This is a genomic window from Streptomyces bikiniensis (assembly GCF_000716625.1).
Taxonomy (GTDB): Bacteria; Actinomycetota; Actinomycetes; order Streptomycetales; family Streptomycetaceae; genus Streptomyces; species Streptomyces bikiniensis.
In genome coordinates, this window is sequence record NZ_JNXJ01000046.1 from 1 (window position 1) to 48,463 (window position 48,463).

Sequence of the window (48,463 nt, forward strand, 5' to 3'; positions counted from 1 at the left end):
ACGAGATACGCGCAGATCTCCACCTCGGCCTGCTTCAACTCGCCTGCAGCATCATCTGCTTGCGACGCCTACGAACCTCATTCTGAAACGATCAGTAAGAGCAGAGCTCTCGAACTGGACGAGGCGGAGCGGGCCCGTGTGTGGGCGGCGAAGGCGTGGAACGCTCTGAGGGCGCTGGACTCCTACGCGCAGGCAGCCCGGGAAGGGTTCAACGGTGGCTTCTACCAGCACTGCACATCGGACCGTCCGGGGGCGGTGAACTGGCCGCACAAGCAACTGGCCACCGTCGAGTCCGACACGACGATGAACAGGTGGGGCGCGGAGAGGATCTTCCCTGTCCCCCTGGAGGTGGATTCCTCCGGGCGCAAGGAAATGCAGGCCCACCTGAAACTCGACTCCAAGGGGAGCACCTCACCGAGGATCTACTTCCTGGACGACACGAAGGGCGCCACCGGACAGGTGATCGTTGGTTATGTCGGCCCCCATCTGACCAACACGAAGACCAACTGACACGAAGCAGGGGCTCCAGCCCGCCGGTGACCGAGTACCGGTCACCGGCGGAAGCCCATGACACCCCCGTACACGCCTACAGAGCGAAGAGTTCCGGTCCGTCACATCGCATGCGCACACCGGAATGCACGACGTCTCCGACCCATAGTGCAGCTGATTACCGGCGCGTAGAACCGAACGGCTAGGTGCCCCCGTTGCGCTTTCCGGTCACCTCCTGCCACTGCAAGGGCGATAATGTTCCCGCGGAACGGCACCCTCCCCCGTACGGCTACGCGCATCGCACGATCGAGCACCCCGCCAGCGTCTACTGCGATAAGACCGGCTCTCCTACGACTCAGAGCACGCCTCAGCCACGGCGGCCGTTTCCTGACCCCATGGAGATCAGCCATCTCCGTACGCGTCCGGTCATCGCTTTCGCAACTTCACAACAGGACCGCATCCCGCGCGCGGTCACTTCGAGCCGTTCCGGACGATTGGTCAAGACCTATATCAACTACCGTCGCTTCCGGACCAGTCGAATCGCTGGTCCTTCGACTGGCGCGAATCACGGTTCTGTCCGTGCCGAGTGGACGGTTGTGTTCTTCCTGCACCACTGAAGATCGGTTCTGACCCAGATCCCAGAGGGGGAACATCTCGTGTTACGTGGCAACTTCGGCCGCAAGGTGGCGGCGCTCGGTATCGGCGCCGCCGCACTCACCAGCCTCGTGGCCGCCGCGCCGGCCCAGGCCGCGGCCACCGGTGCGAACGCGGTGTACGCGGACTGTGCCGTGGGCAGTTACGGCAAGAACAGCGACGGCGTGTGGATCTCCTGCGGCGACGTCGTGGGCGGCGAGGCCCGTGGCCGCGCCGACTGCGCCGCGGCTCCGGACATCTACACGTCCTGGGTCACCGGCTGGAAGTACTCGCAAAACGGTTTCTGCCTGTTCAAGATGCGCGGCGCCATCATGGAGACCCGCGCGTTCTGACCGGCGGTGACATCGGTGGACACCGCGGAGTGATCCGCGGAGCGACGACGAGATCGTAAGAGAGGTTGTTCCCGGAAGATGCGCACCGCGGTTTCCACCACACCTGGAGCCGGAGGACCGGATGAACCGGTCCTCCGGCTCGAAGGCGTCCACAAGGTCTACGGCACGGGCGAGACACGGCACGTGGCCCTGGACGGAGTCACGGTCGACTTCCACGCGGCGCGGCTCACCGCGCTGGTCGGCCACAGCGGGTCGGGCAAGTCCACGCTGCTGAACATCTCCGGCGGCCTGGAGCAGGCCACCTCCGGGACGATCACCCTGGCCGGACACGTGCTGACGAAGATGGGACCGGCCGAGCTGACCCGCACCCGGGCGAGCCTGGTCTCCTACGTGTTCCAGGAGTACAACCTGATCCGCACCATGACGGTGCTGGAGAACGTGTGCTTACCCCTGGAGTTGTCCGGAATGGCGCGGGCCGAAGCCCGTCGCCGCGCGGCGACAGCGCTGGAGAGGACGGGAGTCCCCCGGCACACCCGCAAGTTCCCCGACCAGCTCTCCGGCGGTGAGCAGCAGCGCGTGGCCATCGCTCGCGCGATCGCCGACCAGCGCCCGCTGGTCCTGGCCGACGAGCCCACCGGGGCACTGGACTCCGCCAACGGTGAGCGCGTCGTCGAGCTCCTGCGCGAGGTCACGGCGGGCGGAGTGGCCTGTGTGATCGCGACGCACAATCCCGAGGTCACCGCGGCGGCCGACCACATCGTCCGTATCCAGGACGGCCGCGTCGTGGAGGGTGGCGCGTGAACCGCAACCGCCGCCTCGCCTGGATCCTCGGATGGCGTCTCGCGAGCCGCAGCCGCCTGCGCACGCTGCTGGTCTGTCTCACCATCGCGCTGCCCGTCGCGGCCGGCACAGGGGTCGCGGCCGTGACCGCGACGGCCCGCGTCTCGATGCCGGAGGCCGAGGCAGCGGCGTTCGGATCGGCTGACGGACGCCTCACCGCCCTGTCCGGCGAGCGGAGCGCGGACGCGACCGCCCCCGCACGGCTCGCCGAACAGCTCAAGCCCTCGCTCCCCGGCGACACGCGTCTCGCCTACGACATCGACGTCCTCGGGCTCACCATCCGGGGACCGGAGGGACGGCAGAGCACCGTCGACGGAAGGGCGGTCAACCTGGCCGATCCCCTGACCGACGGTCTCTACCGCGTCGACCAGGGGGCCCCGTCCGCTCAGGACGGCACGATCGTGCTGTCGGCCGTCCTGGCGGACGCGGTCGGGATCACCAAGACCGGCCAGAGCGTCTCCATCGGCAGCGGGCAGTTCACCGTGTCGGCCCTGGTCGCCGACCGGTTCGACCTCGGACACCGGTTGTTCGCCCTCCCTCCGGGCGGGCCGAAGGCGACCGCGGCATTGGCCTCGGCGAAGGACCTGGGCAGCCCCAGGTGGTTCGTCACTTGGCCTCCGCAGGCGGACCTGCCCACCGTGTCCGGGAAACTGAAGGGCGCCGGGTACGCGTACGTATCCAGCAGCCAGGCCGCCGCGATCTCCGGGCAGGGCGACGCCATGGACTCCACCGCCCTGCTCGTCGGGCTCGGCCTGCTGGCCGAGACCGTCCTGCTGGTGACCGCCGCCTTCGCCGTCGTCGTACGCAGCCAGCGCCGGCACATGGGGCTGCTCGCGGCCCTCGGCGCCCCCGCAAAGGTGACGGCCTCGTTCCTCCGTACGCACGCGCTGTGCGTGGCCATGATCGGCTCCTTGGCAGGCATCGCCGCGGGGCAGCTCGTCGCACGCGTGGCCGCGCCGGTTCTGGCCGAGCGCGCGGGCGCGGACTGGGGGCCGGTGGACGGCGCGTGGGCCACCTCGCTGGTACTCGCCGCTGTCGCTGTGGCCGTCACGGTCCTCGCCTCCATGCTGCCGTCGCGCGCGGCCCTGCGCGAGGATCCCACCGCCCTGCTCAAGGCGGTCCCTCCGGTCCACAGCACCCGGCAGCTCCGCCTGCGGACCGCCGCCGCCGGGACTCTGGTGACCGCGACCGTCGCCGGTCTCGCCGCTGTCGTGATCAACGCCGGGGCGCTGACAGCGGTCCTGGGGGTCATCGTGTTCGCGGCCGGCATCACGGCGACCGCCCTGGTATTGTCCTCCCTCGCCGCCCGGAAGGCAGACACCTCGTATCTGCCGTTGCCGGCCGTGTTCCGGTCGGCCATGCGCTCCCTGCTGGCCTTCCCCGTCCGCGCGATCACGACGGTGATCGCACTCGGCGTGGTCGCCGCCGTGTCCACCACGGTTCTCATCGCCTCCGCCTCGGTGGCCCACAAACAGCGCGAGGACTACCTGCCGGAACTGCCCGACACCTCGGCCCTGATCATCTCCTCCCGGCCACTGACCACGACCGAGCGGGGAGCCCTGCGCAGTTCCACCGGGGCCTCCGAGGTGTCCACCGGCTACCAGCGGGCCGCGATCGCGCGCGACGGCAAACAACTCCCCGTCTCGCCTCGTACCGATTTCCTCGACTGCATCGACGACCGGGGCCTGTTGAAGTACGGCAACAACGACTGGCAGCCCTGCTACCTGGCCTCCAAGTCCCACATCCCCTTCCCCGCGGTCGGCATCGCCGACACCGAGGGCGCCGAGGCCCTGGCCGGCACAATGACCGACGAGCAGCGACAGCGCTACGAGAGCGGCCAGGCCGCCGTGGCCGTCACACCCGTGGGCCTGACGAACGAGGTCTCGCTCGTGGCCATGGGACGCAAGCCGGATGGCTTCGTCCTGGAGAACACCGCGACCCTCCCCCTCATCCACCCCAGCACCGCCCGTAAGACCGAGTACCAGCAACTGCCCGCCGTCCTCGTCAGCCAGGCAGGGGCCCGGACGTCGAGCATCATCCCCGTCGGCTCCGCGACATACCTGCTCAACGCCGACAGTAAGCCCGCACAGCAGGACGTCCTGCGGGCCCTCCCGGTGGACGCGCAGGCGGACTCGACCGTCACCGTGGAGTCCGGTCCCTCGGTCGTCGGTGCGGTGGCACGGCTCCAGCCCGCCGTGGCCGCGATCTCCGTCCTGACCACGATGCTCATCGTCGCCGCCATGGTCAGCCTCTGGACCTCGGATCTCAGAAGGGAGTACCAGATGCTCGGTGCCGTGGGGGCCACCGCCTGGTGGCGGCGGCGCCTGGCCTCCTCCATGTCCGGCCTGCTTATCGTCATCAGCTGCGTCACCGGCACCCTGTGGGGCATCGCCGCCTCGATTGCCTTCCTGACCGGCATGGACACCGACATCGCCGTTCCCGCCGGGTGGCTGGCCGTCACCGTGATCACCGCCGTGATCACCGCGGCGGTCATGGGAGGAGCCCTCGTTCCTCGTCACGCTCGCGCACAACGGCAGGCGTGAGCACCGGTTCAGGATGCGAGCGGGTCGGCTCTGGTCAGGCGTCTGAAGCCCTTGCTTTCGATTCGTTGTCCCATCCGCTGGAACGCGCCACGGTCCCGGCGTGAGGTCAGGAGGATGGCTTGGAGCGGGTAGGAGGTCCCGCTGGGGCGGCGGAACTGGTAACTCATCGAGAAGTTGGGTTCCTTGGCTCCGTCGATGATCGGCGCCATCACCTCGTGGGTCTCGTTCTCGTCAGCGGCCGACATCAGCCGTGCGGCGATGCCCAGCACCGCGCCCGCGACAGCGGGATCCGCCGGCGGGTCGCTGTCGCGGGCGCGAGGCTTGGCGCCGTCGGCCTGCCTCGGCCTCGGCCCGGGACTTGGCGAATTCGGCGTGCCGTTGCTCTGCCTCCCTGTCGACCAGCGCGGCCAGAGCCTCCGCGTCGGCGAACTCCCTGGCGCGGGGCCACGTCATGAAGATCAACGCGCTCACAGCGCGGAGATCGACAAAGTACTGGGCCGCAGGAATCAGCCAGCCGAAACTGCCCACTTCCCTCGGGCCATCAGGATCCAAGAGCCCGTCGAAGTAGTGCTGAAGCCTCAGCAGCGCGGCGACCGTAGAGGGCGCGTGGGGACGCCGGTCCGCCTCACCGCCAGCCATGCTGCCCCGCAGACCGCTCGTGTGCCGGGGAGGGTGGCTCGGCACCGGGCAGGGTGGAGCCCGGCCTCGGAGGCTCGGGAGATCAGGCTGCCGCCCCGGGCGATGTTGGTGTCCTGACCGCAGCGAAGACAGCCGTACAGCAGCGGGCGTTGATTCCGGAGGCACGCGAAGACGGGAGGCGGTCTCCAGGACCGGCGCCAAGGCCCACCGTGGCGCTGTTCGATCTCGGTTCCGTCGCCGGAGAGACATCGCGGGCAGTACCGGGCCGCCTTGGTGAGAATCCAGCGGTTGTTGTGGGTCATTCTCGTGGGCGTACGGAATTCGGCCAGCAGACGTGCGTTCAGCGGACCGTAGCGCTCGCCCAGCGAAGCGGTCAGCAGCCCCCGGGCCTCGTCGTGCGTGAGGCGAGTCGCGTGAGCGAACGCACCGAGCTGCTGTTCGTCCAGGTCGTGCAGAAGGCGAACGGGAATGCCGTTTCGACCGCGTCCCTGAACGACGAGCCCTGTCCGGACGGCGATCTCCAAGGGTGCGGCGCCGAACTGGTGCGCGAGCCGGAGAAGGTAGCCGTGGATCGATTCGTCTTCCAGCGGGTCGAGGCTCCGGGGCAGAGGACGTAGTCGGCCTGTCATCAGGCATCGGCGGCGGGGCGGCCGCCCTGGTCGTCAAAGACGGTGTTCCGGCCGCGCCTGCGGCGCTTGGGCGTGGCTCCTCCTCCCCCGTCCTTCAGCACGGGGACCTCACCGGCACCCGGGTCCCGCCCGGGGACGTTACCGAGATCGATGGGGATCTCCTGGAGCAGGTCGATGGTCAGGTTCTCCTGGCCGTTCTCCATGGCCTTGGTGCAGCCGTCCTCGATGAGGCGTTTCAGCAGTCCGACGATCCCCTCGGTGCGGCGGAACAGGTATTCGGGCATCGTGCCGTCGGTGAGCATGCCCGGCGCCGCGCGGAAGAGCCGTCGCTGGTCCTCGATTCCGGCGAGGTGGTTGACCCAGGCGGCGATGCCGACGGGAGTGTCGTAGTGGAACGGGTCGAGGTTGATCATGTCGAAGCGACGTTCGGTCCGGTTGGCCGCCTCGTCGTTGTGGCTTCTGCCACGTTTGACGGGCGACAGCACCGTCTGGCCGGTGCGCGGGTCGTGACGACCTTCCCGCAGCGGCCCGGAGCCGGGGATGTTGACGCCGATGAGGACGAGCGTGACGTTCAGGCTCATCAGGTCCCGGATGAGATCGAGGGTGTCCTGGTCGTCTTCCCGGTGCATCTTCAGCCGGGTGACGTCGTCGAGCAGCAGCGCTGTGGTGCAGTGCGCGTGCAGGGACTCGCGGACGTTGCGGATCAGCCCGCGCAGGGTCTTGGCGTGTGGGGCTCTGCAGAAGTCCAGAATCGCCTCGCACAGTCCCTTCGGCATGGCCTTGACCGGCGTCTGGTAGTAGGCCACCGGCAGGAAGAGATCCCAGGTGCCGGGGATCGCGTTCGGGTGAGCTGGTGGTGCAGGTCGCGCCAGAAGTCCTCGAACTCGGCGGCCGTCTCGCAAGCCGTCTCCGTCTTTCCCTGATGTCCGCCACCGTTGATCATCAGTCCGTCGCGAGTGCCGGGTGTCTGCTTCAGCGCGTTGTTCTGGATTCTGGCCCGCATCGGCGCGGTGACCTGCGCACTCATCGGGCTTTCCTGCATCCGCAGGTTCACAAGGGTCGCCGCCCGGTGCAGGTCGTGCAGCCCGCGCTTGCGCGGACTCATAGCCCGGTACTGGTCCGGCGTCATTCTCGGGGCCGGGATGAAAGCTCCTCGTACTTCGGTACCGGTGACAACAAGACCGCAAACGATCTCCATGTGACAAGAATCCCGCACTTCCAGTGACAACAATCCCGCTCACGCCATCGCGGCGGTCGCTGTCGGGACACCTCCCAGGTGACAACCATCGCGCTCAGTCACAGGAGCCCGTCGTCGGTGGTCAGCCGCGCACGTGCAGCCCGAAACCCGTGCGGCCCGCGGGTTCCAGGCCCTCCTTCAGGTGCAGCGAGGGGAGTTCGTAGTCGCCGGAGTTCTGCCGCCGGAACGGGATCGGCTCGGTCGACTCCAGGGTGAGCAGGCGCTGCTCCCAGGCCTTGGCGATGTCCGGGTAGTCCTCGGCGGTCACCCGGTCGGCGCCGTACAGCACGAACGGGGGCAGCACCTCGATGCCCGGGTAGTGGAGGATGCCGTGCTGGATCGGGAAGAGCAGGTCGTCGACGGGGCCGTTGATCCCGCGAGCGGCGTAGTGCGACTCCGGGCCGCCGACGGTCACCGACAGCAGGGCCCTCCGGCCCGCGAGGGTGCCCTCGCCGAAGCGCTCGCCGTACTTGGTGTCGCTGTGCTCGCCGACGCCGTAGGCGAAGCGGTGGGTGAACACCCGGTCCACCCAGCCCTTGAGGATCGCGGGCATCGTGTACCACCACAGCGGGAACTGGAAGACGATCGCGTCGGCCCACAGCAGCTTCTCCTGCTCGGCGAGGACGTCCGCGGTGAGCGTCCCGGACCCGAAGGCCCGGCCCGAGTCCCGGGCCACCCTCAGCGGGCGCGAGGCCTCGGGGCCGTAGTCCGCGGCGTCCACGACCGCCTTCCAGTTCATCGCGTACAGGTCGCTCACCCGCACCTCGTGCCCGGCGTCCGACAGCGTGGACACCGCGAGGTCCTTCAGCGAGCCGTTGAGCGACTGCGGCTCCGGGTGGGCGTGGACGATCAGCGTCTTCACGGGGACTCCTTCGGATCGGGTGCCTCCGATCCTGGGCGCCGCGCCGCCCGGTGTTCAGGGGCGCCCCGTCCCTCGGACGGGACTTCCCGGTACGGAACTTCCTGGTAACGGCAGGGCCACCCTCACGGGTGCGGCCGAGGACATACTGGGCTCATGGACGATCTCGCGGGCTTCCTGCGGACCCGGCGCTCCCGGGTCGACCCGGCGACCGCCGGCATCCCCACGGACAGCCGCCGCCGGGTCGAAGGGCTGCGCCGCGAAGAGGTCGCGCACCTGTCCGGAGTCAGCGTCGACTACTACGTGCGCCTGGAACAGGGCCGCGCGACCCAGCCCTCCGAGCAGGTCCTCGACGCCCTCGCCCGCGTCCTCGGCCTGGACGAGACCGAACGCGGGCACCTCCACCGGCTCGCCCGGCAGCCCCGCCGCCGCCGCGCGAAGGCACCGGGCGGACGGGTCCGGCCGGAGCTGCTGCGCGTCCTCGACCTGGTCCCCGGCGCACCCGCGCTGATCATGAACCACCGCCTGGACGTACTCGCCGGGAACCGCCTCGCCGGGCTCCTCTACGGCCTGCCCGTGCCCGGCCTGAACACCGCCCGGCACCTCTTCCTGGAGGAGGCCGAGCGCGGCCTGTACGCGGACTGGGAGACCTGCACCCTCGACGTGGTCGGGCACCTGCGCCTGGCCGCCGGCAAGTACCCCGGGGATCCCCGCCTGGCCTCGCTCGTCGGCGAGCTGGCGATGGGCAGCGAACGCTTCCGCCGCCTCTGGGCCCGCGCCGACGTGCGCGCCCGCACCCACGGGCGCAAGGCCTACCGGCACCCCCTGGTCGGACTGCTCGAACTGCACCAGGAGAACTTCGCGCTGCCGAACGAACCGGGCATCGAGCTCCTGGTGCTGTCCGCGGCCCCCGGCAGCCCCACCGAGGACGGACTGCGCCTGCTCGCCGGCCTGGACGCCGACAGCGGTGACGCGCGTCCCGCGGAGAACGCCCGGATCCACGAGTGACGTGACGACGCCCCCACCGTGGGCACCGCACGCCGGGACCTCGCTCCGCCCGCAGTCGTACGGGACGGAACAGGGGCGCGGATGGCGGAACCGTACGGGAGGGTCCGGCGTCCCTCGTCGGCGTACGAGACCGCCGATCACCGACGGAGACCCCGGACATGACAAACACGGCCGCGCGCTACCTCTACCTCGTCCGGCACGGCGAGGCGTCGGCGGACGGGGCCGCCCTGACCGGGAACGGGCGGCGCCAGGCCGTCCTGCTCGGTGAACGGCTCCGGAGCGCCCCGCTGTCGGTGATCCACCACGGGCCGCTGCCCCGGGCCGAGGAGACCGCCCGGCTGATCGGCGCGCAGCTCGACAGCGTACCGCTGCGGCGGTCGGACGCGGCCGGCGACTACGTACCCCACCTGCCCGCGAAGGAGGAGCTGCCGGCGGACTCGGCCGACGCCCTGCTCGCCTTCCTCGCCGGGGCCCCGGAGGAGGAGCGCGAGCGCGGTCCGGTGCTGGCCCGGGAGGCGATCGCGGAGTTCACGGGACCGGTCGACGGCGAGCACCCCCGCCACGAGCTGGTCGTCACGCACAACTTCCTCATCGGCTGGCTGGTCCGGGCCGCCCTCGACGCGCCCGAGTGGCGCTGGATGGGGCTCAACCACGGCAACGCGGCCCTGACGGTCCTCCGGTACGCGCCCGGCAGGCCGTCCTCCGTCCTGCTCCACAACGACATGCGGCACCTGCCCGCGGAACTGCGCTGGACCGGCTTCCCGCCCGAGTTCCACATCTGACCGCGGGACAAAAACCCTACGGCTGCGCGGCTTTCCTTCTTCCTGTACTCGTGCGGACCGACGGAGAGGGAGGCGGCAACCGTGAAGCTCGCCGAGGCGGACGAGGTGCTGAACGCCCCGGAGTCGCTGATCCGGCGGACCGACCGGACCGACCGGGAGGTCGACCTGCTGGACCGAACGGACCCGCGGGCCGGCGGTTTTCCGGCCACACCTGGCGCGTGAGGAGCAACGCAGGGGTTCGACTCCCCGAGGAACGGCGCAGCTCAGCACCGCGTACAGGTGACGGTGCACAGCGCACGGCACATCACCATGTGCAGATCAGAGGCGGCGGGGCAGGGAGCGGGGGCAGTGGTGCGGTGGTGGGGAGTCCGGAGGACGGGGTCGGGCCGGAGGGCGGGTTCGGGCCGGAAGGCGGGTCCGGGCCGGAGGGCGGGGTCGGGTCGGAGGACCAGGCGGGTGCTCGGCGGGTTCGCGGTGGCGACCGCCGGGCTGCTGCTGTTCCACCGGGCCGTGCCCGGTTCCCCCGGGAGCCTGCTGGAGTCCTTCCTGCCCTGGCTCGGCCTGGTGGTCGTGGTGCTCCTCGGGCTCGCGCTGCTGCGCCGTTCCGGTGTCGCGCCGGCCGCGCTCGTCCTGCCGGCGGCGGCCTGGGCGTACGCGTTCGGCGGGCTGCTCCTGCCCGGCGAGGGGGCGGAGAGCGGTGCGTACGGTCTGGTCGTCGTGCAGCACAACGTGAGCGACGAGAACCCCGACCCGGCCGGCACCGCCCGCGCGCTCGCCGCCGCCGGGCCCGATCTCGTCGCCCTGGAGGAGCTGGTGCCCCCGGCCCTGTCCGCCTACGGGAGGACGCTCGCGCCGGAGTACCCGTACCACGCCGTCCACGGCACGGTCGGGCTCTGGTCGAAGCACCCGCTCACGGGCGTGCGCCCGGTCGACATCGAGCCCCGGGGGATCACCGGGCCCTGGGACCGCGGGCTGCGGGCCGTGGCCCGCACGCCGCGCGGCGACGTCGCGGTGTACGTCGCCCATCTGCCCTCGGTACGGATCGGCGCGGGCGGTCTGGCGTCCTCCCGGCGCGACGAGAGCGCCCGGCGGCTCGGGGACGCCCTCGCCGCCGAGGAGGTACGGACGGTGATCCTGCTCGGCGACCTCAACGGCACCGTCGACGACCGCGGCCTCGACCCGCTGACCTCCCGGCTCGGCGTGGCCGCGCGCGGTCTCGCCCCCAGTTTCCCCGCCGCCTTCCCCGTGGCCCGCATCGACCAGGTCATGGCCCGCTCCGCCTCCGTCGGCCGGATCCGCACCCTGCCCGCCACCGGCAGCGACCACCTGCCGGTCCTCGCCCGGGTCGCCCTGCCCTAGGGCGTGTCCACCCACTCCGCCAGGGCCTCGAAGTCCGCGTCCGCGAGGCCGTCGCGGGGGTCGACGCGCCGGAGGAGGGCCCGGCCCGGGTGGTGGGCCGCCACCCAGGCCCGGTCGGCCCCGGTGATCTCGTCGTCCACCCAGGCGAAGGGGCGGCCGGCGGCCAGCGCGACCAGGGGGCGGGTCTTCCAGTGGAGGCCCGTGCGCTCGCGCTCGGCCACGTCCTCGTCGGTCTCGTCCGGCCAGAGCACCACCGGGAGGTCCGGCAGGCCCAGCCAGGGCGCGACGTACGCGTTCGCGTCGTCCATCCATGTCGTCGCCCACACCAGCTCGCATCCCGTCGCCGCCAGGCGCGGCCCGAGCCCGGGGTCGATCCGCGCGAGGAGCGGGTTCATGCCGTCGTCCGGCCGGCCGGTGGGCGGGAGGTACGTCGGGTAGCCCCCGGGATGCCGCGTCGACGGCCCTCCGAAGGGGATGAGAGGGCCGTCGACGTCCAGGAAGAGGAGGGGGGAGGGGGAAGGGTTCCCTCCGGGAGAGGGGGAGGAGTCGTCGCGAGGGTTCGGTCGGATCGGGGACACGTTTCCACCGTACGGGGGGAGGCCACCCCCCTGGCCCCCGCCCCCCCCGGCCCCCCTCCGTGCCATTCTGGAAAGGTGAACCTGGAGGACCTGGCGCGGCTGCGGCGCGCACGCGACACGATCGACCGTGACTACGCGTCGCCGTTGGACGTCCCGGCCCTGGCGAAGGTGGCCCTGATGTCGACCGGGCACTTCGCGCGGAGCTTCCGCGCCGCCTTCGGGGAGACGCCGTACAGCTATCTGATGACCCGCCGCGTCGAGCGGGCCAAGGCCCTGCTGCGGCGGGGCGACCTGAGCGTGACCGAGGTCTGCTTCGAGGTGGGGTGCACCTCGCTCGGGTCGTTCAGCTCGCGCTTCACCGAGCTGGTCGGGGAGACGCCGAGCGCGTACCGGGCCCGGGACCACCAGGAGGGCGCCGCGGTCCCCGCCTGCGTCGCCAAGGTCCTCACCCGGCCCCTCAGGAACGGGTGAGGGGCCGGGATTCCCTCGGCATTCCTCGGCGTTCCTCGGCATTCCTCGACATCCCTGGACGTTTCCCGACGTTCCCTCGACGTTCCTCGGCGTTGCTCGACAAGCGTCCCGAACGGTCAGGATCGGAGAAGCGGAGTCCCCCGCCCCCGCCGTAGCGTCGAAGCCATGGACATCACCCTCTCCCAGTGCTTCATCGCCGTCGACGACCACGACAAGGCGCTCGCCTTCTACCGCGACGCCCTCGGCCTCGACGTCCGCAACGACGTCGGTTTCGAGGGGATGCGCTGGGTGACCCTCGGGTCGCCCGCGCAGCCCGGCGTGGAGATCGTCCTCGAACCGCCGCTCGCCGACCCGGGCGCCTCCCCCGCCGACCGGCAGGCCGCCGCCGAACTGCTCGCCAAGGGCCTGCTGCGCGGCGTCATCTTCTCCACCGACGACGTGGACGCCACCTTCGAACGGATCCGGGAGTCCGGCGCCGAGGTCCTCCAGGAGCCGTTCGACCAGCCGTACGGCGTCCGCGACTGCGCCTTCCGCGACCCGGCCGGGAACATGATCCGCTTCGCCCGCCGCCGTACCGGCTGACCCCCGCCCCCGTACCCCGGCCGTGGCAGCATGGCCGGGGTACGGGGGGTGAGGACCGACGGGAGGGCGGGCATGGCGGTCGAGCGGGTCTGGCTGGACGTTCCGTACGCCGAGAAGGACGAGGCGAAGCGCGGCGGCGCCCGCTGGGACCCGGCGGCCAGGCGGTGGTACGCGCCCCGGCCGGGGATGACCGCGCTCGCCCGGTGGACCGCCGCCGCCGCCGACGTGCCCGAGCTGCTGCCCGGGGAGGACCGGAGCCTCGGCAGCGGTCTGTTCGTCGATCTCGTGCCCCGGACCTGCTGGTTCACCAACGTGCGGTCGTGCGTCGCCCCCGCCGACTGGGAGCGGCTGCGCCGGATGATCACCCGCCGGGCCGGGCTGCGCTGCGAGGCCTGCGGGGCGGGCGAGGACCGCGAGGCCCGGCGGTGGCTGGAGGCGCACGAGCGCTGGACCTTCGACGAGGCCGCCCGCGTCCAGACCCTCAAGCGGCTCATCTGCCTGTGCACCGACTGCCACACCGTCACGCACTTCGGCCTCGCGCAGGTGCGCGGCCTCCAGGACCGGGCCCTCGCCCATCTGCGGAAGGTCACCGGGATGAACGAGGCACGGGCGCGCGAGCACGTGGAGATCGCCTTCGAGGTCTGGGACCACCGCTCCCGCCACGACTGGGAGTTGGACCTCGGCATCCTCACCGGCGCGGGCGTCACCCTCGCCGCCCCGCCGAACGCCGACGCGCGCGCCCGGGTCGCGGTGGAGACGCTGAACCGGTCGTCGAAGCGGCCGGGCGCCTGACCGACCGGGTGCCGAGCCGGCCGGGTACTCGACCGACCGGGCGCCGCCCCTGCCGGACGCCGGACCGTCCGAGCACCCCGCCGCCCCGGTGACAATGGCCGCATGAGAGCCGACCGACTCGTCGCCGCCCTGCTCTTCCTCCAGACCCGGCCCCCCGGGACCCGGGTCACCGCCGCCGAACTCGCCGCCGAACTGGGCGTGTCGGAGCGGACGGCCCGCCGGGACCTCGAAGCGCTCGCGAGCGCCGGCGTCCCGGTCTACTCGCAGCCCGGCCAGGGCGGCGGCTGGGCGCTGGTCGGCGGCGCCCGCACCGATCTCACCGGCCTGACGGCCCCGGAGATCCGCGCCCTCTTCCTCCTGACCGGGCCGGACTCCGCCGCCGCGAACGCGAACCCTCGCGTCCGCACCGCCCTGCGCAAGCTCGTGCGGGCCCTCCCCGCGCCCCTCCGGGAGGGCGCCGAGGCCGCCGCCCGCGCCGGGGTCGCCGACGGCACGGACTGGACGGGCGCGGAGACGGAGGAGGTCCGGCTGGCCCCGCTCCAGCGGGCGGTGGTGGAGGGGCGCGAGCTGCGGATCGGCTACGCCCGCCCCGGCCGGGAGCCGCGGGAGCGGACCGTACAGCCGCTCGGGATCGCCGTGAAGGCCGGCGTCCGCTACCTCGTCGCGGACACCGCGGACGGGCTGCGCACCTTCCGCGTCGGCCGCGTCGCCTCGGTGACCGAGACCGGCGCCCCCGCCGTGCGCCCCGAGGGCTTCGACCTGCCCACCGCCTGGCGCGCGCTCGCCGCCCGCATGGAGGACCGGATGATCGCCGCGACGGTGCGGGGCCGGGCCGCCCCCGGCGCCGAGGGCGTCCTGGAGGGCCTGTTCGACGGGCGGATACGGTACGGGGAACGCGCCCCGGACGGCTGGGCGCCCTTCGAGGCCGACGGCCCCTCCCCCGAGGCGGCCGCCGCCCGGCTCGCCGGACTCGGCGCCCGCGTCGAACTCCTCGACCCGCCGGAGGCCCGTACCGCCCTCGCCCGCATCGGCGCCGAACTCACCGCCCTGTACGGGGAGCCGGAGCCCGCAGGCACTCCGGAAGCTCCCGCGCGTGCACGAGCGTCAGGCGCGACACGGCCCGGGTGAGCGCCACGTACAGCCGGTTCGCGCCGCGCTCCTCGGCCGCCGTGATCGCGGCCGGCTCGACCACCACGACGTGGTCGAACTCCAGGCCCTTGGCGAGGGTGGCGGGCAGGACGGTCACCCGTTCGGACATCCCGCGCACCTCCGCCACCGCCCCCGTCAGGGCGTCGGGGGCGATCACCCCCACCGTGCCCTCCGCCGCGAGCGCGGCCCCCACGGCCTCGCGGGTCCCGGTGAGGAGGTCCGCCGTCCGGTGGACGGTCACCTCGCCGTCCGTGCGCGCCGACCGGCCCGCCGGGACGTCCGCGTCCAGGTGCGGCAGGAGCCGGTTGGCGAGGTCCACGATCGCCGCCGGGACCCGGTGGCCGAGCGTCAGGGGCACCACCCGCGCCTCCGGCCTGCCCAGGTGGGCGAGGTGCGTGCGCCAGTCGCGGGCGGCCCACGGGGTGGTGCCCTGGGCCAGGTCCCCGAGGACGGTGAGCGAGCCGAAGGCGGTGCGGCGGGCGACGGCCCGGCACTGCATGGGCGAGAGGTCCTGGGCCTCGTCCACGACGACGTGGCCGTAGCCCCCGGGGGGCTCGATCAGGCCCGCGAGTTCGTCGAGGAGGACGAGGTCGGCGGCGGTCCAGCGGGCCGTGCGGTACGAGCGCGGGGGCCGCTCCCAGCGGATGGCGTCCCGCTCGGCGGCGGTCAGTTCCGCCGCGCCGCCCGGATCGGCGAGCAGTTCCGCCAGGACCTCCTCCGGGACCGCCTTCGGCCAGCACGCGTCGAGGAACGCCGTCACCGGGCGCGACCGTTCGATCCGGCGCGTCCAGGCCGTTCCCCGGGGCCCCGACCGGCGTTCGGCGCGGGCCCGGAGGTCCCGGACGATCCGGGCGCGGACCCGTGCGCGGCCCGTGGCGTAGGCCGGTTCCTCCTCCCGTACCGCCGTGACGATCCCGGCGAGTTCGGCGGCCGGGAGGCGCCAGTGGTACGCGCCGTCGGGGACGGCCAGGTCGTCCGCCGGGGCCCGGTCGACGCGGGCGTACAGCGCGCGGCGCAGCACCCGCGCCATCCGGGCGTCGTGCTTGACCCGGGCCGCCGCGCCGCCGTCCTCGGCCCGTACGGGGTGGCGGGCGATCTCCTCGTCCAGGGTGGTCTGGCGGACGCCGGTCTCGCCGAGCGCGGGCAGCACCTCCGCGATGTACGCGAGGAAGGTGCGGTGCGGGCCGAGGACGAGGAGGCCGGAGCGGCGGATCCGCCGCGGGTGGGTGTAGAGCAGGTACGCGGCCCGGTGCAGGCCGACGGCGGTCTTGCCGGTGCCGGGCGCGCCCTGCACGCACAGGGAGGCGGCCGGGTCGGAGCGCACGAGGTCGTCCTGGTCGGGCTGGATGGTGGCGGCGATGTCGCGCATGGGGCCGGTCCGGGGGCGTTCGATCTCCCGGGCGAGCAGGGTCCCGGCCCCCTGCCCGGTGCCGTCCGCGAGGTGCTCGTCCTCCAGGGCCGTCAGGTCCTCCGAGGCGCCGGGGCTGTTCGGGGCCCAGCCGAAGCGGCGGCGGCGCAGGACGCCCTGCGGGTCGTGGGCGCCGGCCTGGTAGTAGGCGCGGGAGACGGGGGCGCGCCAGTCGACGACGAGCGGCGGGGCGGCGGGGTCCTCCGCGATCCGGCGGCGGCCGATGTGGTGGGTCTGGCCGTCCTCGCGGTCGAGGCGGCCGAAGAACAGCGGCCCCGGCGGCTGCTCCCCCCTCTCCTTGGCCCGGCTGCGCAGATGGCGGCCGAGGGCCTCGGCGTCGGCGCCGGACGCGGCCGTGTCCTCGCCGGTGACGACCTGTCCGGCCGCGTCCTCGGTCATGCGGGCCAGGGCGGCGCGGCAGGCGTCGTGATGGGAGCGCTCGCGGGCGAGCTCGGATTCCGGGTGTGCGGAGGTGTCCGGTGACGTCATTCCGGCAAGCCTGACGGAAAGCGTTACTGAGTTACATTTTTTACTCAGGAATGAGAGGCTTCGGGCTTCCGTACGGAAGCCCCTCCCGCAGCGTCCCGAACGCCCTCCCCGCCGCCGCCACCGCGTCCTCCGCCACCGCGTCCGCCGTCTCGCCGCCCGCGATCCGGGCCGCGTTGCCGTCCGCGAGGACCCGGAGCACGGCCACGATCTGCGCGGCGGCGAGCCGCGCCACCAGCGGGTCGCCGCCGAGCGCGCCCGCGAGGGAGTCCTCCGCACCGGCCTGGTACGCGTGGAGGCGGGCGAGCAGCGCCGGAGTGCCGTAGAGGAGGCGGTGGTACGCCAGGACCTCGGGCGCGTCGCAGAGTCCGGTGACCGGATCGCGCCGCTCCAGGCCGTCGCGCAGGTGCGCGTACAGGGCGTCGAGCGGGGCCGTGCCGACGGCGCGCCCCGCCTCCACCACGCGGGCCGGCTCGTCCCGGTGGTCCGCGAACCGGTACAGGACCAGGTCCTCCTTGGCGGGGAAGTACCGGAAGAGCGTCGGCTTCGAGACCTCGGCGGCGGCGGCCACCTCCGCGACGGAGACGCCGTCGAACCCGCGCTCCAGGAAGAGGGCGATCGCGGCGTCCGACAGGGCCTGCCGGGTGCGGGCCTTCTTGCGCTCGCGGAGACCGGGGGCCGGCGCGGCGTCCCGGTCGGGCCCCGGGGCCGGTGCGGCGCCCCGGCCGGATCCCGGGGCCGGTGCGGTGCCCCCGCCGGGCTTCCCCGTCACGGCGTGGCCCCCCTGCCCGCCACCAGGACCGCGACCCCGTCCAGGATCCGGTCCAGGCCGAAGCGGAACTCGTCCTCCGGGGCGTCGGCGACGTCCAGGGCGCCCGAGTCGAGGATCCGCGTCACCGCCGGGTACTCCTCCGGGGACGCGAGCCGTCGCAGGGTGCGGGCGTACCGGGCCATGACCTGCTCCGGCGGGTCGTCGCTCGCGGCGACCACGGCGGCGAGGTCGGCCGTCAGGACGGCCTCGTTCTTCACGTAACCGGCCACGAGCAGGGTCACCGAGAGCACGGCGCCCTCGTCCAGGCCCGTCCCCTCCAGGGCGACGAGGGCCTTCTCCCACCAGGCGACCATGTTCGGGGTCGCGGGCGGCCCGGCGACGGGGACCCGCAGCAGCCAGAGGTTGCGGTGGTAGACCTCGCGCATCGCCCAGGCCCAGGCCGCCAGCGCCTCGCGCCAGTCGGCGCCGGGCGGGGGGAGGTGGTCGGGCGGGGCGCCCGTCGCGGCCTCCTGCATGAGGACGTACAGCTCGCTCTTGGCGGAGACGTACCGGTAGAGCGACATGGTCGAGACGCCCAGCTCCTTGGCGACCCGGCCCATGGAGACGGCGTCGAGCCCTTCGGTCGAGGCGAGGGAGACGGCCGCGCCGACGATCCGGTCCAGGGTCAGGCTGGGCCTGGGCCCCTTGGAGGGCCGCTCCCGCACCCCCCAGGACGCCTCGATCGCGGGCGGCAGGAAGGACCCGCCACCGGCCGGGTCGCCCGCGCGGGACCCCGGCCGGCCGCCCGGCTCCCGTGCCGCGCGGGACCCCGGCCGGCCGGCCGGCTCCCGGTCCGCCGCCGGGCCGCCCGTCCCGGCTCCCGCCCGCCCGTCGCCCCGGCCGCTTCCGCCGTCCGCCATGACCTTCCGCCTCCGCACCTCGTACGCCCCGCGGGACGCACACCGCCCGCACCACTCGCGACCCGTACGGCACGTACGGCGCGTACGAGCCCGCGCCCGCCGCCCGCAGGGCCCCGCGTGCTTGACGCCCATCCTAGTAATGCGTAACCCTTACACAGTAACGCGTAAGGCATACGCAGTACTGGCGCGGCACTCCGCCGTGCCTTCCACGAGCCCTCCACGAGCCCAAGGAGCACGTCATGTCTCCGGCCGTCGAAGCCACCGCCCTGTCCAAGAGCCACGGCTCCGTCCGCGTCCTCGACTCCCTCGACCTGCGGGTCGCCGAGGGCACCGTCTTCGCCCTCCTCGGCCCCAACGGCGCCGGGAAGACCACCACCGTCCGCATCCTCGCCACCCTCACCCGGCCCGGCTCCGGCCACGCGCGCGTGGCGGGGCACGACATCGTCACCGAGCGCTCCCGGGTGCGCCGCGCGATCAGCCTCACCGGCCAGTACGCCGCCGTCGACGAGACCCAGACCGGCGCCGAGAACCTGCGGACCGCGGCCCGGCTCTCCGGGCTCCCCCGCCGCGCCGCCGCCCGCCGCGCCGCCGAACTCCTCGAACGCTTCCGCCTCGCCGAGGCCGGCGACCGGCTCGTCAGGACGTACTCGGGCGGCATGCGCCGCCGCCTCGACCTCGCCGCCGGGCTCGTCCGCGACCCCGGCACCACCCGGGTGATGTTCCTCGACGAACCCACCACCGGCCTCGACCCGCGCAGCCGCCAGGAGCTGTGGGACGCGGTCCGGGAACTGTCCGCCGCCGGCACGACCGTCTTCCTCACCACCCAGTACCTGGAGGAGGCCGACCGGCTCGCCGACGACATCACCGTCCTCGGCGCGGGCCGCACCCTCGCGACGGGCACCCCCGCCGCGCTCAAGTCGCGGTACGCGGAACACCGGCTCGACCTCGTCGCCCGGGACCGGGAGGCCCATCTGCGGCTCACGTCCGCCGCGTCCGCCGTCACGACCGGCTCCGTCACGGCCACCCCCGACGCCCTCTCCCTCGGCGTCCCCACCGACGGCAGCGCCGCCCACGTCCGCGCGCTCCTCGACGTCCTCGACCCGGAGCGCCGGGACGTCGACCGCTTCACCCTCCACACGGCCACGCTCGACGACGTCTTCCTCGCCCTCACCGACACCACCGCCCTCCCCGTGAACGACAAGGAGCCCAGCCGTGTCTGACGCCCTCTCCTCCGCGACCGTCCTCGCGGGCCGCGGCATCCGCATCAGCCGCCGCAACCTCGACGCCGTCATCACCTCGATGATGCTGCCGATCATGCTGATGCTGGTCTTCGTCTACTTCTTCGGCGGAGCGATCGACACCGGCACCCGGTACGTGACCTACGTCGTCCCCGGCGTCCTCGTCCTCTGCGCCGGGTTCGGCGCGGCGAGCACCGCCGTCTCCGTCAGCGAGGACATGCGGCTCGGGGTCGTCGACCGCTTCCGCACGCTCGACGTCGGCGGCACGCCGTTCCTCGCCGGGCACGTCGCCGCCACCGTCACCCGCAACGCGCTCTCCACCGCCCTCGTGCTCGGCGCGGCCTTCGCCATCGGCTTCCGCCCGGCCGGGACCGCCGCCGGCTGGCTCGCGGCGATCGGGCTGCTGCTCGCCTGGATCACCGCCGTCTCCTGGCTGTCGGCGGCGCTCGGGCTCGTCACGAGGACGGCGGAGGCGGCCGGGGCCGTCACCTTCTTCATGATGTTCCTGCCGTACCCGAGCAGCGCGTTCGTGCCGATCGAGACCATGCCGAGCTGGCTGCACGGCTTCGCCGAGCACCAGCCGGTGACCCCGCTCATCGAGTCGATGCGCGGCCTGTTGCTCGACCGACCGGCCGGTGACGCGCCGTGGATCGCGCTGGCCTGGTGCGCGGGCCTGCTGACCGTGGCGCTCGCCGCCTCCGGCTGCCTCTTCCGCTTCCGGACCCGCTGAGCCCCCGGACCCGCTGAGCCCCGGAAGGGCACGGCGCTCAGAAGATGTCGGGCGAGAACGGCCGCAGCGGCGTGCGGAACAGCAGCTCGGCGCGGGCCGCCGCCCCGGGCACCGCCTCCTCGACGCGCCCGAGCCGGGCGAGCCGTACCGCCGAGTGGTCGCCGAACGCCAGCGTCCCCAGCTCCGCGACGCCGAGGACGAGGTCGGCGGACGCGTCCGTACGGACGCAGGAGGCGCCCTCCGGCGAGGCGTCGAGGCGGAAGCGCCCGCCCGCGGGGCCGTCCGCGTCCCGCACCTCCAGGACGAGGCCGTCCGCCACCGGGTACGTGCGGCCCTCCAGGAGCCGGGGCACGTCCAGGACCCGCACCCACAGCATGTCCGCGTGGGACACCGTCCTCGCCGCGCGCGGGTCCGGAAGCAGCTCCGGCAGCGGGTCGTCGGGCGCGCGGTAGCCGGAGCGGACCGTGGTCACCCAGTCCAGCGAGCAGAGGTACAGCCACAGGGCGCGCTCGGCGGCCGGGGTGACGGCGATCAGGTCCCGCACGGTCGCGGTGTTCACCGGCTGCTTGGCGTCGTCCCACTTGTCGTCGGTGCGGTACGACACGAACCCCTCGGGCTCGCCGGACTCCGACCGGTACACCGCGTAGTACGGCTCCGTCCACGGGTCGAGCTGGAAGCCGAGGCCGGTGCCCTGGGCCCAGCCGCGCTCGGTCCGGTCGGTGACCCCGGCCCGGACCCCGGCGAGCCGCCGGTGCAGCCCGGGCCCGATCTTGCGGATCTCGTCGCCGTCGGACAGGTCGACGCGGCCGCCGTCCTCGGGGCGGCCCGAGCGGCGCGGGTCGAGCCCGGCCCGCCGCAGGTCCACGCTCCACTCGGTGGTCCAGCTCGCCGGACCGAAGCCGAACCGGCCGTAGATCGGGTACTCGGCGGCGATCAGGGTCGCGAGCGCGTCGCCCCGCTCCTTCGCGACGGCCAGGTCGGCGGCCATCATGTGGCTCAGCAGGCCCTGGCGCCGGTGCGTCGGCGAGACGGTCACCTGGGTGATCGCGTCGGCGGTGAGGCCGCCCCCGCCGACCGTGCTGACCTCCTGCCGGAACGAGCGGAAGGTGGCGACGACCCGGTCCCGGTCGAACGCCCCGAGGGTCCGCGCCAGGTCCACGTGCGGCAGCCGGTCGGCCACGTCCCCGTCGGGCACGTCGGGCGGACGGAGGAAGCCGGTGCGCAGACCCCGCAGCCAGTCGGGGAACTCGGACTCCGTCACCGGACGTATGTCGACAGTCATCCTTCGACCCTACGCAGGCCCCCGACGGACCCGCACCGGATTTTCGGCCGCCCCGGGACCGCCCCGGAAAACCGCCCCGGAAACGCCCCGGGACCGCCCCCGGAAGCAGCCCGGAAACACCCCGGAAGCGGCCCGAAAGGCCTCAGGCCAGCAGGTCGTCGACCTGCGCCTCGCCCTCCCGGTACCGGCGGGCGATCTCCGCCCCGCAGTCGTCGGCCGTCCGCTGGAGCTCCTGCCGGCGCCGGGAGATCTGCTGCTCGTACCCCGCGAGCCGCCCCATCGCCGCGTGCAGCTCGTCGTCCGTACGGGCCGTCAGGTCCGACAGCTCGACCTCGGACAGCATCTCGGCCGCGAGCCGCCGGTACTCCTCCCCGCGCGGCGTCGACAGCGTCACGTGCCGGGCCGACGTGCGGTGCCGCGAGGGCACGTCGGCGAGGATCTCGGAGAGCCGGTCGAGGACCGGGGCCTCCGGGTCGGTCCGGCGCGCCAGCTCGGCCCGCAGGATGTCGATCCGGCCCTGGAGCATCCGCCGCACGTAGCTCAGGTCGGCCTCGTCGCTCTGCGCGTCCCGGCGCAGCGCGCGCAGCTCGGGCAGCCGCAGCGTGCCGAGGTCCGGCTGCGCCCGGTCCGGCAGGGCGGGCTCGGAGGTCCGCTGCGCGGGCGGCCGCGTCACGGAGGAACCGCCGGACCGCGTCAGCGGTACGGGACCGGACGGCGTCGGCCCGGTGCCAGGTGCACTCATGAGTTTCGTCCCCTCGACCGGTGCGGAGCCGCACCGCCTGACACGCATGGTGCCACTCCCACCCGGGCACGTGCAGGCGCTCTGCACCCGTTCGGCCCCTCCCCGATTCGGGTGGGTAGGTTGGGGCGCATGCGAGCAGTGGTGCAGAGGGTCGACGGCGCGAGCGTCGTCGTCGCAGGGGAGACCGTCGGTGAGATCAAGGGCGAGGGGCTGTGCGTCCTGGTCGGGGTGACCCATGACGACACCCCGGAGAAGGCCGCCCGATTGGCCGGAAAACTCTGGTCCGTCCGGGTACTGGACGACGAGAAGTCGTGCTCCGACGTGAACGCGCCGCTGCTCGTGATCTCCCAGTTCACCCTCTACGGAGACGCCCGCAAGGGCCGCCGCCCCACCTGGAACGCGGCCGCGCCGGGACCGGTCGCCGAACCCCTCGTGGACGAGGTGGTGCACCGGCTGCGCGAGCTGGGCGCGCACGTGGAGACGGGCCGCTTCGGAGCGGACATGCGCGTCTCGCTCACGAACCACGGCCCGTTCACCGTACTGATCGAGGTCTGACGGCCCACGGCCTACGGCTCGACGACGACCTCCTGCGCCGCCGCCGTCGTCCCGGCGACCAGCGGGGCGTCCACGGGGACGTTCCGCTTCACCAGGGCCAGGGCGATCGGGCCCAGCTCGTGGTGGCGGACGGCGGTGGTCACGAAGCCCAGCTGGCGCCCGTCCTCGCCGTCGGAGGCGAGCCGGACGGGGGTGCCGTGGCCCGGCAGGATCACCTCGCTGCCGTCCAGGTGCAGGAAGACCAGGCGGCGCGGGGGCTTGCCCAGGTTCTGCACGCGGGCGACGGTCTCCTGCCCCCGGTAGCAGCCCTTCTGGAGGTGGACGGCGCCGCCGATGAGTCCGATCTCGTGCGGGATGGTCCGGTGGTCGGTCTCGAAGCCGAGCCGGGGCCGGTACGCCTCGACCCGCAGCGCCTCGTACGCGAGGATCCCGGCCGCCGGGCCGTGCGAGGCGGCGAAGGACTCCAGGTCGGCGCGGGGCAGGAACAGGTCGCGCCCGTGCGGGGTCTCCCGTACGACGACGCCCTCGGGGGCCTCGGCGATGGAGCCGGCCGGGAGGTGGACGACCGCGGTGTCCTCGGTGCGGTCGGCGACCTCGACCCGGTAGAAGAACTTCATCGACTCCAGGTAGGCGATCAGCTCGCCCTGCGTGCCCGGCTCGACGTGCGCCCACACCGTCTCGCCGTCGTCCACGAGGTAGAGGGCGTGCTCGATGTGCCCGTTCGCGGAGAGGATCAGCGCCTCGGTGGCCCGCCCGGGCGGCAGGTCGGTCATGTACTGGGTGAGCAGCAGGTGCAGCCAGCTCAGCCGGTCGTCGCCGGAGACGGCGACGACGCCGCGGTGCGAGAGGTCGACGAAGCCCTCGCCCTCCGCGAGGGCGCGCTGCTCACGGAACAGGTCGCCGTAGTGCGCGGCGACGCCCTCGTCACGCCCCTCGGCGGCGACGGCGCCGGGCAGGGACAGCAGGGGGCTGGTCGTGGAATGTCGCTGCATGGGGAAAGCCTACGACTCCCTGTCCGGGACCGGCCGGGGCCGGGGGCGCACGAGGAGCCCTACTCGTGCCCCGGGACCTCCTCGCGCTTCTTCGCGGCGCAGTCCCCGCACCGCCCGAAGATCGCGAAGTGCTTCATGTCCGTCTCGAAGCCGAAGGTCTCGCGGAGCTTCCCGGTGAACTCGGCGGCCACCTCGACGTCCGCCTCGATCACCCCGGAGCAGTCCCGGCAGACCAGGTGGAGGTGGTGGTGCCGGTCGGCGAGGTGGTACGTCGGGGCCCCGTGCCCCAGGTGCGCGTGGCTGACCAGCCCGAGCTCCTCCAGGAGCTCCAGGGTCCGGTACACGGTGGAGATGTTCACCCCGGAGGCCGTCTTGCGGACCTCGCAGAGGATGTCGTCGGGCGTCGCGTGCTCCAGCGCGTCGACGGCCTCCAGGACAAGCTGGCGCTGCGGCGTCAGCCGGTAGCCGCGCTGCCGCAGGTCGCTCTTCCAGTCGGTGCTCACCACGCCCCCAGTGTAGGAGGGCGCGGCGCGCGACCCCAGGGCTTCCCGGAACGGCTTCTAGCGGAAGAAGGCGATGCCGTCGTCCGGCATGTCGGGCAGGTTGCGGGCCATCTCCGCGACCTCCTCCGGCGTGACGACCTTCTTCAGGTGCGCCGACATGTAGGGGCGCAGCGGGACCTCGGGGGTCGCCTTCTCGCCCACCCACATGAGGTCGCCCTTGACGTAGCCGTACAGGCGCTTGCCACCGCTGTACGGGCCCGAGGCGGCCGTCCGGGCGACGGCGTCCGTCGCCAGGTCGATCTGCGGCTTCTGGTCGGCGAGCTCGCCGTACCAGATCTCGACGACGCCCTGGTCGCGGACCATGACGACCTCGACCTTGCGGTCCTTGTCGATCCGCCAGTACCCGCTCTCGCTCTCCAGCGGACGGACCTTCTCGCCCTTCTCGTCCAGGACCCAGGAGTGCGAGTGGTACTCCAGGAAGTCCCGGCCGTCGTGGCTGAAGGTCACGGACTGGCCGAAGTTGCACTTCTCGGCGCCGGGGAAGTCGGAGACGCCCGCGCCCTCCCACGTGCCGAGCAGGAACGCGAGGGGGACGAGGTCCGGGTTGAGGTCGGACGGGATCTCGATCATGAGCAGCTCTGGCGTTCTCTAGAGGGGGTTACCGCTGGCCCTGGTACAGCTTCTTCACGGTCAGGCCGGCGAAGGCGAGCACGCCGACGCAGACCAGGACCAGCAGAGCTTCGAAGAAAATGATCACGGGGTGCTCCTCGGCTGAGGTGTGGACGCGGAACGGGCCGGACCCCAGCTTAGTGGCCCGGGGTCCGGCCCACTCGGTGAGGTGGGTCTCGGGCGGAGCGGTCGGCCGAGCAGCTGCGCCTGGAGGACGAGGGTCTGCCGGAACGGCACGGTGACGGCGGGCCCGGCCGGGGGCGGCGGGCTCCTGCGCCGGGGCGGGAGGCTCCTGGACGGGCGCGGACTCCGGGGTCACGGTCAGCGGCTCGGTCATCCGTACTCCCCCGGGGACCCGATGTGGCGGAGCTGCTTCTCCACGAGGTCCGCCACGGCCTCCGTGTGCGGTCCGCCGACCTCGGCCGACGTGACGGAGACCAGGACCTCGTCGTCGTACGCCGAACAGGCCGTGCCCCGCAGCCGGTCCTGCCACCGCTCCTCTTCCTCGGCGTCCTCCGGCCGCTCGGGGCCCGGCATCACGAAGCAGGCGGCGTTCCCGGCGCGGGCCTCGATCTCCGGCCCCTCGGCCAGCCCCGCGAGGCCGGCCGGCTCCCGCCGCAGCTCGAAGAACTCGCGGACCTTCCCCTTGTCCTTCATGCGCAGGACGAACGCCTCCACATGGAGCTCCTCGTCCTGCGACGCGTACGAGCGCATCGCCATGCCCTGGATCCCGAGCCGGTCGACGCCCTTCTCGTACGCCCGGCGCTTCTTGCCGCAGAGGCCGTTGTCCAGCCGCTTGAAGAGGGCCACGGCCTCCTTGGCGGCCACCTCGTGGTCGGTGCCGTATCCCTCCTCGACGTCCGCGCCGAGCGCGTGGCCCTCCGGCACCGGCAGGAGCAGCCCGCTCGGCGGGGTGGAGGCGCAGGTCGCCCTCCGCCTTCACCTGCCGGTCCTCCGCCGCCGAGAACGGCTCGGGCTCCTCTCCCCTCGGGAGCGGCTTCGGGTACGCGAGGGCCGGCTGGTTCAGCGGCGGGAGCGGGGTCGGCTCGCGCCCGGCCTGGATGCCGTGGCCGACGGCGGTCCCGCCGACGATTCCGAGGACGGCGGCGACGGCGAGCCGCCCGGCCGTGCGGAGGCCCCGGCGGCGGGGCCGCGCGGCGGGCGCGGCGCCGGCCGGCGCCTCCGAGGCGTCCGGAGCCTCGGCAGGCGGTGTTCTCCCCTGTTCGGGGATGCCTCCTTCGTCGTTCGAGAGTCCCCCCACGAGACCTGAAGCGCGGATTCCGTCACCCGCGCACCCACCTGACACGTGAGGTGTGCATGAGGTTGCGGCGTCTCGCATTACAGTTCGGTGCATGGCGAAGAAGCTCGTGATCAAGGTGACCGCGGGGGCCGATTCCCCCGAACGCTGCTCGCAGGCCTTCACGGTGGCCGCCGTGGCCGTCGCCAGCGGGGTCGAGGTGTCGCTCTGGCTGACCGGCGAGTCCTCCTGGTTCGCCCTGCCGGGCCGGGCGGCCGAGTTCGAGCTCCCGCACGCCGCGCCGCTGCCGGACCTGCTCGACTCGATCCTGGCGGGCGGGCGCGTGACGCTCTGCACGCAGTGCGCGGCCCGCCGCGAGATCACGGAGAAGGACGTCCTGGACGGCGTCCGCATCGCCGGCGCGCAGGTCTTCGTCCAGGAGGCGACGACGGACGACGTGCAGGCCCTCGTCTACTGACCCCCACGGAGCTCAGCGCTCCCGGCGCTTCTTGCCGTCCAGCTCGTCCCACCACTCGTCCGACTGCGGGTCCCCCGAGGGGTCGTCCCACCAACGGTCCTCCGGGCCGCGGCGGTTGGCGGTCATCGCGGCGACCGGGGGGATGAGCATGGCGACGACGCACATGGCGACGGCGGCCGGCGTCGAGAAGAGGCGTACGACGGCCCAGGCGCCCACGAAGAGGAACAGGCAGGCGCCCATCATCCAGAAGTAGACGCGGCGACGGCGTGCGTACACCCCTCCAGCCTACGTCCGGGCAGACCGAAGGGCCGTGCCCCAAGTCCCGGAACGGCGTCCAACCCACCAGGAGGCACGGCCCTTCGGCCGATCGAGCGTCGCGGGTCAGACCGCGATGGCGACCTCCGCGAGGCCGCCCTTCTGCGCCACGACCTTGCGGTCGGCGGTGCCGCCCGGCACCAGGGCGCGGACGGTCCAGGTGCCCTCGGCCGCGTAGAAGCGGAACTGTCCGGTGGCGGAGGTCGGGACCTCGGCCGTGAACTCGCCGGTCGAGTCCAGGAGGCGGACGTAACCGGTGACCGGCTCGCCGTCCTTGGTCACGAAGCCCTGGATGGTGGTCTCACCGGGCTTGATCGTCGAGGCGTCGGGGCCGCCGGGCTGCGCTCCACACATGCTGTTCTGTCCTTACGGTCGAGGGGTCCGGAAGAGGGGAGGTCCGGAGGGGTTACTTGGCGGCGCCGAGCTCGATCGGCACGCCGACGAGGGAGCCGTACTCGGTCCACGAGCCGTCGTAGTTCTTGACGTTCGGGACCTCGAGGAGCTCGTGCAGGACGAACCACGTGAGCGCGGAGCGCTCACCGATGCGGCAGTAGGCGATGGTGTCCTTCGCCAGGTCGACCTGCTCGGCCTCGTAGAGGGCCTTGAGCTCGTCGTCCGACTTGAAGGTGCCGTCGTCGTTGGCGTTCTTCGACCACGGGATGTTGCGGGCGCTCGGCACGTGGCCGGGGCGCTGCGACTGCTCCTGCGGGAGGTGCGCCGGGGCGAGGAGCTTGCCGGAGAACTCGTCGGGCGAGCGCACGTCGACCAGGTTCTGGGCGCCGATCGCGGCCACGACGTCGTCGCGGAAGGCGCGGATCGAGGCGTCCTGGGCCTTGGCCTTGTACGCGGTGGCCGGGCGGCTGGGGACCTCGGAGCCGTCGACCAGGTCGCGGGAGTCGAGCTCCCACTTCTTGCGGCCGCCGTCGAGGAGCTTCACGTCCTGGTGGCCGTAGAGCTTGAAGTACCAGTAGGCGTAGGAGGCGAACCAGTTGTTGTTGCCGCCGTAGAGCACGACCGTGGTGTCGTTCGCGATGCCCTTGGCCGAGAGGAGCTTCTCGAAGCCCTCCTGGTCGATGAAGTCGCGGCGGACCGGGTCCTGGAGGTCCTGGGTCCAGTCGATGCGGATGGCGTTGCGGATGTGGTTCTTCTCGTAGGCCGAGGTGTCCTCGTCGACCTCGACGATGGCGACCTGCGGGTTGTCGAGGTTGGCCTCGACCCAGTCCGCGTCGACCAGGACGTCGCTGCGAGCCATGCTGTTCTCCTCCGGGGCAGTGTGCGGCGGTGTGGTGCGGGTGGTGCGGGTACGCGTCGGAAGCGTGCGGCGACGGCGTACGGCTGCGCGAGATGCGGCCCCGACGTCGGTCGGCGGGCCGTGGGGAGGGCGGGGTCGGACGTCCCGCTCAGACGGAGCGACAGAGCATGGCGGCGACGCGGCACAGGTCTACTGCCCGCCGCTTCGTGAGATCCGCCTGTCGCTCCATGGCCCCGATCGTAGGGACGGACAGGCGGCCGTGTCACCGGCGTGTCGTATTTTGAGACGCGATCGTCCGAGATGTGGGACGCGATCACGGTCCCGGACGGCTCCGGGTGCCTCCGCACCGAGGTGTCCGGTTCCGTTTCCGCGGATCGGGCGGCATCGTCTCAGTATGTGACCAGCGGGTAGGAACGAGCCCCTCGCCGGTCCCGGGCGCTCAGCCCGCCAGGGAGACGTCCTTGCCCGAGACCGTGACCACCAGGCCCTCCGGGCGCGGCTCGACCTTCTCCACTTTCATTCCGGCGAGGACGTGCAGCGGGCGCTCGAAGTCGGTGCGGGCGCGGACCAGGTCCTCCACGCCCGGGATGCCCTCGCCGGGCACCTCGTCGGCGCGGACCCGGATCGTGTCGCCGTTCACGGCGGTCACCGTCGAGACGACCGTCCGGGTCAGGGTGCGGCCCAGGACCTTGACGCTGCCGGTGACCTTCACCTTGCCGTCGCCGCCGTAGGCGACGGTGGCCTCGCGCTCGGAGGCGGCGGTGAGGTCCGCGTAGGAGATGAGGGCGGCGCCGGCCGCGGAGCCCGCCCTCGCGCCCGTCCAGTCGCCGGTCACGGTCACGTCCCGCAGGACGACGTCCAGCTCGCCGACCCGGATCTGCCGGTCGCCCGCCCGCGCCTGGATGCCGGTCGCCCGCACGTCCACCTCGTCGAGCCGCTTGGCCGCGGCCTGGGTGAGGAAGGGGAAGCCCTTGACGTCGACCTCGATCGACTCGCTCCGGACGCCGGAGGCCTTCGTCCAGCCCGCCGCCTCCGACTCCACGTAGGACGCGGCCAGACGGTCGATCCCGACGAGGGCCCCACCGAGGACGACGGCCAGGATGAGCAGAATCCGCAGTGCTCGCATGGGCTGTGCGTCCCCCCGTGAAAGTTTTCGACCCCCGACACGAAGATCGACGTGCCGGGGGTCCGGTTGGTTCCCGCGCCCGGACGGCCCCGGCGCGGTGCGGCGCCGGGTCAGGCCAGGGCGCGGCCGAGCAGGTACACGGCGGGCGCGGCGGCCGTCAGCGGCAGCGCGACGCCCGCCGTCATGTGGACGAACCGCGACGGGTAGTCATAGCTGGCCGCCCGCAGGCCGACCAGGGCGCAGACCCCGGCGCCGAGGCCGAGCAGCGCCCCGGACGCGCCCGGGTCCGTGAGCCCGCCGGCCGCGATCCCGGCACCGGCCGAGGCGAGCAGCGCGGCGACCACGGAGACCGGGCCGGGCAGCGGCAGCGCCTTGGCGAGGACGGCGGCGGCGACCGCGACCCCGCCGACGACCACCGCGTCGGGGTCCGCGCCGAGGTGCCCGGTGGCGACCACGGTCAGGGCCGCCGAGACGACGGTGGCCATCAGGCCGTACATCCGCTCGTCCGGGTCCGCGTGGCTGCGCAGCTGGAGGACGAGGCAGAGCAGCACCCAGACGCCGAGCGTGCCCAGGATCGCGGGGGCCGCGTTCTCCCGGCCGGCGGCGAGCAGGACGCCGTCGGCGACGAGGCCGCCGGCGAAGGCCAGGGCGATGCCCTGCCGGGCGGGCCACATGCCGTTGAGCCGGAACCAGCCGGCCGCGGTGAGCGCCTGGAGCAGGACCAGCGGGAGGAGCAGGCCGTACGGGCCGAGGGCGGCGCCGCCGGCGATCAGCAGGCCGAGGGTCGCCGTCAGGGCGGCGGGCTGCATGCCGGGCTCGATGACCGGCGAGCGCCCCTCGGCGCGGGCGCGCTGGGCGTCGGTGATCCGGGTGTTCCCGGAGGTGGTCGGCGAGGAGTAGGCGGGCCCGTCGTCGAGGCCGGGAGCGGGGGCGGGGGCGGGCGCCGGAGCCGGGACGGGGGCCGGGGTGTGGGCCGGGGCCGGAGCGGCGGTTTGCTGCGGCCGGTACGCGCCCGCGTACGGCTGCGGCGCGGAGGGCTGGTCCCCGTACGGCTGCGGCTGCGGCTGCGGCTGCCCGTACGACTGCTGCCCGTACTGCGGCTGCTGTTCGTACCGCGGCTGCTCGTACGGCTGCGCCTGCGGCTGCTCCCCGTACGCCTGCTGTCCGTACGCCTGCTCCCCGTACGCCTGCTGCGGCTCGTACGCCTGGGCCCCGTACGGCTCCGGCGCGTACGGCTGCTCCCCGTGGGGCCCGGGCCGGACGGCCGGCTGGTACTGGGTGTCCCAGGTCTGGCCCTCCCACGTCTGCGTGACGTCGGGGTCCTGCTGCCCGCCCGCGTACGGGTCGTACGGCCGCTGCCCGCCCGCGTACGGGTCCGGCTGCCCGCCGTAGTACTGGTCGTTGCTCATTGCTCTGGGGTTCACCCTCCTGCGAACGGGGGGAGCACCTCGACCGTGCCGCCCTCGGCAAGCCGTACGGTCTCATGGCTCCGGGTGCCGACGGGGTCGCCGTCGACCAGGAACGAGCACCGCCGGAGGACCCGGACGAGCTCGCCCGGGTGCTTCGCCCGGACCGCGTCCAGGGCCTCGGCCAGGTGCTCGGCGGCGTACGGCTCCTCGGCGACACCGGCGGCGGCCTTGGCCGCGGCCCAGTAGCGGATGGTTCCCGCTGCCATAGCGGCGCTCCCTTCGTTCGTGTGCGCGCCGCTCCCCATGATGGGCCATGCGCGCGTGGGCCGGACCGGTGACCGCCGTCCCGGTGAACCCGGCGGGAGAGGGTCCGCGAACCGCCCCGACACGGCCGCCTCACCCCCGCGCAACATTGCGTTCCGGGTGCGGGAAGTGAGCGAAGAGACATCCACGATGTGAAATCCGCCCTCTCCACCGGAAGGCATCTGGGCTATTCTGCTGGGCAGAGGATCCGGGCGACGCAGCCACCGGGTCCTTTTGCGTTTTCCGACCGTTGTTACGGACGGATGAACAAAAGCTCTCAGGGCGCGAGAGCAGGCAGTGATCCGTACGAAGCAGTGCACGTCCTCGCAGGGACCGAGGAGGAACCGACCTTATGGGCGAGCGAACCGAGCACGATCGCATGACCACGACCGGGGCAGGTGGTGGGCGATGAGTTCACTGCTCCTCCTGACCAACGCCCTCCAGCCGTCGACCGAGGTGCTGCCCGCACTCGGCCTGCTGCTGCACAACGTCCGGGTGGCACCGGCCGAGGGCCCGGCCCTCGTGGACACCCCCGGCGCGGACGTGATCCTCGTCGACGGCCGGCGCGACCTCCCCCAGGTCCGCTCGCTCTGCCAGCTGCTGCGGTCCACCGGGCCCGGCTGTCCGCTGATCCTCGTCGTCACCGAGGGCGGCCTCGCGGCCGTCACCGCCGACTGGGGCATCGACGACGTCCTCCTCGACACGGCGGGCCCGGCCGAGGTCGAGGCCCGGCTGCGGCTCGCCATGGGCCGCCAGCAGATCGTCTCCGACGACTCCCCGATGGAGATCCGCAACGGCGACCTGTCGGTCGACGAGGCGACGTACAGCGCGAAGCTCAAGGGCCGGGTCCTGGACCTCACCTTCAAGGAGTTCGAGCTCCTGAAGTACCTCGCCCAGCACCCGGGCCGGGTCTTCACGCGCGCGCAGCTCCTCCAGGAGGTGTGGGGGTACGACTACTTCGGCGGCACCCGTACGGTCGACGTCCACGTGCGGCGGCTGCGGGCCAAGCTCGGCCCCGAGCACGAGTCCCTCATCGGCACCGTCCGCAACGTCGGCTACCGCTTCGTCGCCCCCGAGAAGGTGGAGCGGGCGGCCGAGGAGGCCCGCGCCAAGGAGGGCGCGCGCGCCAAGGAAGGGGCCGCCCGCGTCAAGGGCGCCACGGAGGACGTCACCCCCGCGGAGGACAGGAACGTGGCGGATGCCACAGTGCGGCCTGCCGGTAGGTAGGTCCCCCCGCGTAGACTGCCGCGCGTGGCCAAGGTGACGCGGGATGACGTAGCTCGACTGGCGGGTACTTCGACCGCGGTCGTGAGCTACGTCATCAACAACGGACCCAGGCCGGTCGCCCCGGCCACGCGCGAGCGTGTCCTCGCCGCCATCAAGGAGCTGGGCTACCGCCCCGACCGGGTGGCCCAGGCGATGGCGTCCCGGCGCACCGACCTCATAGGCATGATCGTCCCGGACGCGCGCCAGCCGTTCTTCGCGGAGATGGCGCACGCGGTCGAGCAGGCCGCCGCCGAGCGCGGCAAGATGGTCCTCGTCGGGAACTCCGACTACCGGACCGAGCGCGAGATCCACTACCTGCGCGCCTTCCTCGGGATGCGGGTCTCCGGTCTGATCCTGGTCAGCCAGGGCATGAGCGAGCAGGCCGCGAGCGAGATCGAGGCCTGGGACGCGCGCGTGGTGCTGCTGCACGAGCGGCCCGAGGCGATCGACGACGTGGCCGTCGTCACCGATGACGTCGGCGGCGCCCAGCTCGTCACCCGGCACCTCCTGGAGCACGGCCACCCGTACGTGGCGTGCCTCGGCGGTGTGCCGAACACCCCGGCCGTGGGCGACCCGGTCGCCGACCACGTCGAGGGCTGGCGGCGGGCCATGGTCGAGGCGGGCCGCTCCACCGAGGGCCGGCTCTTCGAGGCGCCGTACAACCGCTACGACGCCTACCAGGTGGCCCTGAAGCTGCTCGCGGGCCCGGACAGGCCGCCGGCCATCTTCTGCTCCACCGACGACCAGGCCTTCGGCGTGCTGCGGGCGGCGCGCGAGCTGCGGATCGAGGTGCCGACCGAGCTGGCGGTCGCGGGCTTCGACGACGTGAAGGAGGCGGGGCTCACCGACCCGCCGCTGACGACCGTCTACTCCGACCGCCCGGCGATGGCACGGGCGGCGGTCGACCTGGTCCTCGACGACTCGCTGCGGGTGGCGGGCTCGCGCCGCGAGCGCGTGAAGCTCTTCCCGTCGGCCCTGATCGTGCGCCGCTCCTGCGGCTGCGACGGGGGCGGGCCGGACCTGGCGCGGATCTCCACCCTGCGCTGACGCCCGGCCCCGGGGCTTTTCCTCCGGTCCCCGCACGGGGCTTTATATCGGGCATACAGGCTTCTGTCGGGCTTCTCAGCCGCTCCTCAGACGGCTCTCATGTACGGCTCCGAGAGTCTTCCCATGACGGATCACCAGGAGCAGCCGCAGCAGCCGTACTACCCGCCGAGGCCGCCGTACGAGCCGGGACGGGCCCCGTACGAGCCGTTCACCACCGGGCACGGGACCACGATCCGGCCGTCCGGCGGGCACGCGGGACACGGCGGGCACGTCCCGCCGCCGGCGGGCCCGGCACCCACCGCCGCCTTCCCCGCCCCCGTCCCGGCCCCCCGCCGCCGCGCCAAGCGCGGGGTCGGGCTCATGGCGGCCGTGGCCATCGCGGCCGCCGCGATCGGCGGCGGCACGGCCACGCTGGTCCAGCAGCTCACCGCCGGGCCGGCGACGACCTCCGCCTCCTCCCCCGTCGCCGGCACGAACGTGGCCGCGCGCGGCGCCGGCACGGTCGCCGGGGTGGCCGAGGCCGTCTCCCCCTCCATCGTGGAGATCTCCGCCGCCTCGAACTCCGGCAAGTCCACCGGCTCGGGCGTGATCATCACCTCCGACGGCGAGATCGTCACCAACAACCACGTGATCTCCGGCGCCTCCGAGATCACCGTGCGGCTGGACGACGGCAGGACCTACCCGGCCGAGGTCGTCGGCACGGACCCCGACAAGGACCTGGCGCTGATCGGGCTGAAGGGCGCGTCCGGCCTCAAGGCCGCCTCGCTCGGCAGCTCGAAGGACGTGAAGGTCGGTGACGAGGTCGTGGCGATCGGCTCCCCCGAGGGGCTGACCGGGACCGTCACCAGCGGGATCGTCTCCGCCCTCGACCGGGACGTGACCGTCGCGAAGGACGACGACCAGGACCAGGACCAGGGCCGGCGGCAGTACGACCCCCGGCAGGGGTGGCCGTTCGAGTTCGGCGGGCAGCAGTTCAACGGCGACACGGGCTCGTCGAAGACCACGTACAAGGCGCTCCAGACCGACGCCTCGCTCAATCCGGGGAATTCCGGCGGCGCGCTGATCAATATGAACGGCGAGATCATCGGAATCAATTCGGCCATGTATGCGCCCAGTTCTTCGAACGGTTCCACGGCCGGGAGCGTCGGCCTCGGATTCGCGATCCCGATCGACACCGTGAAGGCCGACCTGGACGACCTCCGCTCGGGCGGCGGCAACTGAACACGTGGGACGCTGCCTCCATGACGGGACAGCAGAACGAAGCCGAGCGGATCCTCGTCGTCGACGACGAGCCCGCCGTACGGGAGGCCCTGCGCCGCAGCCTCGCCTTCGAGGGGTACGCGACGCGGGACGCCGTCGACGGGCTCGACGCGCTCGCCGCCGTGGAGTCGTACGCCCCCGACCTCGTCGTCCTCGACGTGCAGATGCCCCGCATGGACGGCCTGACGGCGGCCCGCCGCATCCGGGCGTCCGGCTCGACCGTGCCGATCCTGATGCTCACCGCCCGCGACACCGTCGGCGACCGGGTCACCGGGCTCGACGCGGGCGCGGACGACTACCTGGTGAAGCCCTTCGAGCTGGACGAGCTGTTCGCCCGCATCCGGGCCCTGCTGCGCCGCAGCTCGTACGCGGCGGCGGCGTCCGGCGCCCCGGACGACGACGTCCTCTCCTTCGAGGACCTGCGGATGAACCTGGCCACCCGCGAGGTGACCCGGGGCGGCCGGACCGTGGAGCTGACGCGGACCGAGTTCACGCTCCTGGAGATGTTCCTGACGCATCCGCGCCAGGTGCTGACCCGCGAGCAGATCCTCAAGGCCGTGTGGGGCTTCGACTTCGAACCGAGCTCGAACTCGCTGGACGTGTACGTGATGTACCTGCGGCGCAAGACGGAGGCGGGCGGCGAGCCGCGCCTGGTCCACACGGTGCGGGGCGTGGGGTACGCGCTGCGCGGAGGGGGCGGGGAGTGACGACGCCCCCGTTCCCGCCCGCGCCCGCCGGCCCGCCCGCGCCCGCCGGCCCGCCCGCGCCGGCCGCCCGGCCCCGGTCCCGCTTCCGCCCGCTGGCCTGGTTCCGCTCCCGGCCGTTGCGCTCCCGGCTCGCGCTGCTGACCGCCGTCGCGGTGGCGCTCGCGGTGGCGGCGGTGTCGCTGGCCTGCTGGTTCGTGACGCGGGAGCAGCTGGAGGCCGAGCTGGACTCCTCGCTGAGCTCCACCCGGTTCGACCCGGACGACGTGCAGTTCCTCCTGTCGTTCTGCCGCCGGGGGGCCGCGCCGCCGTCGATGGCCGGCTCGTACACGGTGCAGGCGGTCTTCGCCGACGGGAGCGTGTGCACCTCGGGGGAGGCCGCGATCCCGGTCGGGCAGGGCGACCTGGCGGTGGCGCAGGGCCGTCTGGCGGACGTCCTGCACACGGTGAAGGACGAGGCCGGGCGCGAGATGCGGGTCTCCACCTATCCGCAGCGCGGGCAGCCCGGCCTCGCGGTCTCCGTGGCCCGGCCGCTCTCCGAGATCGACAACTCGATGTCCACGCTGCGCTGGGTGCTGCTCCTGGTCTCCGGGATCGGGGTCGTCGGCGCGGGCGCGGCGGGCCTGTGGGTGGCGCGGACGGGTCTGGAGCCGGTGAACCGGCTGACGGGGGCCGTCGAGCACGTGGCGGCGACCGAGGACCTGACGGTCCGCATCCCGGTGGAGGGCGAGGACGAGATCGCCCGCCTGTCGCGCTCGTTCAACGCGATGACGGCGGCGCTCGCGACCTCCCGGGACCTCCAGGCGCGGCTGATCGCGGACGCGGGGCACGAGCTGCGCACGCCGCTGACCTCGCTCCGCACGAACGTCGAGCTCCTCGCGCGGAGCGAGGAGACGGGCCGGGCGATCCCGCCGGAGGACCGGCGGGCCCTGATGGCCTCGGTGAAGGCGCAGATGACGGAGCTGGCGTCGCTGATCGGGGACCTCCAGGAGCTGGCCAGACCGGACGCGGGGCGGTCGGCGCCCCTGGAGGTGGTGCCGCTGCACACGGTGCTGCGGGCGGCCCTGGACCGGGCGCGGCTGCGCGGCCCGGAGCTGACCTTCGTGACGGACCTGGCGCCCTGGTACGTACGGGCGGAGCCGGCGGCGCTGGAACGGGCCCTGGTGAACGTCCTGGACAACGCGGTGAAGTTCTCGCCGCCCCGGGGCGCGGTCGAGGTGACCCTGATGCGGGGCGAGCTGACGGTCCGGGACCGTGGTCCGGGCATCCCGGCGGACGAGCTGCCGCACGTCTTCGACCGCTTCTGGCGCTCGCCGTCGGCCCGCAGCCTGCCGGGCTCGGGCCTGGGCCTGTCGATCGTGGCCCGTACGGTCCGGCAGGCGGGCGGGACGGTCGCGCTGGCCCCGGCGGAGGGCGGCGGGACGGTGGCGACGATCCGGCTGCCGGGCGCGCCGACACCGCCGCCGAGCGGTGCCTCCGGGGCCTCAGTTGTGCCGGAGGAGGGCCTCGACCAGGCCTGACCGGGTGTTCGGGAAGTCCAGGGGGACGATCCCGAGCCCGGTCCGGCCGGCCAGTTCGGCGCCGTCGAGGAAGCCGTGGACGCGGGGGTTGAGGCGGTCGGAGTTCCAGCGGGGCGGGAGGTACGCGGAGGTGCTGACGAAGTTGACGTAGAGCCGCCCCGGCTGGGCGACGGCGGCCCGGAAGTGGGCCTGGATCTTGGGGTACTTGGCGTCGGGCAGGGCGTTCCAGTCGTCCTGGAGGGCGATCTGGCTCCCGTCCCACCACTTCAGTCCCGGGAGCCCGCCGTTGTCGGCGATGAGGACGACCTTCCCGCGGGCCTCGCCGAGGAGCGGCAACCGGTCCCCGATGCGGAAGAGGGAACGCCAGCCCCGGTTGTCCAGATAGTCGTCGAAGACGGCCCGGAAGGCGGCGTCGGACTCCTCGGAGTACTCCTGCTTGACCCGCATGAGGACGGTCTCGGAGGGGTGGGCGGCGAGGAAGTCCCGGCAGGCGATCAGCACGTCGCCGAACATCATGTTCTGGTACGAGGCCCCGTGGTGGATCGCGAACGACCCCCCGGTCACCCGGCACCGCACGTCCAGGAAGCGGATGCCGCTGTCCAGCTGCTGGGCGATCGTGGTGTTCTGGCACGCGCTCCAGGGCCCGCCGAACCGGGCGCCGGAGTCGTGCGTGCCGGGGATGGTGAGCCGCGCCAGCTCGGTCCCGTCCCCGTGCGCCCCCATCCACGCCCGCACGTCCACGGCCGAGGCGGAAGGCGCCCCGACGAACAGGGCGGCACCGGCGGCCGCGGCCCCCACGAGGAATCGTCGTCGCTCCATGGCACCGCACTATGACAGGTCCACTTCAACAACTGCCAGAGTGCGGCACGAGGAAGACGGGAAAGGGACGCCGGCCGGGGACGGGGAGGGGCGGCGCCCCGCAACACGAGGGGCGGCGGCCCGCCGAAACGGTCCGCCGCCCCTCCCCCTCGGAACGAGCCCGACGGGCCCCGTGTCACAACCTGCGCCGCACTTCCTCCGCGAACTGCGGCGCGCCTCCGGCGGCGAGCCGGTCGAGCAGGCCGTGCAGGTCACGCGGCTCGCGCCGGTAACGCGCGGCCTGCGTCCGGAGCACCGCCGGAACGGCGACCGGCGCGAGGTCGAGCATGTCGAGCGGGAAGTCGTCGGGGGACAGGACCTCGATGTCGTAGGGAGCGGCGGACTCCGGCGGGAAGTCGGACGGATTCAGCGTCACGACCGCGTGCGCCTGTCCACGCACGGCCGCGGCGAGGACGTGCCGGTGCTTGGGGTCGTTCGTCATCACGGGCACGAGCGCCCCGTACTCGGTCACCGCGCTGTCGGGAAAGGCCTCCTCCATGTGGGCGACGAGACGCTTGGCCTTGTCCTCCCCGATCTTCTCCGCGATGTTGCGCCGGAGCTCGTCGAGGATGTCGGCCGACCAGAGCGGCTCGTAGAGCTCTTCCTCGGTGAGCCTCAGCAGGGTGTCCCTGAGGTAGTTCGGGAACAGGACACAGGTGTCCAGAACAACGCGCTGCACTTCACTCCCACTCGGTCACTCGCCGTACAGTCCGGCGTCCTCGGTCAGATCGACCAGTTCGTCCAGACCGCGCCGCCTGCGGGAGCGGCGCCGGTCTCTGTAGGCGAGGACGTCGGCCAGGAGCACCCGCCGGTGCCTGCCCGGCCGCGTGAAGGGGATGTCCCCCTGGTCCAGCAGCTTGACCACGGTCGGCCGGCTCACGCCGAGCATGTCCGCCGCCTGTTGAGTGGTGAGGGTGGTCTCCTGGGGGGCGACGGAGACGGCCTTGCCCTCGGACAGCGCGTGGACGACGACGAGCAGCGCCTCGTACACCTCGGGGGGCAGGGCCTTCACGCTGCCGTCGGGGCCGCGCAGGATCGCCCGCTCGGGCGCGCTCGGCGTCCCGGCCAGCCAGTCGCGCAGTTCCGCGATCTCCGCACGGTGCTCCGGCAGGAGCATCCTGTCCTCGGCCCTGCTGTTCATGCGCGCCTCCTCTGCGACCCCTCCAGCATCCGACTCATTCGAAAGAAACGCAAGTCTCGAAAGAAACGAAAGGGGCGACGGCCCGCCGAAACGGTCCGCCGCCCCTCCCCCATGGGGTTACTTGACGACCGTGATGCGGTCCGCCGCCGGCACCGGCAGCGGGGCGGAGGCCGAGGAGTGGGCCGCCAGGTAGGCGGTGAACATGTCCAGGTCGGACGCGCCGACCAGCTTGTTCCTGTGCTCCTTCAGGACCGTGAAGCCGTCGCCGCCGCCGGACAGGAACTCGTTCATCGCGACGCGGTAGGTCTTCGCCGGGTCGATCGGCTCGCCGTTCAGGCGCACCGAGGAGACCACGACCCGGTCGGCGCCGGTCTTCGTCATGTCCAGGGTGTACGTGAAGCCCTTCGACACCTGGAGGATCTTCGGGGCCGCCTGGTTCGGGCCGCTGACCTGCTGCTGGAGCGCGGTGACGAGCTGGGCGCCGGTCAGGTCGACCGCCGTCATCATGTTGGTGAACGGCTGGACGGTGTACGCCTCGCCGTAGGTCACGACCCCGTCGCCCTCGGCGCCGGACGCCTTGTGGGACAGCGGGGCGCGGATGCCGCCCGGGTTCATCAGGGCGAGCTGCGCGCCGCCCTTGCCGGCCGGGGCCATGCCCTCCAGCTGCGCGTCCGCGATCAGGTCGCCCAGCGGCTTCTCGTACGCGTCGATCGGGTTCTCGATGTCGGCCGCGATGTGGCCGACGGGGCGGTTGGCGATCGGCGCGGCCAGGGTCCTCCAGCGCTCGATCAGCTTGCTCATGTCACGCGCCGGCTTCACGTCGCGGGTGACGACGTGGTTCGCGGAGGCGACGGCCGTGCGGACGATGTCGTTCGTGCGCCGGTCGTAGGTGAGCGTCGTGTCGGTGTAGAGCCGCCCGAAGGAGGCCGCCGAGGTGACCGTGCGCGGCTTGCCCGCCGGGTCCGGGATCGTGCACGCGTACGCCTGGTGGGTGTGGCCGGTGACCAGGGCGTCGACCTGCGGGCTGACGTTCTTGGCGATGTCCACGATCGGGCCGGAGATGCCGTTGCCGGGGCCCGGGCTGTCGCAGTCGTAGTTGTACGCGCCCGAGGCGGGCAGGCCGCCCTCGTGGAGCAGGGCGACGATCGACTTCACGCCCTTGCGCTCCAGCACCTTGGCGTACTTGTTGATCGTCTCGACCTCGTCGCCGAACTTCAGGCCCTTGATGCCCTCGGCGGACACGATGTCGGCCGTGCCTTCGAGGGTGACGCCGATGAAGCCGATCCGGACGCCGTTGCGCTCCCAGACGAAGTACGGGTCGAGCAGCGGCCTTCCGGTCTTCTCGTTCGTCACGTTGGCCGCGAGGTAGGGGAAGTCGGCGCCCCGGAACTTCTTCCCCTTCTCGAAACAGCCCTCGGTCGGGTGGCAGCCGCCGTTCTGCATCCGGGCCAGCTCGCGCGCGCCCTCGTCGAACTCGTGGTTGCCGACCGAGGTCACGTCGAGGTCGAGCCTGTTCAGCGCCTCGATGGTCGGCTCGTCGTGGAAGAGGCCGGAGACCAGCGGCGAGGCGCCGATCATGTCGCCCGCCGCGGCGGTGATGGAGTACCGGCTGCCCTCGCGGGCCTGCCGCAGGTGCGTGGCGAGGTACTCGACGCCGCCGACGCCCTCGATGGTCCGGGTCGTCCCGTCCTCGTTCAGGTGGGTCAGCCGGCCCGACGAGCCGGTCGGCGGCTCCAGGTTGCCGTGCAGGTCGTTGAAGGAGAGCAGCTGGACGTCGACCAGACGGCCCTTCCCCTTGTCGTGCCCGTGGCCGTGCCCGCCGCCGAACCGGTCGCCGGCCGCGCCGGCCGACGGCATCGCGGCGACGAGCGCCCCGACCGTCACGAGCCCGGCCCCCGCGGCGAGGATCCGCCGCGCCGTCTTGTTCTTCCTGGGTGTCGCTGCCATCTGCCCTCTGTTCCCTCTGCACCTCTACGGGACGCACTTCCCGTATGCCGGTGCAGCCTAGGGTCAACGCGCGTAGCACAACAGGGGGGAGAGGATTACAAGACGGTTGCCGCCCGCTTTCCGCCGGGCGGCGTCGGGCCGCCGTAGGCTCGTGCCATGACTTCCGACACGGCACCGGCCCTCGAACCCGGACGGCAGATCCACACGTACGACGAGCTCACGCCCGAGCAGGTCCAGGACGTATCGGAGCTCCTGGAGGCCGCCGACCGGGCCGACGGGATGCACGCCGTGTCCGAGCAGGGCCGGCTCTATCTGCGCAACGGACGGCGCGAGGGCGTGCGGCACTTCCTGCTGACCGTCGGCTCCCGGCTGTACGGGTACGCCCAGCTGGAGGAGACCGACCCGATCGAGGCCCCGGCCGCCGAGCTGGTCGTCCACCCCGGCCGGCGCGGGCTCGGGCACGGCCGGGCGCTCGGCACCGCCCTGCTCGACGCCTCCGGCAAGCGGCTGCGTGTCTGGGCGCACGGCGGCAAGCCGGCCGCCCGGCACCTGGCCCAGGTCCTCGGCCTGACCCTCTTCCGCGAACTGCGCCAGATGCGGCGGCCCCTGGTGCCGCTCGACCTCCCGGAGCCGGTGCTGCCCGAGGGCGTCACCGTCCGCACCTTCGTCCCCGGGCAGGACGACGCGGCCTGGCTCGCCGTCAACGCCGCCGCCTTCGCCCACCACCCCGAGCAGGGCTCCCTCACCCAGCGGGACCTGGACGACCGGACCGCCGAGCCGTGGTTCGACCCGAAGGGCTTCTTCCTCGCGGAGGAGGACGGACGGCTCGTCGGCTTCCACTGGACGAAGACGCACGCCGAGGAGCAGCTCGGCGAGGTGTACGTGGTCGGCATCCTGCCCGAGGCCCAGGGCGGCGGCCTCGGCAAGGCGCTCACCGCGATCGGCCTGCGGCACCTGGCGGCCCAGGGGCTGCCGACGGCGATGCTGTACGTGGACGGGGACAACTCGGCGGCGGTGCGGGTGTACGAGGGGCTCGGCTTCGCCACGCACGAGGTGGACCTGATGTACCGCACGGAGTCGTAAGCACCGGTTTCCAGGGGGCGGTTGACACCGCCCCCTTCTTTCCACCACCCTTTCACTACTTGATTAGTGAAAGGGTGGTGGAAGAGAACGTGGTCGAGTACCGCATCGACCGGCGCAGCGGCGTCGCCACCTACCTCCAGATCGTCCAGCAGACGAAACAGGCCCTCCGCATGGGCCTCCTGGAGCCCGGTGACCGACTGCCCACCGCACGCGAGGTCGTCGAAGCGACGGCCATCAACCCCAACACGGTCCTCAAGGCCTACCGCGAGCTCGAACGCGAAGGCCTCGTCGAGGCCCGCCGCGGCCTCGGCACCTTCGTCCGCGCCACCCTCGGCACCCACCCGGCCGACTCGCCGCTGCGCGGCGAACTCACCGACTGGGCCCGCCGGGCCCGGGCCTCGGGACTCGAACGGGACGACGTGGCCGCGCTCTTCACATCCGTACTGAAGGAACACTTCGAGGGGGACGACGACCGATGACCGAGGACACCGCCCTGCGGGCGGAACTCCTGGGCAGGAAATACGGCGGACGCAGGGGCGGCTGGGCCCTGCGGGAGTGCGACTTCACGCTCCCCCGGGGGCGGATCTGCGCCCTCGTCGGCCCCAACGGCGCCGGCAAGTCCACCCTCCTCGCCCTCGCCGCCGGCCTCCTGCGCCCCACCGAGGGCACCATCGAGGCCCCCGCGCGCGAACTCCTCGCGTACGTCGCCCAGGACAAGCCGCTCCACCCCCGGCTCAGCGTGGACGACACCCTCCGCATGGGCCGCGAACTCAACCCCGGACGCTGGGACTCCGCCCTCGCCGAGCGGGTCGTCGAGGGCGGCGGATTCTCCTCCGACACCCTCGTCCACCACCTCTCCGGCGGCCAGCGCACCCGCGTCGCCCTCGCGCTCGCCCTCGGCAAGCGGCCCGAACTCCTCCTCCTGGACGAGCCGATGGCCGACCTCGACCCGCTCGCCCGCCACCAGCTGATGGGCCTGCTCATGGCGGAGGCCGCCGAGCACGGCACCACCGTCGTCATGTCGTCCCACATCCTCACCGAGCTGGAGGGCTCCTGCGACCACCTCCTCCTGCTCCACGGCGGCCGGATCCGCCTCGACGGACCCGTCGAGGACCTCCTCGCCGCCCACACCCTGCTCACCGGCCCCGTCGCCGACCTCGCCCCGCACACGGTGATCGAGTCCCGCACGACCGGCCGCCAGCTCACCGCCCTGATCCGCCGCGAGGGCCCGGTCGAAGGCCCCTGGGAGACCTCCGAACCCTCCCTGGAAGAACTCCTCCTCGCCCACCTCCGCACCCCCGAGGGAGCCGCAGCATGAGCACGCCCGCCCTGAGGGGTCCCTACTGGGTGACGGTCCGCCAGTACCGGCGGACCCTGTGGCTGACGGGCGCGCTGGTGCTCGCGGCGCTGGCGGTGATCGGGGGGCTGCGGATCTGGGACCTGCAGACGCCGGACGTGTACCTGGAAGACGGGTACTGGCGCCCAGCCGACGACAACAGCGGCTTCCGGATGCTCCGCTTCGGCGTGGAACAGCTGTCCCTCGGCATGGTCCTGCTGCCGCTGCTCGCCGGCGCCTTCGTCGCGGGCCCGCTGGTCGCCCGCGAGTTCGAGTCGGGGACGTACAAGCTCTCGCTCACCCAGTCGGTGAGCCCGGCGGCCTGGCTCCGCGCCAAGCTCCTCACCGCGACCGCCGTCGCGCTCGCGACCACTCTCGCTCTCATGGGCGTCTTCCGGATCGGCTGGGGCCGGGCCTCGGGCACCTGGGACCTCAACTGGTCCGACCGGGGCCCGTACGAGGCGACCGGCGTCGTCCTCTTCGCGTACGTCCTCGCCGCCGTCGCCGTCGGCGTCCTCGTCGGGCAGCTGATCCGCCGCACCCTCGTCGCCATGACGGCCACGGGCCTGGTCATGGGCGTGGTCCTGCTCGTCCTCGGCGAACTCCGCTGGTCCTTCCTCGCGGTGAAGACGGTCACCGGCCCGCGCGACGCCACGCTCTGGACCCCGGACAACGGCCTCATGATGGACATGGGACTGATCACCTCCTCCGGCGCCCGCTTCGACCAGTCGGTCTGCTGGGACGAGGTGAACAGGTCCCCCCGTCTCGACGGCATGGGGGACGGGGGAATGAGGATCTTCGAAAACTGCCTCACCCGGCACGGCGTCACCGGCCAGTACGTCGACTACCACCCCCAGTCCCACTTCTGGCCCACCCAGCTCATCGAGACCGGCATCCTCCTCGCCCTCGCCGCCCTCGCCGGCTACGCCGCCTTCCGCCTCCTGCGGGCCCGGCACCCGTAACCCTCCGTAAGAAGAAAAGGGGCGCGGGGCCCGCACACGGCCCCGCCCCCGATTCCCGTACGACATGTCGTCGTTACCGGCCATTCAGAAGCGCTTGCGACGCTCACGCAATGAAGCGCTCCGTGTCCGGTCTCCCCAAAGGGAGGCTTCCCTCCCCCGCGGCCCGCTCCGACGCGCCTGAGCAGCCTCTCGCGCGGAAGAATAGGGTCATGAGCCAGCAGCCCGCCGAGGTCCCGGTCCAGCCCTCCGCGCCCTCCGCCGCCCCCGCCCCCCTCGGTTCCATAGCCGCGCACCGTCCGCAGACGGCCACCGACCTCGACCCCGGCCTGGACACCGATTCCGACGCGTACGAGAGCGACGGCGCGCTCGGCGACGAACTGCCGCAGGGGCGGTTCCTCGACCGGGAGCGCAGCTGGCTCGCGTTCAACGAGCGCGTCCTCGAACTCGCCGAGGACCCCACGACCCCCCTCCTCGAACGGGCGAACTTCCTCGCGATCTTCGCCTCGAACCTCGACGAGTTCTTCATGGTCCGGGTCGCCGGCCTCAAGCGCCGCATCGCCACCGGCGTCGCCACCCGCTCCGCCTCCGGCCTCCAGCCCCGCGAGGTCCTCGACCTGATCTGGACCCGCTCGCGCGAGCTCATGGCCCGGCACGCCGCCTGCTACCAGCAGGACGTGGCCCCGGCCCTGGCCGACGAGGGCATCCACCTGATCCGCTGGCCCGAGCTCACGGAGAAGGAGCAGGCCCGCCTCTTCACCCTCTTCCGGCAGCAGATCTTCCCCGTCCTCACCCCGCTCGCCGTCGACCCGGCCCACCCCTTCCCGTACATCTCGGGGCTCTCGCTCAACCTCGCCGTGGTCGTGCGCAATCCGGTCAGCGGCCACCGCCACTTCGCGCGCGTGAAGGTGCCCCCGCTGCTCTCCCGCTTCCTGGAGGCCTCCCCCCAGCGGTACGTCCCCCTGGAGGACGTCATCGCCGCGCACCTGGAGGAGCTGTTCCCCGGCATGGAGGTGCTCGCGCACCACATGTTCCGGGTCACCAGGAACGAGGACCTGGAGGTCGAGGAGGACGACGCCGAGAACCTGCTCCAGGCCCTGGAGAAGGAGCTGATGCGGCGCCGCTTCGGCCCGCCGGTCCGCCTGGAGGTCGAGGAGTCCATCGACCCGTACGTCCTCGACCTGCTCGTGCGCGAGCTGAAGGTCTCCGACGCCGAGGTCTACCCGCTGCCCGGCCCGCTCGACCTCACCGGCCTGTTCGGGATCGCCGGGCAGGACCGGCCCGAGCTGAAGTACCCGACGTTCGTCGCCGGCACCCACCGGGACCTCGCCGAGGTCGAGTCCGCGTCCGCGCCGGACGTCTTCGCCGCGCTGCGCGAACGGGACGTGCTCCTGCACCACCCGTACGACTCGTTCTCCACCTCCGTCCAGGCCTTCCTGGAGCAGGCGGCGGCCGACCCGGACGTCCTCGCGATCAAGCAGACGCTGTACCGGACCTCCGGCGACTCCCCGATAGTGGACGCCCTCATCGACGCCGCCGAGTCCGGCAAGCAGGTCCTCGTCCTGGTCGAGATCAAAGCCCGCTTCGACGAACAGGCCAACATCAAGTGGGCGCGCAAGCTGGAGGAGGCCGGCTGCCACGTCGTCTACGGCCTCGTCGGCCTCAAGACCCACTGCAAGCTGTCCCTGGTGGTACGGCAGGAGGGCGAGCTGCTCCGCCGGTACTCGCACGTCGGCACCGGCAACTACCACCCCAAGACCGCCCGGCTCTACGAGGACCTCGGCCTGCTCACCGCCGACCCGCAGGTCGGCGCGGACCTCTCCGACCTGTTCAACCGGCTCTCCGGCTACTCGCGCCGCGAGACCTACCGGCGCCTGCTCACCGCCCCGAAGTCGCTCCGCGACGGCCTGGTCTCCCGGATCACCAAGGAGATCGCCCACCACCGCGCCGGGCGGCCCGCGTACGTGCGGATCAAGGTCAACTCGATGGTCGACGAGGCCGTCATCGACGCCTGCTACCAGGCCTCGCGGGCCGGCGTCCCCGTCGACATCTGGGTCCGCGGCATCTGCGCCGTACGGCCCGGGGTCGCCGGCCTCTCCGAGAACATCCGGGTCCGCTCGGTCCTCGGCCGCTTCCTGGAGCACTCCCGGATCTTCGCCTTCTGCAACGGCGGCGAGCCCGAGGTGTGGTTCGGCAGCGCCGACATGATGCACCGCAACCTGGACCGCCGGATCGAGGCCCTCGTACGGGTCTCCGACCCGGGGCACCGGGCGGCCCTCACCCGGCTCCTGGAGACCGGGATGTCCGACACCACCTCCTCCTGGCACCTCGGCCCGGACGGGAACTGGACGCGGCACGCGACCGACCCCGAGGGACGGCCCCTGCGGCACGTCCAGGAGATGCTCATCGACGCGCGGAGGCGCAGGCGTGCACAACCCTGACCAGTCGCAGGACGTCACGGCGGGCGAGGTCCTGGCCCCGTACCTCCACGCCCGGGCCGCGGACTTCCTCCGCGGCCTGCGCCTGCACGGCGAGAGCGGCTCCGACACCGCCGGGGCGGAGGAGGCGGCCCGTACGCTGCGGGCCGCCGCCCGGCGGATCGGCGCCACCCTCCACACCTTCCGGCCGCTGCTCGACGGCCCCTGGGCCGACGACCTGCGCACCGAGCTGGCCTGGCTCTCGGGCACCCTGGCCGTGGAGCAGGCCTGCACCTCCCGGCTCGTCCGCCTGGTGGACGCGCTGTCCCGCCTGTCGAACGGCGGCGGGCCCGTGCCCGCCGCCCGCGGCAGCGAGTCCGCCGGACTCTCGGTGGGCGCGGCCCGGGCCGGCGCCCTCCTGGAGCGCCAGCTCACCCTGGCCCGTACGCGCGCCCACTCGGCGGCCCTCCAGGCGCTCGGCTCCGCCCGCTTCCACGCGGTCGCGGACGCCGTCGCCCTCCTCGCCTCCGAGGTCCCGCTCGGGCCCGCCTCCGCCGCGCCCGCCGCCGAGGTCCTGGACGCCTCCGCCTCGGTGGCCGAAAGGCGCCTCCTGGACGCGGTCGCGGCCCTTCCGCTGACCCGGGCGGCCCACCCGTACAACGCCGACGCCCTCGCCCTCGCCGCCGGCGAGACCCAGGACGCACCCTGGCACCAGACCCGGCTGCTGCTGCGGCTGCACCGGTACGCCACCGAGACCCTGCGCGCCGGGGGCGAGCCGGACCCCGTCCTGTACGAGGCGGCCCGCGCCCTGGACCGGCACCGCGACGCCGCCGAGGCCGCGGCGGCGGCCGCCGCGGCCGCCCGCACCCCCCGGATCGCCCCGGCGACGGCGTACGCCCTCGGCGTCCTCCACGCCGACCAGCGCCACGAGGTCGAGGCCGCCCGCTTCGCCTTCCAGCGCGCCTGGCGCAGAACGACGGCCCCGGTCCCGTGACCTCCCGCGACGACCCGATCCTGGCGGCGGGCTGCGTCCTGTGGCGCCCGTCGCCCTCGGGCCGGGGGATCGAGATCGCGCTCGTCCACCGGCCGAAATACGACGACTGGTCGCACCCCAAGGGGAAGCTGAAGCGCGGCGAGACGGCGGAGGAGTGCGCTCGGCGCGAGGTCCTGGAGGAGACGGGCCGGCGCTGCGAGCCGGGCCCCCGCCTCTCGACGGTCCGCTACGCGGTGGCGGGCCGCCCCAAGGAGGTCGCCTACTGGTCGGCCCGCGCCCTCGACGGCGCCTTCACCCCGTCCCGCGAGATCGACGCCCTCCTCTGGCTCCCCCCGGCCGAGGCCCGCCCCCGCCTGACCCGGCAGAGGGACCGCGAACTCCTGGACGAGGCCTTGGCGACGACCCGCTTCTGAGCCCCGAAACACCGGCCCCTCATTCCACCGGAGGCGCCAGCCCCTCCATTCCACCGGAGGCGCCGGCCCCACCCCACGACCGGCCCCACCCCACGGCCGGTCCGCCCCACGACCGGCCCCACCCCACGGCCGGTCCGCCCCACGACCGGCCCCACCCCACGGCCGGTCCGCCCCACGAC

53 protein-coding genes and 1 pseudogene are annotated in these 48,463 nt (G+C 73.0%); 29 read left to right on the plus strand and 25 right to left on the minus strand.

Going from position 1 to position 48,463, the window contains the following annotated elements; all coding sequences use genetic code 11:
• The 5 genes and pseudogenes from OO47_RS27845 to OO47_RS27860 form a co-directional block, all read left to right on the plus strand.
• Positions 1 to 510: pseudogene (locus tag OO47_RS27845) on the plus strand (hypothetical protein); the annotation flags it as partial.
• Between the two features lie 374 nt (positions 511 to 884).
• Positions 885 to 1,106 carry a hypothetical protein gene (locus OO47_RS37005; protein ID WP_158708706.1) on the plus strand — a complete coding sequence of 74 codons (222 nt, stop codon included), beginning with the start codon at positions 885 to 887 and terminating at the stop codon, positions 1,104 to 1,106.
• A 39-nt stretch (positions 1,107 to 1,145) separates the two neighbouring features.
• Positions 1,146 to 1,475, plus strand: coding sequence for a hypothetical protein (locus OO47_RS27850; protein ID WP_030220863.1), 330 nt, complete (start codon positions 1,146 to 1,148; stop codon positions 1,473 to 1,475).
• 78 nt (positions 1,476 to 1,553) lie between these two features.
• Positions 1,554 to 2,276 (plus strand): ABC transporter ATP-binding protein, encoded by a 723-nt coding sequence (locus tag OO47_RS27855; RefSeq protein WP_051716300.1) that lies wholly within the window; start codon positions 1,554 to 1,556, stop codon positions 2,274 to 2,276.
• A complete protein-coding gene (locus OO47_RS27860) occupies positions 2,273 to 4,858 on the plus strand; it encodes an ABC transporter permease (RefSeq protein ID WP_033210539.1) in 2,586 nt (861 codons plus the stop codon). Before OO47_RS27855 ends, OO47_RS27860 begins: the two co-directional genes overlap by 4 nt.
• Before the next feature lie 8 nt (positions 4,859 to 4,866).
• On the opposite strand, the gene OO47_RS34170 is transcribed toward OO47_RS27860, so the two are convergent.
• From OO47_RS34170 to OO47_RS27875, 4 genes are all read right to left on the minus strand, one after another.
• Positions 4,867 to 5,127 carry a hypothetical protein gene (locus OO47_RS34170; RefSeq protein WP_030220869.1) on the minus strand — a complete coding sequence of 87 codons (261 nt, stop codon included), beginning with the start codon at positions 5,125 to 5,127 and terminating at the stop codon, positions 4,867 to 4,869.
• A 309-nt stretch (positions 5,128 to 5,436) separates the two neighbouring features.
• The gene (locus tag OO47_RS38835) at positions 5,437 to 6,126 is read right to left on the minus strand and encodes a TniQ family protein (RefSeq protein WP_078489957.1); all 690 of its coding nucleotides are present in this window, start codon (positions 6,124 to 6,126) and stop codon (positions 5,437 to 5,439) included.
• Positions 6,126 to 7,028: a TniB family NTP-binding protein gene (locus OO47_RS33615; protein ID WP_158708707.1), complete on the minus strand. Its 903-nt coding sequence runs from the start codon at positions 7,026 to 7,028 to the stop codon at positions 6,126 to 6,128. The genes OO47_RS38835 and OO47_RS33615 overlap by 1 nt, the downstream gene beginning before the upstream one ends.
• Positions 7,029 to 7,445: 417 nt before the next feature.
• Positions 7,446 to 8,225, minus strand: coding sequence for an NAD(P)H-dependent oxidoreductase (locus OO47_RS27875; protein ID WP_030220878.1), 780 nt, complete (start codon positions 8,223 to 8,225; stop codon positions 7,446 to 7,448).
• A 153-nt stretch (positions 8,226 to 8,378) separates the two neighbouring features.
• On the opposite strand from OO47_RS27875, the gene OO47_RS27880 reads away from it, so the two are divergent.
• From OO47_RS27880 to OO47_RS27890, 4 genes are all read left to right on the plus strand, one after another.
• Positions 8,379 to 9,230: a helix-turn-helix transcriptional regulator gene (locus OO47_RS27880; RefSeq protein ID WP_030220880.1), complete on the plus strand. Its 852-nt coding sequence runs from the start codon at positions 8,379 to 8,381 to the stop codon at positions 9,228 to 9,230.
• A 158-nt stretch (positions 9,231 to 9,388) separates the two neighbouring features.
• The gene (locus tag OO47_RS27885) at positions 9,389 to 10,012 is read left to right on the plus strand and encodes a histidine phosphatase family protein (protein ID WP_030220882.1); all 624 of its coding nucleotides are present in this window, start codon (positions 9,389 to 9,391) and stop codon (positions 10,010 to 10,012) included.
• 81 nt (positions 10,013 to 10,093) lie between these two features.
• Positions 10,094 to 10,234 (plus strand): hypothetical protein, encoded by a 141-nt coding sequence (locus tag OO47_RS37010; RefSeq protein WP_158708708.1) that lies wholly within the window; start codon positions 10,094 to 10,096, stop codon positions 10,232 to 10,234.
• Between the two features lie 234 nt (positions 10,235 to 10,468).
• Positions 10,469 to 11,371 (plus strand): endonuclease/exonuclease/phosphatase family protein, encoded by a 903-nt coding sequence (locus OO47_RS27890; RefSeq protein WP_030220884.1) that lies wholly within the window; start codon positions 10,469 to 10,471, stop codon positions 11,369 to 11,371.
• Here OO47_RS27890 and OO47_RS27895 read toward each other — a convergent pair.
• A complete protein-coding gene (locus OO47_RS27895; protein WP_051716305.1) occupies positions 11,368 to 11,940 on the minus strand; it encodes an HAD domain-containing protein in 573 nt (190 codons plus the stop codon). The genes OO47_RS27890 and OO47_RS27895 overlap by 4 nt on opposite strands.
• A gap of 84 nt (positions 11,941 to 12,024) precedes the next feature.
• On the opposite strand from OO47_RS27895, the gene OO47_RS27900 reads away from it, so the two are divergent.
• The 4 genes from OO47_RS27900 (at position 12,025) to OO47_RS27915 (ending at position 14,922) form a co-directional block, all read left to right on the plus strand.
• Positions 12,025 to 12,420: a helix-turn-helix transcriptional regulator gene (locus OO47_RS27900; RefSeq protein ID WP_030220892.1), complete on the plus strand. Its 396-nt coding sequence runs from the start codon at positions 12,025 to 12,027 to the stop codon at positions 12,418 to 12,420.
• Positions 12,421 to 12,585: 165 nt separating this feature from the next.
• Entirely contained in the window at positions 12,586 to 13,002 is a 417-nt protein-coding gene (locus tag OO47_RS27905) for a VOC family protein (protein ID WP_030220894.1), read from the plus strand.
• Between the two features lie 72 nt (positions 13,003 to 13,074).
• Entirely contained in the window at positions 13,075 to 13,794 is a 720-nt protein-coding gene (locus OO47_RS27910; RefSeq protein ID WP_030220895.1) for a DUF5710 domain-containing protein, read from the plus strand.
• A 102-nt stretch (positions 13,795 to 13,896) separates the two neighbouring features.
• Positions 13,897 to 14,922, plus strand: coding sequence for a helix-turn-helix transcriptional regulator (locus OO47_RS27915; protein WP_051716302.1), 1,026 nt, complete (start codon positions 13,897 to 13,899; stop codon positions 14,920 to 14,922).
• Here OO47_RS27915 and OO47_RS27920 read toward each other — a convergent pair.
• The 3 genes from OO47_RS27920 to OO47_RS27930 are packed head-to-tail and all read right to left on the minus strand — an operon-like array spanning position 14,834 to position 18,508.
• The gene (locus tag OO47_RS27920) at positions 14,834 to 16,840 is read right to left on the minus strand and encodes a HelD family protein (RefSeq protein WP_030220901.1); all 2,007 of its coding nucleotides are present in this window, start codon (positions 16,838 to 16,840) and stop codon (positions 14,834 to 14,836) included. The two genes, OO47_RS27915 and OO47_RS27920, sit on opposite strands and share 89 nt — an antisense overlap.
• Positions 16,841 to 16,880: 40 nt before the next feature.
• Entirely contained in the window at positions 16,881 to 17,609 is a 729-nt protein-coding gene (locus OO47_RS27925) for a TetR/AcrR family transcriptional regulator (protein ID WP_051716303.1), read from the minus strand.
• Positions 17,606 to 18,508, minus strand: coding sequence for a TetR/AcrR family transcriptional regulator (locus OO47_RS27930; RefSeq protein ID WP_078489959.1), 903 nt, complete (start codon positions 18,506 to 18,508; stop codon positions 17,606 to 17,608). The genes OO47_RS27925 and OO47_RS27930 overlap by 4 nt, the downstream gene beginning before the upstream one ends.
• Before the next feature lie 239 nt (positions 18,509 to 18,747).
• On the opposite strand from OO47_RS27930, the gene OO47_RS27935 reads away from it, so the two are divergent.
• Together OO47_RS27935 and OO47_RS27940 are read left to right on the plus strand one after the other, a co-directional pair.
• Positions 18,748 to 19,728, plus strand: coding sequence for a daunorubicin resistance protein DrrA family ABC transporter ATP-binding protein (locus OO47_RS27935; protein ID WP_030220910.1), 981 nt, complete (start codon positions 18,748 to 18,750; stop codon positions 19,726 to 19,728).
• A complete protein-coding gene (locus tag OO47_RS27940) occupies positions 19,721 to 20,476 on the plus strand; it encodes an ABC transporter permease (RefSeq protein ID WP_030220914.1) in 756 nt (251 codons plus the stop codon). Before OO47_RS27935 ends, OO47_RS27940 begins: the two co-directional genes overlap by 8 nt.
• A gap of 37 nt (positions 20,477 to 20,513) precedes the next feature.
• Here OO47_RS27940 and OO47_RS27945 read toward each other — a convergent pair whose 3' ends face one another.
• Together OO47_RS27945 and OO47_RS27950 are read right to left on the minus strand one after the other, a co-directional pair.
• Entirely contained in the window at positions 20,514 to 21,758 is a 1,245-nt protein-coding gene (locus OO47_RS27945) for a GNAT family N-acetyltransferase (protein ID WP_030220918.1), read from the minus strand.
• Between the two features lie 142 nt (positions 21,759 to 21,900).
• On the minus strand, positions 21,901 to 22,500 hold the full coding sequence (locus tag OO47_RS27950) for an RsiG family protein (RefSeq protein ID WP_033210544.1): 600 nt from the start codon (positions 22,498 to 22,500) through the stop codon (positions 21,901 to 21,903).
• A gap of 129 nt (positions 22,501 to 22,629) precedes the next feature.
• Here OO47_RS27950 and dtd point away from each other — a divergent pair, with 129 nt between their 5' ends.
• Positions 22,630 to 23,055 carry a D-aminoacyl-tRNA deacylase gene (dtd, locus tag OO47_RS27955; RefSeq protein ID WP_030220924.1) on the plus strand — a complete coding sequence of 142 codons (426 nt, stop codon included), beginning with the start codon at positions 22,630 to 22,632 and terminating at the stop codon, positions 23,053 to 23,055.
• 11 nt (positions 23,056 to 23,066) lie between these two features.
• Here dtd and ygfZ read toward each other — a convergent pair whose 3' ends face one another.
• The 4 genes from ygfZ to OO47_RS27980 all read right to left on the minus strand — a co-directional run bounded on the left by ygfZ (position 23,067) and on the right by OO47_RS27980 (position 26,107).
• Entirely contained in the window at positions 23,067 to 24,047 is a 981-nt protein-coding gene (gene ygfZ / locus OO47_RS27960; RefSeq protein WP_030220927.1) for a CAF17-like 4Fe-4S cluster assembly/insertion protein YgfZ, read from the minus strand.
• A 59-nt stretch (positions 24,048 to 24,106) separates the two neighbouring features.
• Positions 24,107 to 24,553, minus strand: a complete 447-nt coding sequence (locus OO47_RS27965; RefSeq protein ID WP_030220930.1) for a Fur family transcriptional regulator — start codon at positions 24,551 to 24,553, stop codon at positions 24,107 to 24,109.
• Positions 24,554 to 24,607: 54 nt separating this feature from the next.
• Entirely contained in the window at positions 24,608 to 25,180 is a 573-nt protein-coding gene (locus OO47_RS27970; RefSeq protein ID WP_030220934.1) for an FABP family protein, read from the minus strand.
• Between the two features lie 372 nt (positions 25,181 to 25,552).
• On the minus strand, positions 25,553 to 26,107 hold the full coding sequence (locus OO47_RS27980; protein ID WP_051716304.1) for a hypothetical protein: 555 nt from the start codon (positions 26,105 to 26,107) through the stop codon (positions 25,553 to 25,555).
• Positions 26,108 to 26,571: 464 nt separating this feature from the next.
• Between OO47_RS27980 and OO47_RS27990 the strand changes: the two genes are divergently transcribed.
• On the plus strand, positions 26,572 to 26,934 hold the full coding sequence (locus OO47_RS27990; protein ID WP_030220947.1) for a DsrE family protein: 363 nt from the start codon (positions 26,572 to 26,574) through the stop codon (positions 26,932 to 26,934).
• A 12-nt stretch (positions 26,935 to 26,946) separates the two neighbouring features.
• On the opposite strand, the gene OO47_RS27995 is transcribed toward OO47_RS27990, so the two are convergent.
• The 7 genes from OO47_RS27995 to OO47_RS28020 form a co-directional block, all read right to left on the minus strand.
• Entirely contained in the window at positions 26,947 to 27,210 is a 264-nt protein-coding gene (locus tag OO47_RS27995; protein WP_030220950.1) for a DUF3099 domain-containing protein, read from the minus strand.
• A 105-nt stretch (positions 27,211 to 27,315) separates the two neighbouring features.
• Entirely contained in the window at positions 27,316 to 27,603 is a 288-nt protein-coding gene (locus OO47_RS28000) for a DUF1416 domain-containing protein (protein WP_030220952.1), read from the minus strand.
• 52 nt (positions 27,604 to 27,655) lie between these two features.
• Positions 27,656 to 28,501 carry a sulfurtransferase gene (locus tag OO47_RS28005; RefSeq protein ID WP_030220954.1) on the minus strand — a complete coding sequence of 282 codons (846 nt, stop codon included), beginning with the start codon at positions 28,499 to 28,501 and terminating at the stop codon, positions 27,656 to 27,658.
• A gap of 148 nt (positions 28,502 to 28,649) precedes the next feature.
• Positions 28,650 to 28,730 carry an Ms5788A family Cys-rich leader peptide gene (locus OO47_RS38840; protein ID WP_407696364.1) on the minus strand — a complete coding sequence of 27 codons (81 nt, stop codon included), beginning with the start codon at positions 28,728 to 28,730 and terminating at the stop codon, positions 28,650 to 28,652.
• Between the two features lie 210 nt (positions 28,731 to 28,940).
• Positions 28,941 to 29,627, minus strand: a complete 687-nt coding sequence (locus tag OO47_RS28010) for an LmeA family phospholipid-binding protein (protein ID WP_030220957.1) — start codon at positions 29,625 to 29,627, stop codon at positions 28,941 to 28,943.
• Positions 29,628 to 29,737: 110 nt separating this feature from the next.
• Entirely contained in the window at positions 29,738 to 31,036 is a 1,299-nt protein-coding gene (locus OO47_RS28015) for a membrane protein (RefSeq protein WP_030220960.1), read from the minus strand.
• A gap of 11 nt (positions 31,037 to 31,047) precedes the next feature.
• Positions 31,048 to 31,302 (minus strand): MoaD/ThiS family protein, encoded by a 255-nt coding sequence (locus tag OO47_RS28020; protein WP_030220964.1) that lies wholly within the window; start codon positions 31,300 to 31,302, stop codon positions 31,048 to 31,050.
• 445 nt (positions 31,303 to 31,747) lie between these two features.
• Between OO47_RS28020 and OO47_RS28025 the strand changes: the two genes are divergently transcribed.
• The 5 genes from OO47_RS28025 (at position 31,748) to OO47_RS28045 (ending at position 37,136) form a co-directional block, all read left to right on the plus strand.
• Positions 31,748 to 32,566 (plus strand): response regulator transcription factor, encoded by an 819-nt coding sequence (locus tag OO47_RS28025; RefSeq protein ID WP_030220967.1) that lies wholly within the window; start codon positions 31,748 to 31,750, stop codon positions 32,564 to 32,566.
• Positions 32,567 to 32,590: 24 nt separating this feature from the next.
• Positions 32,591 to 33,652, plus strand: coding sequence for a LacI family DNA-binding transcriptional regulator (locus OO47_RS28030; protein ID WP_030220970.1), 1,062 nt, complete (start codon positions 32,591 to 32,593; stop codon positions 33,650 to 33,652).
• Between the two features lie 123 nt (positions 33,653 to 33,775).
• Complete coding sequence (locus OO47_RS28035) at positions 33,776 to 34,873, plus strand: S1C family serine protease (RefSeq protein WP_030220973.1); 1,098 nt, start codon at positions 33,776 to 33,778, stop codon at positions 34,871 to 34,873.
• Between the two features lie 20 nt (positions 34,874 to 34,893).
• A complete protein-coding gene (locus tag OO47_RS28040; protein ID WP_030220977.1) occupies positions 34,894 to 35,619 on the plus strand; it encodes a response regulator transcription factor in 726 nt (241 codons plus the stop codon).
• Between the two features lie 92 nt (positions 35,620 to 35,711).
• Positions 35,712 to 37,136 carry a HAMP domain-containing sensor histidine kinase gene (locus OO47_RS28045; protein WP_033210559.1) on the plus strand — a complete coding sequence of 475 codons (1,425 nt, stop codon included), beginning with the start codon at positions 35,712 to 35,714 and terminating at the stop codon, positions 37,134 to 37,136.
• Here the strand turns inward: OO47_RS28045 and OO47_RS28050 are convergent.
• From OO47_RS28050 to OO47_RS28065, 4 genes are all read right to left on the minus strand, one after another.
• Complete coding sequence (locus OO47_RS28050) at positions 37,101 to 37,955, minus strand: phosphatidylinositol-specific phospholipase C (protein ID WP_030220983.1); 855 nt, start codon at positions 37,953 to 37,955, stop codon at positions 37,101 to 37,103. The genes OO47_RS28045 and OO47_RS28050 overlap by 36 nt on opposite strands.
• A 175-nt stretch (positions 37,956 to 38,130) precedes the next feature.
• Positions 38,131 to 38,673: a PIN domain-containing protein gene (locus OO47_RS28055; protein WP_030220986.1), complete on the minus strand. Its 543-nt coding sequence runs from the start codon at positions 38,671 to 38,673 to the stop codon at positions 38,131 to 38,133.
• 15 nt (positions 38,674 to 38,688) lie between these two features.
• Positions 38,689 to 39,135 carry a helix-turn-helix domain-containing protein gene (locus tag OO47_RS28060; protein WP_030220989.1) on the minus strand — a complete coding sequence of 149 codons (447 nt, stop codon included), beginning with the start codon at positions 39,133 to 39,135 and terminating at the stop codon, positions 38,689 to 38,691.
• 117 nt (positions 39,136 to 39,252) lie between these two features.
• Complete coding sequence (locus OO47_RS28065; protein ID WP_030220991.1) at positions 39,253 to 41,082, minus strand: bifunctional metallophosphatase/5'-nucleotidase; 1,830 nt, start codon at positions 41,080 to 41,082, stop codon at positions 39,253 to 39,255.
• A 156-nt stretch (positions 41,083 to 41,238) separates the two neighbouring features.
• Here OO47_RS28065 and mshD point away from each other — a divergent pair, with 156 nt between their 5' ends.
• From mshD to OO47_RS28100, 7 genes are all read left to right on the plus strand, one after another.
• Positions 41,239 to 42,165 carry a mycothiol synthase gene (mshD, locus tag OO47_RS28070; protein WP_030220993.1) on the plus strand — a complete coding sequence of 309 codons (927 nt, stop codon included), beginning with the start codon at positions 41,239 to 41,241 and terminating at the stop codon, positions 42,163 to 42,165.
• 89 nt (positions 42,166 to 42,254) lie between these two features.
• Complete coding sequence (locus OO47_RS28075) at positions 42,255 to 42,644, plus strand: GntR family transcriptional regulator (RefSeq protein WP_030220995.1); 390 nt, start codon at positions 42,255 to 42,257, stop codon at positions 42,642 to 42,644.
• Positions 42,641 to 43,483, plus strand: a complete 843-nt coding sequence (locus tag OO47_RS28080) for an ABC transporter ATP-binding protein (protein ID WP_030220997.1) — start codon at positions 42,641 to 42,643, stop codon at positions 43,481 to 43,483. The genes OO47_RS28075 and OO47_RS28080 overlap by 4 nt, the downstream gene beginning before the upstream one ends.
• Complete coding sequence (locus OO47_RS28085; protein ID WP_030220999.1) at positions 43,480 to 44,463, plus strand: ABC transporter permease subunit; 984 nt, start codon at positions 43,480 to 43,482, stop codon at positions 44,461 to 44,463. Before OO47_RS28080 ends, OO47_RS28085 begins: the two co-directional genes overlap by 4 nt.
• A gap of 209 nt (positions 44,464 to 44,672) precedes the next feature.
• Entirely contained in the window at positions 44,673 to 46,901 is a 2,229-nt protein-coding gene (locus OO47_RS28090) for an RNA degradosome polyphosphate kinase (RefSeq protein WP_030221000.1), read from the plus strand.
• Positions 46,888 to 47,871, plus strand: coding sequence for a CHAD domain-containing protein (locus OO47_RS28095; protein ID WP_030221002.1), 984 nt, complete (start codon positions 46,888 to 46,890; stop codon positions 47,869 to 47,871). Before OO47_RS28090 ends, OO47_RS28095 begins: the two co-directional genes overlap by 14 nt.
• Positions 47,868 to 48,284: an NUDIX hydrolase gene (locus OO47_RS28100; protein ID WP_030221004.1), complete on the plus strand. Its 417-nt coding sequence runs from the start codon at positions 47,868 to 47,870 to the stop codon at positions 48,282 to 48,284. Before OO47_RS28095 ends, OO47_RS28100 begins: the two co-directional genes overlap by 4 nt.
• Positions 48,285 to 48,463: the final 179 nt, after the last annotated feature.

Bases quoted from the DNA above. Each gene is read 5' to 3' on its own strand.
- OO47_RS37005 (WP_158708706.1), top strand. From the start codon at position 885: ATGGAGATCAGCCATCTCCGTACGCGTCCGGTCATCGCTTTCGCAACT.
- OO47_RS27855 (WP_051716300.1), top strand. From the start codon at position 1,554: ATGCGCACCGCGGTTTCCACCACACCTGGAGCCGGAGGACCGGATGAA.
- OO47_RS38835 (WP_078489957.1), bottom strand. From the start codon at position 6,126: ATGACAGGCCGACTACGTCCTCTGCCCCGGAGCCTCGACCCGCTGGAA.
- OO47_RS27880 (WP_030220880.1), top strand. From the start codon at position 8,379: ATGGACGATCTCGCGGGCTTCCTGCGGACCCGGCGCTCCCGGGTCGAC.
- OO47_RS27885 (WP_030220882.1), top strand. From the start codon at position 9,389: ATGACAAACACGGCCGCGCGCTACCTCTACCTCGTCCGGCACGGCGAG.
- OO47_RS27905 (WP_030220894.1), top strand. From the start codon at position 12,586: ATGGACATCACCCTCTCCCAGTGCTTCATCGCCGTCGACGACCACGAC.
- OO47_RS27910 (WP_030220895.1), top strand. From the start codon at position 13,075: ATGGCGGTCGAGCGGGTCTGGCTGGACGTTCCGTACGCCGAGAAGGAC.
- OO47_RS27915 (WP_051716302.1), top strand. From the start codon at position 13,897: ATGAGAGCCGACCGACTCGTCGCCGCCCTGCTCTTCCTCCAGACCCGG.
- OO47_RS27920 (WP_030220901.1), bottom strand. From the start codon at position 16,840: ATGACGTCACCGGACACCTCCGCACACCCGGAATCCGAGCTCGCCCGC.
- OO47_RS27930 (WP_078489959.1), bottom strand. From the start codon at position 18,508: ATGGCGGACGGCGGAAGCGGCCGGGGCGACGGGCGGGCGGGAGCCGGG.
- OO47_RS27935 (WP_030220910.1), top strand. From the start codon at position 18,748: ATGTCTCCGGCCGTCGAAGCCACCGCCCTGTCCAAGAGCCACGGCTCC.
- OO47_RS27945 (WP_030220918.1), bottom strand. From the start codon at position 21,758: ATGACTGTCGACATACGTCCGGTGACGGAGTCCGAGTTCCCCGACTGG.
- OO47_RS27950 (WP_033210544.1), bottom strand. From the start codon at position 22,500: ATGAGTGCACCTGGCACCGGGCCGACGCCGTCCGGTCCCGTACCGCTG.
- dtd (WP_030220924.1), top strand. From the start codon at position 22,630: ATGCGAGCAGTGGTGCAGAGGGTCGACGGCGCGAGCGTCGTCGTCGCA.
- ygfZ (WP_030220927.1), bottom strand. From the start codon at position 24,047: ATGCAGCGACATTCCACGACCAGCCCCCTGCTGTCCCTGCCCGGCGCC.
- OO47_RS27970 (WP_030220934.1), bottom strand. From the start codon at position 25,180: ATGATCGAGATCCCGTCCGACCTCAACCCGGACCTCGTCCCCCTCGCG.
- OO47_RS27990 (WP_030220947.1), top strand. From the start codon at position 26,572: ATGGCGAAGAAGCTCGTGATCAAGGTGACCGCGGGGGCCGATTCCCCC.
- OO47_RS28000 (WP_030220952.1), bottom strand. From the start codon at position 27,603: ATGTGTGGAGCGCAGCCCGGCGGCCCCGACGCCTCGACGATCAAGCCC.
- OO47_RS28005 (WP_030220954.1), bottom strand. From the start codon at position 28,501: ATGGCTCGCAGCGACGTCCTGGTCGACGCGGACTGGGTCGAGGCCAAC.
- OO47_RS38840 (WP_407696364.1), bottom strand. From the start codon at position 28,730: ATGGAGCGACAGGCGGATCTCACGAAGCGGCGGGCAGTAGACCTGTGC.
- OO47_RS28010 (WP_030220957.1), bottom strand. From the start codon at position 29,627: ATGCGAGCACTGCGGATTCTGCTCATCCTGGCCGTCGTCCTCGGTGGG.
- OO47_RS28015 (WP_030220960.1), bottom strand. From the start codon at position 31,036: ATGAGCAACGACCAGTACTACGGCGGGCAGCCGGACCCGTACGCGGGC.
- OO47_RS28020 (WP_030220964.1), bottom strand. From the start codon at position 31,302: ATGGCAGCGGGAACCATCCGCTACTGGGCCGCGGCCAAGGCCGCCGCC.
- OO47_RS28025 (WP_030220967.1), top strand. From the start codon at position 31,748: ATGAGTTCACTGCTCCTCCTGACCAACGCCCTCCAGCCGTCGACCGAG.
- OO47_RS28035 (WP_030220973.1), top strand. From the start codon at position 33,776: ATGACGGATCACCAGGAGCAGCCGCAGCAGCCGTACTACCCGCCGAGG.
- OO47_RS28040 (WP_030220977.1), top strand. From the start codon at position 34,894: ATGACGGGACAGCAGAACGAAGCCGAGCGGATCCTCGTCGTCGACGAC.
- OO47_RS28050 (WP_030220983.1), bottom strand. From the start codon at position 37,955: ATGGAGCGACGACGATTCCTCGTGGGGGCCGCGGCCGCCGGTGCCGCC.
- OO47_RS28060 (WP_030220989.1), bottom strand. From the start codon at position 39,135: ATGAACAGCAGGGCCGAGGACAGGATGCTCCTGCCGGAGCACCGTGCG.
- OO47_RS28065 (WP_030220991.1), bottom strand. From the start codon at position 41,082: ATGGCAGCGACACCCAGGAAGAACAAGACGGCGCGGCGGATCCTCGCC.
- mshD (WP_030220993.1), top strand. From the start codon at position 41,239: ATGACTTCCGACACGGCACCGGCCCTCGAACCCGGACGGCAGATCCAC.
- OO47_RS28080 (WP_030220997.1), top strand. From the start codon at position 42,641: ATGACCGAGGACACCGCCCTGCGGGCGGAACTCCTGGGCAGGAAATAC.
- OO47_RS28085 (WP_030220999.1), top strand. From the start codon at position 43,480: ATGAGCACGCCCGCCCTGAGGGGTCCCTACTGGGTGACGGTCCGCCAG.
- OO47_RS28090 (WP_030221000.1), top strand. From the start codon at position 44,673: ATGAGCCAGCAGCCCGCCGAGGTCCCGGTCCAGCCCTCCGCGCCCTCC.